Below are 42,978 nucleotides of genomic sequence, written 5' to 3' on the forward strand. Positions count from 1 at the left end.
GTGTTCGCTGTCTGTTTTGAGCCTGTCCATCGCTGCCGCCCAGGCGGCCGAGACTGTTCCCCTCAACACCCCACGCCTGAAGAGCATCGACAATTTCCGTGATGTCGCCGGTCTCACCACGGCATACACCACCGCCAACGACGGCACGATGCGGGGCGGGGTGTTTTACCGCTCCAATGCGCTGACCCCGTCGGCGGCGGACCTGGCGACCCTCAACGGCCTGGGCATCAAGGCGGTCTACGACCTGCGCACGCCCACCGAGATCGCCGCCACGCCCGACACGATGCTCACGGGCGCGACCTACAGCAACATCGACATCATCGGCGGCTCCACGTCTGGCGCCAACGTCACCAACGTCGCGTTCCATAGCGCCGCTGAAGCCACCGCGATGATGCAGGACACCAACCGTGATTTCGTCAGGAACGCGGGCATGCGCAGCGAGTTCAACCAGCTGTTCAATGAACTGGCCTCGGTCGACGGTGCCGCGCTGTTCCATTGCACCGCCGGCAAGGACCGCACGGGCTGGACCGCCGCCGTGCTGCAAAGCATCGCCGGGGTCGACGATGCCACCATCATGAGCAACTACCTGGCCACCAACGACTACACCGCCGCGCGTATCAGGGCGACCCTGGCGGCGATGCCGCCCGGCATGGCGACCATCTATGGGCCGCTGATCGGTGTGGAGGCCAGCTACCTGCAAGCCGGCCTGGACCAGGTGACCGCGCAGTACGGCACCATGGACAACTACCTCAAGCAAGGCCTCGGCCTGTCCCAGGAAACCATTTACGTACTGCGCGGCAAGATGGTGTTCTACAACAGCCTGCCTGGCGCGGCGGACCTGGCCGGCAACGCCGCGGCCGGTGCGCAGTTGTTGCAACAACTGCAGAACAGCAACCTGTCGGGCACCTACAGCGCCTACAACTACTACCTGCAATCGGCCATCGATGCGCGCAGCCTCGGCGGCGTCGAGTCCACCGTTGGCGGCCAGGTGCATGCCGACGCTGCCAGTTATCTGCTGCGCCAGGGCGCGATGATCGACCAGGCCGCTGCGCCCTACACCAGTGGTACCGACCTCAAGACCGGGCAATATCGCCTGTGGAGCACCGCGCTGGCGGGGTATCTGGGCACCGACGGCTCCTCGCAGGCCTCCAGCAGCAACGAGCATAGCCAGGGCATAATGATCGGCCTGACCCAGCGCTTTTCCGAACAGCTCAGCGCCCATGCCGGCTTCGGCTACAGCCGCGGCAATGTCGGTGGCGCCGGTGGCGAGGCCGATACCGACCTGACCTTCTTCAGCGTGGGTGCCCGCTTTGCACCGAACGGTCTGGAGCGCGGCCTGTTTGTGGATGCTGATGCCAGTGCCGGTTATCTCGATTACGAGAGCAAGCGCGAACTCGGCGGCGGCCTGGGCACCGCCAAGGGCGACAGCCATGGCAACCTCACCGGCGCGACCCTGGCCGTGGGCTACCGTGTTCCGGTGAACGGCGTGACCCTCGAGCCAAGCCTCGGTGTGCGGATCAGTCACGTCAATCTGTCGGGCTTCCAGGAAAAAGGCAGTGAGCTGGCGCTGGACGTCGAAGGTATCCACGAGACCCGCAAGAGCGCGGTGGCCAACCTCAACGCCTCCTTTGCACCGGTCAACCTGGGCGCCTGGCAACTGGTGCCGGGGGTGCAAGTGGGCTACGAGCATGTGCTGGGCGACGCTGAAGTCGACAGCGAAGGGCACCTGCTGGGCCTGGACATCGAGCAACAGGCCGCCTTCGACAACCGTGACCAGTTCACCGGTGGCGTCAACGTCATGGCCAACCTTGGGCCATGGAGCGTGGGTGCGGAAATCGGCGCCAGCGGTGGCGGCGACAGCCACGGCTTCAATGGCGGGCTGAAGGCCAGCTATCTGTTCTGACGGGAAGCCATTCACTGGAGATCAATGTGGGAGCGAGCCTGCTCGCGAATACGTCGTCACATTCAACATCAGGGTGACTGACGCACCGCCATCGCGAGCAGGCTCGCTCCCACATGGGTTCATTGCCATACCTGAATCCCCGAGGGTTCAGAGCATTGCTGAATCCATCGGCCGCGCTCGCACACCCTTTCTCACGTCTGCTGGACTGATGCCGTAGGCGCTCTGGAAATACTGGCAAAACCGCCCGACGTTGCTGAAGCCGTATTGCAAGGCCACGTCTGTCACCGACGGCGCCGCCCCCTGGGACAGCGCGGCAAAGGCGCGCTCCAGGCGTACCTGGCGCTGATAGGCAACGATCGAAGTGCCCATGAAACGCTGAAAACCCTCCTGCAAGGCGCGCAGGCTGACATGGGTCAGTTGCGCCAGCTCCGTGCCGCTGGCCAGGTGGTCGGGGTGCGCCTGGATGTACTCGACCGCCAGCTTCACATGCCGTGGCGCTATCAGTGGAGAAGGGCGCCGGAGGGCCTCGGTGAAGTTGTGCGGCCAGGTTTCCAGCACCGCATCGACCAGCATTTCGCGAAGGCGCGAAGGCATCAGCGAACCGCTGTTGATCAGCAGGTCGAACTCGCTGCCCGTGGCCAGGTCGATCAATGCCCTGATGCCCTGCAAGGCCGATGCCTTCAGATCCACCACCGGTTCGAACTGCACCTTTTGCAGGATGGGTTTGCCCAGCAGCGTCGACAGGCGCTCGGTGATCAGCCGACGGCTGATCGATATCCCGTGCTGTGCGTGGTTATCGACAAAGCGCGCCGAGCGTACCTCGGCCTTGTCGATCGCCAGGCCGATCTGCGCGAAACCAACCGACTGGGTGACGTGGTTGAAGATGATCTTGCCGGCGGTAGGAATGACGAAAGTGATTTCATCCAGGGGCGCGGGAAAATCCACGGTGAAGTCGCCGCGATAGTGCATGCGCCGAAAACTGACACCTTCGTGCCGGCCGTAGACCCCGCCGATGATGACGTTTTTCGGCGGTGGCGGGGAGTCGGCATACAGGTTGCCGAACAGGTTCGAGAACAACGCGCCGAAGTCGTCGCAGCTCATGTCGTTGGACCTGATGATGATTTGCTTGCGCGTTGTGCTTGCGTACACCTGAAGTGTCACCTTGAGCGGATGGGCAAAGCCCTGGTACAGGGGAACGGGCGATCGGAGATCGAGCGGATGCGGTTCGGGAAAGCGTCAGGACGTTATCAGTGAGTAATGACAGGTTTGTTACCGATTGTTGCTGCTAGCTCCGTTTTAGATCACCCGACGCCACCGCCCGCACCGGACAACCGGTGGCACGAGCGGTACCGGGGCGTGGGCTGGCCGGCACTGGCCGGGGCTATTTCACCGGCTCTGTCGCCTTGATGTCCCCGCAAAAGATATCGACGTTGCCATCGGTCGGAGCCGTTCGCACGACCACCGAATATTTGCCGTCAACCAGGGTTTGCAACGGCACGGGCGCGGTTCGGGTAAAGGACCAGCCGCGTATGGGTTGGCGTTCGGTGTTGACGGTGTCGTTCATCGCGTAGGCGACTGACCCGGGTTGCTCGCAGGTGCCGTTATTGATGAACGAGTAAAGGCGCAGGGGCAGTGTACCCCCGGTCGGAACACCGCTGATGAAGAAACTGAGCCCGGTTTTCTTGTCCCAGTCGGTCAAGGTGACGGTGCCGATCTGACCGGCGTTTTGCCGGGTGGCGACCAGGTTGACGTTCACGCCGTGGTGCGAGGAAGTGGCGCAGCCGAAAAGGCTTGCCGCCACCATAAGTGCTGCCAGAGAGGTCTTGAGCTTCATTGCCAAACTCCTGAGTTGAAGAACTGCAATGGGGGAATTAGCGGGTATAGCTCAATAATCGCTTTCATGGCGTCGTCCATATAAGGCTTTCCATTTTTGCGCGCAGATGCTGGGGCGTCTGTCTCCTTCCCCAGCCATGTGGCGGCGTAGCCGTGCAAACCGGCTACATTTGTAGTCGAGCCTGCGCGGATTGCCTGCTGCCACGCGCGCTTCGATGCCGATGAAGGTTTGCAGTGGTTACGCGTGCAGTTAACGGATTGTGCGGTCAGTTGAGCCCACTCATCATCCGCACGGACGATTTGCGACTGGAGTGACTGATGAATCAACAAGGCAGCGATCCGCAAGTGGGCAACCCCGGCATTCCCCAGCGGGGTACCTTGCGCAGCCTGTTGATCCCGGAGTGGCTCGGCAGCTATCGGCCGGACTGGCTGCGGGGCGATGTGGTCGCCGGGCTGACGGCAGCGGCCGTGGTCATTCCCAAGGCGCTGGCGTACGCCACGATTGCCGGCCTGCCGGTGCAGGTCGGGCTGTACACGGTGCTGGTGCCGATGGTGATCTATGCCGTGCTCGGCACGTCGCGTCCGCTCAGTGTCAGCACCACGACTACCCTGGCCATTCTCGCCGGTTCCGCACTGGGCCAGATCAGCCCCGATGGCGATGCGGCGACCCTGCTGGCCGGCTCCGCCACGCTGGCTTTGATGGTGGGTGCGATCCTGATCGTCGCGGGGTTGCTGCGCCTGGGTTTCGTCGCCAATTTCATTTCCGAACCGGTGCTGGTGGGGTTCAAGGCCGGCATTGGCGTGGTCATCGTGCTCGACCAGCTACCCAAGCTGCTGGGCACCCATATCGACAAAGGTGGCTTCCTGCACAACCTGGTGGCTACGGTTCAGAGCATCCCTCATGCCTCGCTGCCGACCGCGGCAGTCGGGGTGTTCATGATACTGCTGCTGGTCGGCATGAAGCGCTTTACCCCGCGACTGCCCGCTCCCTTGATTGCGGTGGCGCTGGGCATCCTCGGCATGAGCCTGCTTGGCCTGGAGAGTTTTGGTGTGTCCGCCGTCGGCGTGGTGCCGATCGGGTTGCCGGCGCCGACCTTGCCGCTATGGTCGCTGGCCGAAACCCTGTGGCCTTCGGCGATGGGTATCGCGCTGATGAGTTTCACCGAAACCATCGCCGCGGGACGTGCGTTCGCCCGCAGTGACGAGCCTGCGCCACAACCGAATCGGGAGCTGCTGGCCACTGGCGTTGCCAACATAGGCGGTGCGTTTCTCGGGGCCATGGTCGCGGGTGGCGGGACCACTCAAACGGCGGTCAACCGCCTGGCCGGCGCCCGCTCGCAACTGGCCGCACTGATTACCGCTGCACTGGCATTGGGCACTTGCCTGCTGCTGGCACCGCTCATTGGCCTGATGCCCAATGCCACGCTCGCCGCCGTGGTGATCGTGTATTCGGTGGGCTTGATCGAGCCGGCGGAGTTTCGCGAGATCCTGTCGGTTCGCCGTACCGAATTCGCCTGGGCCGTGGTGGCCATGATCGGCGTGATGCTGCTGGGCACGCTGCAAGGGATCGTCGTGGCGATCATCGTCTCGTTGCTGGCCCTGGCCTATCAGCTCTCGGACCCGCCCGTGCATGTCCTTGCACGCAAGCCCGGCACCAACGTCTATCGCCCGCAGGCCACCGGCAACGCAGATGACGAACAGTTTGACGGGCTGCTGTTGCTCAGGCCCGAGGGGCGGGTGTTCTTCGCCAATGCCGAGCGCATCGCCGAGAAAATCCGGCCGCTGATCGATGCGGCGACCCCCAGGGTCGTGGTCCTGGACCTGCGTAGTGTGTTCGACCTGGAATACACGGCCCTGAAAATGCTCACCAGCGCCGAGCAGCGCATGAGCGAGAAGGGCATTTCACTGTGGCTGGTGGGTATGAGCCCGAGCGTATGGGACATGGTCATCAAGGCACCCCTGGGCCATACGTTGGGCGAGGCCCGCATGTTCCTGAACCTGGAACAGGCGGTTGAACATTACCAGCGCAGTCGACGCTGAATGAGCGCGGCCGGGTGTATCCCGGACGCTGTGTGACGCATTTGAGGAGGTAACGGGCATGGCAAAGAAGAAGACGGCAACGAAGAGCAAGCCGATTGAAAGCGGCAAGCTCAAGAACAAGGTGTATCTCGAGGAGCTGGCACGGCTGCATGTCGAGATGGTCAAGCTGCAGGAGTGGGTACAGCACTCGGGCGCCAAGGTCTGCATCGTCTTTGAGGGCCGTGATGGCGCCGGCAAGGGCGGGACCATCAAGGCACTGACCGAACGGGTCAGTCCGCGGGTGTTCCGGGTGATCGCGTTGCCAGCACCGACCGATCGGGAAAAAAGCCAGATGTATGTGCAACGCTATCTGCCGCACATGCCGGCGGCCGGTGAAGTGGTGATCTTCGATCGCAGTTGGTACAACCGCGCCGGTGTCGAGCGGGTCATGGGGTTTTGCAGCGAAGAGCAGGTACGCTCATTTCTCACCGTGGCGCCGCGCGTCGAGCATGCACTGGTTGAATCGGGAATCATCCTGATCAAGTACTGGCTTGAAGTGAGCCCGGAGGAGCAGACCCGACGCCTCAAGGCGCGCATCACCGACGGGCGCAAGATCTGGAAGCTGTCACCGATGGACCTCAAGTCCTATAACCGCTGGTACGACTACTCCCGTGCCCGGGACGACATGTTCGAGGCCACCGACACCGAGTTCGCCCCCTGGCGGGTCGCCAACTCCAATGACAAGCGGCGGGCGCGACTGAACATCATCAGCGATGTGCTGAGCAGCATCCCTTATGAGGAAGTACCGCGGGCGAAAGTGAAACTGCCCAAGCGCCAAAGTCCTGGCAACTATCGGGATCCGAACTATCCGTTCAAGTACATTGCGGAAAAATTCTGATCGAAGCATTGAGCAGGAGCCGGCCTACCGCCAGCTCCTGCCGCATGCCATCAAGCCTTGATCACATACCCATACGCCCGGGTACGACCGCCTTCCTGCTTCAGGTACACCCCTTGCAACTCCGGCGTGAAGCCGGGCAAGCGGTTGATGCCTTCCTCCAGCGCCAGGAAGTACTTCAACACCGCGCCTCCCCAGATTTCACCCGGCACCACGCAGAGCACACCCGGTGGATAGGGCAGCGCACCTTCAGCGGCGATACGCCCGTCGGCATCGGCCAGCGCCACCAGTTCGACGTTGCCGCGGATGTACTCGATTTGCGCTTGCTGCGGGTTCATGGCCTTTTTCGGGAAGTGTTCCTTGCGGAACATGTCCTTCTGCAGTTGCTGCACGTTGTGGTGGCGATACAGGTCGTGCATTTCCTGGCAGAGCTGGCGAATGCTGTAGTTGTGGTAGCGCTCCTGATGCTGCGCGTAGATGGCCGGCAGCACCCGGCTCATCGGCGCATCGTCGCTGATGAAGCGTTCGAAGCGGGCGATCTGGGCGGCCAGGTGGGTCATCTTCGCCCAGTCTTCGGCCGGGGTGAGCAGGAACAGGATCGAGTTGAGGTCGCATTTTTCCGGGACGATGCCGTTCTCGCGCAGGAAGTTGGCGAGGATGCCCGCGTGAATGCCGAAGTCCGTGTAGCTGCCGTCCACCGGGTCGATGCCCGGCGTGGTGAACAGCAATTTGCACGGGTCGATGAAGTACTGTTTCTCGGCGTAGCCACCGAAGGCGTGCCAGCGGTCCTTGGGATGGAACTCGAAGAAGCGGATGTCGTTGGCGATGTCTTCCGTTGGGTAGTCTTCCCAGGCGCGCCCTTCGATGGTGTCCGGCACGAACGGGCGGACCATGGTGCAGGCTTCGAGAATCAGCTTGCGCGCCTCGATGCCGAACTTCACGCAGTCTTCCCACAGGCGCAGGCCGCTGCGGCCGGAGTGGATGCGTGCGTTGACATCCAGCGAGGCGAACAGCGGGTAGAACGGGCTGGTCGAGGCCTGGGCCATGAAGGCGTTGTTGAGCCGGTGGTGGTTGCAATAGCGGGCCTGGCCCTTGATGTGCCGGTCTTTCTTGTGCACCTGGGAGGCCTGGGAAAAACCGGCCTGCTGTTTGTGCACCGATTGGGTGACGAAGATGCCCGGGTCGTTCTCGTTCAGGTCGAGCAACAGCGGCGAGCAGTCTTTCATCATCGGGATGAACTGCTCGTAGCCGACCCACGCCGAGTCGAACAGGATGTAGTCACACAGCTTGCCGATGCGGTCGACCACTTGCCGGGCGTTGTACACGGTGCCGTCATAGGTGCCCAACTGAATGATCGCCAGGCGGAATGGCCGTGGCAGCTGGGCCTTGTCCGGGGCGACTTCGGCAATCAGTTCGCGCAGGTAGTCTTCTTCGAAACAGTGGGCATCGATGCCGCCGATGAAGCCGTAGGGGTTGCGCGCGGTTTCCAGATACACCGGCGTAGCCCCGGCCTGCAGCAGCGCGCCCTGGTGGTTGGACTTGTGGTTGTTGCGGTCGAACAGCACCAGGTCGCCCGGGGTCAGCAGCGCGTTGGTCACCACCTTGTTCGACGCCGAGGTGCCGTTGAGCACGAAGTAGGTCTTGTCGGCGTTGAACACTTGCGCGGCGTGTTTCTGCGCCAGCAGCGCCGGGCCTTCGTGGATCAGCAGGTCACCGAGCTTGACGTCGGCGTTGCACATGTCGGCGCGAAACAGCGTCTCGCCGAAGAAGTCGAAAAACTGCCGGCCGGCCGGGTGCTTGCGAAAGAACTGGCCGCCCTGGTGACCGGGGCAGGCAAAGGTCGCGTTGGCGGCCTCGGTGTACTTCTTCAGTGAGTCGAAGAATGGCGGCAGCAGGCTGTCTTCATAGGCTCGGGCCGCTGTTTCCAGTTGGTTGCCATGGTACTCGGCGTTGGCGCGGGTGAGATCGAAAATGCCGTTCACCTGCAGCAGCACGTCCGTCAGGTGCTTATAGACTTCCCGGGGACGGTTGGCTGAATCCGGCGAGGCCACCAGGAAAATCGGAATGTCGAAACCGGTGCGCTGAATGGCACCCAGGGCGCCGGCCATGACGTCATTCACAGACACCACCGCCACGGCGACGTTGGTGAAATCGGTCTGGCTGAGCGCTACCACTTCCCGAGCGTTCTTGAAGCTTGCGGCGGCGCCGTCGCTGGCGGCTATTTTCAGGGGTTTCATCGTGGCGTCTCCAGGCGGGCACTCAATTGTCCGCAACTTTTTAAGAGATCAACTTCCGAGGGAGCCTTCCAGTTCCCCATCATCGGAAATCGTGTCACCACTGGTTATAGAGCATTTTCCTGGTCTGTCAGGCTTTTACCGCGACCTTGCACATCTTGACGCTTCACGACCTGTCGGTCAGGCGTGCACCAGCGCAATGGTGAACGAGACCACGATCATGCAAGCAAAGGCAAAATTGATATTCATGAGGTTTCCATCCAGGACATGAGCGACGGCGCTATCTTGAACAGCTCAGGGGAAAATAAAAAATTCGCTGTAATGATTTGAAAGATCGAAAAAAATGATACCGGGCCGGTTCGTTGTTTTTGCCGAGGGTTGCGGATACTCTCGTGCAACACGCAGTTACACGCATAAACGGGCAAAAACATGCAAGACAACCATTTAGCTGCCGAACTGCCGTCAGTGCGCCGGCAAAAAATCCTGTTGATCCTCGAGCGTGACGGCAAGGTCATGGCCTCGGAGTTGAGCCAGCATTTCGCGGTGTCCGAAGACACCATCCGCCGCGATCTGGCGGAACTGGCCAGTGCCGGCCTGGTACAGCGGGTGCACGGCGGGGCGTTGCCGCGGCCCAAAGACACGGGCAAGGACTATTTCACCCGGATCAGCGAAACCGATGAGGTGAAAACCCATCTGGCGCGACTGGCTGCGCAACGGGTGCAGGACGGTCAGATCGTGGTGTTCGATTCGGGCACCACCACCTTGCAGATCGCGCGTTCGCTGCCGTCGGAGATCGCCATCACCGCGATCACGGCGTCGCCGATGACGGCCATTACCCTGTCCGAATACAAAGGCATCAAGGTGATCCTGGCCGGCGGCCAGCTCAACCCGGCGACGATGTCGGCCAGCGGCCACGAAACCCTGCGGCTGCTGGCAGGCATCAAGGCCGATCTGCTGTTCACCGGGGTCTGCGCGATTCACCCGCAGGTGGGCTTGAGCTCACTGCATTTTGATGAAGTGCCGGTGAAGCAGGCGATGCTCGATTGTGCGTCCCATGTGATTGCCGTTACCACGGCGGACAAACTCGGCGCGGTGGAGCCCTTTGTCGTCGCGCCTTGCAACCGTGTGCACACGCTGATCACCGAGCGGCATGTGGCGTCTGGCAATGTCGAGGATTATCGGGCGTTGGGGATTGAGGTGGAGCAGGCTTGAGCATTTTTTGCTGGTAGATGTGTGTTGAATGTGCCGGCCTCTTCGCGAGCAGGCTCGCTCCCACAGGTGCTGTGCAAATCCTTGTGGGAGCGAGCCTGCTCGCGAAGGGGCCAACACAAACAACATCAATGCAAGGGGCTCAGCGCAAACGCTCAAGCATCTGGTAGTACCACATCCCGGCAGCCAGCATCGGGTTGCCCAGCAGGTCGCCCATGGGCACGCGGATGTGCTGGCAGGCGGCAAAGGTGTCGAACTGCTCCATTTGGCCTGTGATCGCGCGGCCCATGATTTCACCCATGATGTGGGTGGTGGCGATGCCGTGGCCGGAGTAGCCCTGGCAGTACCAGACGTTGTCCGACAGCTTGCCCAGTTGCGGGATGCGGTTGATCACGATGCCCATCGCGCAGCTCCACTGGTAATCGATGGCCACGCCTTTGAGCGCCGGGAAGGTCTGCTCGATGCACGGACGCAGCTCGGCGGCGATGTCCCGTGAATCCTTGCCGCTGTAGTTGGCGCCGCCACCAAACAGCAGGCGACCGTCAGCGGTGAGGCGGTAGTAATCGAGCACGAAGCGGCAGTCGTAGACCGCCAGGTCTTCGGGGTTGATCTGCCTGGCCAGATCGCCCAGCGGCGCGGTGGTGACGATGCCGCCCATGGCCGGGAAAATCTTGCCCTTGAGCTTGCCCGGTTCCAGCTTGTGGTAGACGTCGCCGGCCAGCAGCACCTGGTTGGCGTCGATGTGCCCGTGGGCGGTGCGTACGCCAGGGCTCTTGTGAAGGCCATCGCCATGGATGATCTCCAGCACTTCGCTGTTCTCGAAGATCAACGCGCCCAGGCTTTCGGCCGCGCGGGCCTCGCCAATGCACAGGTTGAGCGGGTGCAGGTGCATGTTGCGGGTGTTCTTGATCGCGCCGTGGTAGAGGTCGCTTTGCAGCAGGTCGCGCACCTGGCTGCGGTCGAGCAGGCTGACCTCGTCGTCCATGCCACGACGCACTGCCTCGTCGTAATCCTTGCGCAAGCCGTCCATGTGCACGGGTTTGTACGCGGCGTGCAGGTGGCCGTGCTTGAGGTCGCAGGCGATGCCGTATTTTTCCACGCGCTGCCGGATGATCTGGTGTCCGCGCCAGCGCAGGTTCCAGATGAAATCGTCGACTTCATCGCCGATGGAGCGGCGCATCTGTTTGCGCATGGCCTCGTCGCCCGACAAGCTGCCGGTGACCTGGCCGCCGTTGCGCCCGGTGGCGCCCCAGCCGATCTTGTGGCTTTCGACGATGGCGACCTTCAGGCCTTTTTCCGCCAGCTCGACGGCGGTGGCCACGCCGGTGAAGCCGCCGCCGATGATCACCACGTCAACCTTGTGCCGGCCTTGCAGCGTCGGGTAATCGGTGTCCTGGTTGAGGGTGGCGGTGTAGTAGGAGTTGCAACGTTGAGTCATGTCGGTGTCCACGCGAAATTGAAAGAAACTCAATGCCAGTCAGTCAAAGTGCGCAACCTGTGGGAGCGAGCCTGCTCGCGAATGCGAAGTGTCATTCACCGTATATGTCGAATGACACTCCGCATTCGCGAGCAGGCTCGCTCCCACAGGGACTGCAAGCGCTGAGCTGGGATAGCGAAAGGAGGGCGCTCGCCAATCAGGCGAGCAGGGCGCTATCCGGCGGACGTGCGGAGTGACGCAACTTGGAACGGCGCAGGGCCATGGGCAGGTTGACGATGCGCTTCATGCAATGCCGTCCGCGGCCAGCAGCGAGGTGGCCTGGATCGAAATGTTCAGCAGTGACGGCAAAGTACGCATGGCGCAGGTTTCCGGCGGCGGAAATCGTCGGTGGCGAGCAGGGCAAGCCATCCGGGGATGGCTGGATACTAGGGAGGATTGGCGCGCGTGTAAATGTTTGATTCAGAACATCAGGTGCACCACCAGCCCGATCAGCCCGCAGCCGATCAACACCTCGATCACTCCGCGCTTGAACCGCAGCAAGGCAATGCCCGCCACGATGGCGATCAGCAGCGAAGGCCAGTCCAGTTGCCCTTCGAAGCCTTTAGGCCACAGCACGTGATAGGCAAAGAAGCACGCCAGATTGAGAATCACGCCCACCACGGCGGCCGTAATGGCCGTCAGCGGCGCGGTGAAGGTGAGTTCGTTATGCGTCGATTCCACCAGCGGCCCGCCGGCGAGGATGAACAGGAACGAAGGCAGGAAGGTGAACCAGGTCACCAGCGTGGCGGCCACGGCACCGGCGACAAAGGCTTGATCCGGGCCGAAGACCTGATGCACATAGGCGCCGATGAAGCCGACGAAGGCGACGACCATGATCAGCGGACCTGGAGTGGTTTCACCGAGCGCCAGGCCGTCGATCATCTGCGTCGGCGTCAGCCATCCGTAGTGACCGACCGCGCCCTGGTACACATACGGCAGTACCGCATAGGCACCACCAAAGGTCAGCAGCGCCGCCTTGGTGAAGAACCAGGCCATCTGGGTCAGCGTGCCTTCCCAGCCGAACAGGGCGGTGAGCATGGCCATCGGCAGTGTCCACAAGATCGCACCGATCACCGCCAGACGCGCCAGTTTCAATCCACTGAAGCGGGCGTGTTCAGGGGACGGGGTGTCGTCGTCGATCACCGCCGGGCCGTAGGAGTGTTTCGCCGCGCTGTGGCCTCCGGTCCTGAATTTTTCCGGTGCCAGGCGTCCGCCGAAGTAACCGATGACCGCCGCGCCGAGCACAATCAACGGAAACGGCAAGTTGATCACGAAGATGGCCACGAAGGACCCGGCGGCGATGCCCCATAGCCAGGCATTCTTCAGCGCCCGCGAGCCGATTCGGTGAGCCGCCTGCACCACGATGGCCGTGACCGCCGGCTTGATTCCGTAAAACAGTCCGGCGACCACGGGCACCTCGCCAAAGGCGATGTACACCCAGGACAGGGCAATCAGGACGAACAACGACGGCAGCACAAACAGCACGCCAGCGATCACGCCGCCCCAGGTCCGGTGCATCAGCCAGCCGATGTAGGTCGCCAACTGCTGAGCCTCGGGCCCGGGCAGCAACATGCAGTAGTTGAGGGCGTGCAGAAAGCGTCGCTCGGAGATCCAGCGCCGGCGTTCGACCAGTTCCTGATGCATGATCGAAATCTGCCCGGCCGGCCCGCCGAAACTGATGAAGCCAAGCTTGAGCCAGAACAGGAAGGCTTCGCGCAGGCTGATGGTCCGGGGCTGGGGCACAGCTTGTTGCGTGATCGGGGAGGGCGTGGGGCTCAAGCGCGGGTTCCTTGTGCAGGGAAACGTTGAGCCCGTGACTGTAGCTATGCCGGATCGCGTTGCATAGCCGCCTCTTGTGGCGCCCCTGCCCAGCGCTCGACAGCGGATCGGTCGCTGTCCCGGGCATCGACCCAGCGTGCGCCGCCGGCCACGTCTTCGCGTTTCCAGAACGGCGCGTCGGTTTTCAGGTAGTCCATGATGAACGCACAGGCCTCGAAAGCGGCCTGGCGATGCGGGCTGCTGACGCCGACAAACACGATCGGCTCGCTGATCGACAACGGGCCGATCCGATGCACGATCTGTACGGCCCGCAGTGGCCATCGGGCCCTGGCGTTGTCGATGACCTTCTGCAGCGAGCGTTCGGTCATGCCCGGGTAGTGCTCCAGAAACAAACCGGCGACCGCCTCACCCTGATTGATGTCGCGCACATAGCCGACGAAGTTGACCACGGCACCCACGCCCGGATCGTTGGCCTGCAGGCTGTCGATCAACTGAGTGACGTCGAACACTTCACGCTGGACCCGAACCGTCATGTCTCAGCCCCCGGTGACCGGTGGAAAAAAGGCGATCTCGTCGAAGTCCTCGATCACCCGGTCCGGATGGCACAGCTCCTGGTTCAGTGCGCACATCAGGTTGTGTTCACCGAGCACCTGGCTCCATAAATCGCCGCGAGCCATCAGCAAGCGGCGCACGTCTTCGATGGTTCTGAGGCTGTCGGTCAGGGGCAGTTTTTCACCGCCCAGGTTGAGCTGCTCGCGGTAACGGGCGAAGTAATTGATCAGGATCATTGTGCGTCCTCGAACTTGAAATGACCGGAGCGGCCTCCCTGTTTACTGAGCAGGCGGATGTCATCGATGACCATGCCCCGGTCCACGGCCTTGCACATGTCATAGAGGGTCAGGGCCGCCACACTGACAGCGGTCAGGGCTTCGAGCTCGACCCCGGTCTGGCCCTCGACGCGGCAGGTGCCGAGGATTTTCACGCTGTCCGGTGTGCAGGCCTTGAGTTCGATATGGATCGAACTGAGCAGCAGGGTGTGGCACAGCGGGATCAGCTCATGGGTTTTTTTCGCCGCCATGATGCCGGCGATCCGCGCCACGGCAAAGACGTCGCCCTTGGGGTGGCCGTCGCTTTGAATCAGCTTCAGGGTTTCCGGGCGCATCCGCACCCAGGCCTGGGCCCGTGCTTCACGTTGCGTCGGAGGTTTTTCGCTGACATCGACCATGTTGGCGCGACCCTGATTGTCGAGGTGGGTCAGGCCGTTGGGCGATGCATGTGAAATGTCTGTCATGGGAGGTTCCTGCGCGGGCCGGCGCGGTGATCAGGTGAAGGCATCATGCCGGGCTGTAAATGCGTGGCGCGTTGCGGTGGGGGACGTGAATCAGGTTGAGGCGATGCTTGAGCGCCCATTGCACGGTCAGGGCGGTGGGCGCCGACAGGCTGACCAGCGTGCCGAGCCGGGCCCTGACGGCCTTGTGGATCAGCTCAAGGCTGCAACGGCTGGTGACCACGGTGAAGCCGCTGCGGCTGTCGATGCCGGCGTGTCGCAGGGCGCCGATCAGCTTGTCCAGCGCGTTGTGGCGGCCAATGTCTTCGCGGCAGATCAGCGCGTTGCCGTTGCTGTCGAAGTACAATGCTGCGTGCAGGGCGCCGCTGCTGCGGGCCATTTGCTGGGCCTGTTCGATGCGGTGGCGGATGTCGATGAAATGCTCGGCGGGCGGCAGGGCAACCGGCTCGAGAATCTCCAGTTTCGGCAGGGCCTGCTCCAGCGCTTCCACGCCGCACAGTCCGCAGCCACTGGTACCCGCCATTTGCCGACGATGGTTCTTCAGCGCCCAGAACGCGCGGCTGGAGATCTGCACCTCGGCTTGAACGGCTTGGTCGAAGTGGGTCAGGCGCAGGTCGTAGATTTCGCTCTGGTGCGCAACGATGTCGTTGCTGACGCTGAACCCACGGATGAAGTCTTCGAGGTTGCCCGGCGACACCATCATCACGGCCTGGCTCAAACCGTTGTAGGTGATTGCCAATGCGATCTCTGCGGCCAGCGCCGCCTGACAGACTGATGCGGCGTTGTCGTATTCGTGAAAGTTCACACTCAAGGGTTTGGGGGCGGGTGCGTTAGTGTCGCTTCGATCATCGGCTTGTTCAACTTTGCACAACATGAAAATAACCTCGAAGCGCTGAATTAAGTTCAGGCTACGGGTAACTTTTCACAGCGTCCAATCGCTTGTTCCGATGCGCCGATTGGTGATGTCTATCACGCCGGGCAAACATGCCCGGTGCGGTTTTATGTAAAGCCGAAACTTGATCAGTCGGTCCGGCTGAACAGGGTTCGTGCTTCGGCGAAACACTTCTCGGCAATCGCCGAACGTGGCTCGGTCTTGCGCATCACCAGGCCCAGGGGTGCGAGCACGCTGGCATCGGGCAATTCGATGAACGACAGGTGTTCGATGGGCTCTTCCAGGCCACTGTCCAGCGGCATGATCGCGCAGCAGAAACCTTCGTGGATCGCCTGCAGCAACTGGTAGGTCGAATCGCTTTCCAGGATCGGCTGCGGGTCCAGTCCGCGGCTGCGAAAGCTCAGGTCGATGGATTTGCGGTAGTGCATGCCGTTGCTGAGCATCCCCAGGGGCAGTTCGGCGGCGTCCTCCCAGCTCATTTGCGTGCCGTCGAAATGGAAGTGGCGGGTGTCGTACAGCAGGCCTACGCGGGTCTCGCCGATCTCGAAAAACTCGAAATAGTTCGGGTTGACGTGGTCGAGGTAGCACACGCCCAGGTCCAGCTGATTGTTGCCCAGGCCCTCGATGATCTGGTCGGAACTCAGGGACGACAGGCTGTACTTGAGCTCCGGAAAGCTGCGGGACAGGCCCTGGATGTAGGTGACCGGGTTGAAGCTGCTGAGCGGCACCAGCCCCAGGCGCAGGTTACCCACGAGCTGGCCCCGGCACGCGGCGGCCTCGGCGAACAGCCCGTCGTGGGCGGCCAGCAGGGTCCGGGCCCAGGCCAGTACACGCTCGCCGGCCTCGGTAAAACCTTCGAAGCGCTGACCCCGGGTGACCAGCACCAGGTCCAGCTCATCCTCCAGGTTGCGCAGGCGCATCGACAGGGTGGGCTGGGTGATGTGGCAGCGCGCGGCCGCCTGGCCGAAGTGGCGGGTTTGCTCCAGGGCGATCAGGAACTTGAGTTGTTTGATGTCCATGACGGCACCTGCTGGCGGGGGAGTGAAGGGTTAAGTATTGACCCGGGTGTGCAAGACACAAGGCGAGGCGGAAAACGTGAGGTGCGGACGATCTCACTGTCTTTGGCGTGCGTCCAATCACTGTTGTTTAAGGGGTTATCGACGGGCTCTATCACTGATGTTTTTTCTGGCCGTTTTATATTGATAGAGCGCCTCGATAGTCTGGTTGGTTAGAGTGATTAGACACGGCTTGATTTATAGAATTAGTCTCCGGGAGTCATATTAATTTAGCTATCTAATTCATGCCTGCCGGAGAACCCCATGAGCGTCAAACCGGATGCCTTGTTTATACCCTTGAATATTGCCGTGCTGACCGTCAGCGATACCCGTGAATATGCCAATGACACTTCCGGCCAATTACTCGTCAGCCGTTTGCTGGAAGCCGGTCACACCCTCAGCGAGCGCAACCTGCTCAAGGATGACCTGTACAAGATCCGCGCCCAGGTGGCGAACTGGATCGCCGACGACGGCATCCAGGTGGTGCTGATCACGGGCGGCACCGGGTTCACCGGCCGCGACAGCACCCCCGAGGCAGTGGCCTGCTTGCTGGATAAACAGATCGATGGCTTCGGTGAGCTGTTCCGGGCGATTTCGATCCTCGACATCGGCACCTCCACGGTGCAGAGCCGGGCGCTGGCCGGGCTGGCCAATGGCACGCTGGTCTGCTGCCTGCCGGGTTCCACGGGCGCCTGCCGCACCGCGTGGGAAGGCATCCTTGCCGAGCAGCTCGACGCGCGCCACCGGCCGTGCAATTTCGTGCCGCACCTCAAGCCTGTGCAAGCCTGCGGGACTCGCGGATGAGCGCTTCACCCTTGATGCCGGTAGAGGACGCCATCGACCGTTTGCTGACAATGGCCGAGGCGCAGTGGATTGAAGACAGCGAAGCCGTGCCGCTCAATGCCGCGCGGCAACGGGTATTGGCCAATGACCTGCTGGCGACCCTCGATCTGCCGCCGTGGCCGAACAGCGCCATGGACGGCTATGCCCTGAATGTCGAGGGTTGGGACGGGGAACCGCTGGCCGTGTCGCAGCAGGTGTTTGCCGGTCAGGCCCCCGAAGCCCTGGCGCCGGGAACCTGCGCGCGCATCTTCACCGGCGCACCGGTTCCGCCGGGTGCCGACTGCGTGGAGATGCAGGAGAACACGCAGGTACTGGATGACGGACGTATTCGCTTCCAGCAGCCCCTGAGCGCCGGCAGCAACATCCGCCCGCAAGGCCAGGAAAACCGCGTCGGCGATGTGCTGTTGCGCGCCGGCAAGCGTCTTGGCCCGTTCGAATTGGCGGTCGCGGCGGCGCAGGGCTGCACCCATGTGCAGGTGGTGCGCCGACCTCGGGTGGCGTTGCTGTCCACCGGCGATGAACTGGTCGAACCGGGCAATCCCCTCAAGCCCGGCAGCATCTACAACAGCAACCGTACATTGTTGAGCCATTGGCTGAGTGCATTGGGTTGCGAGGTCATCGATGCCGGCATTCTTCCCGATGAGCCACGCCAGACGCGGCTCAAGCTCGAACAGCTGCAACACAGGGCAGACCTGATGCTCAGCACGGGCGGTGTGTCCGCCGGTGACGCCGACTGCCTCGGCCAGGTGCTGCGCGAGTGCGGCAAGCCGCTGCTGTGGAAACTCTCGATCAAACCCGGCAAGCCATTGACCGTGGGCCACTTCGGCCGCGTGCCGGTGATTGGCCTGCCGGGTAATCCGACATCGGCATTGGTCACTTTCGGCCTGTTGGCCCGGGCTTATCTGTTGCGGATTCAGGGCGTGGAAGAGGTCGAGCCGTTGAGCTTCCCGGTCAGTGTCGGCTTTGCCTGGCCCAAACCCGGGAGCCGCCGCGAGTACCTGCGGGCGAAACTTGAAGACGGTCGAGCGGTGTTGTATCCGAACCAGAGCTCAGGCGTGTTGCTGGGCGCAGCCTGGGCGGACGGGCTGGTGGAAGTGCTTGAGGGCATTACGCTGCAAGCGGGCGACACAGCGCGGTTCATACCCTTCAGCGAACTGTTCTGACACTGCCCCTTGTGGGAGCGAGCCTGCTCGCGAAGAGACCGGTACATTCAACAGAGATGTTGGCAGACAGACCGCCTTCGCGAGCAAGCCCGCTCCCACAATTTTGATCTTCAGTGAACGCTAATCCCACGGCCGGCCACAATCCCTGTGGGAGCGGGCTTGCCCGCGAAGGGGCCGGCACATTCAACAGAGATGTTGCCTGACCCACCGCTATCGCGAGCAAGCTCGCTCCCACAGGTTCTGTGTGTTTCTTTAGTGTCAGTTCAACACAAAATCCACCGGCTCCAGTTGCGGCGGCAACTCCGTCACGCCCAGTGCCGCCAGCACATCGCGCTCGATGTTGCGCACGATGGCGTCGGTGGGCAGGTCGTTTTCATCTCGGCCGAAGGGGTCTTCCAGTTCGTCGGCAATCGCATCCAGGCCAAAAAAGGTGTAGCTGACAATCGCGGTGAAAATCGGTGTCAGCCAGCCCAGGGGTTCGGCCATGGCAAACGGCAGGAGGATGCAGAACAGGTAGATGGTGCGGTGCAGCAACAGGGTGTAGGGAAACGGCAGCGGGGTGTGCTTGATCCGTTCACAGACCGCCTGGGCGTGGGTCAGGCCGGCCAGGTGGTTGGCCATGAGCGTGTAGCGCCAGTCGTTGATCGCTCCGGACTCGTTGAGTGTCGAGCACTGCTGACCGACCTGCATCAGGATCTGCCCGCTGATGTCCGTGGTGTCGCCCTTGGGCATCGGGTGCAGCCAGTCTCCACTGGCGGCCAGTTCGTTTTCCCGGCGCAGCCGCGCGTTGAGGGCATGGGCGAAGCCGCACAGGTTGCTGAGGATCGTATGCCGCTCATCCGTGTCCTTGAGCACCAGGGTTTCACGAATCATCGAGCGGACTTCGACTATCACCTCGCCCCACGCCTTGCGCGCTTCATACCAGCGGTCATAACAGGCGTTGTTGCGAAAGCTCATGAAGATCGACAACGACAAACCCAGCAGCGTGAAGGGCGTTGCGCTGACCTTGGAAAAGTAGCTGGGATGCAAGGTTTCGATGAGCACGATGGCCGAGGCGAGCAACGTCACCATCAGGCTGCGCCAGGCAATGCGCTTGGCAATCGAACCCTTTAGGGACGTCAGCACGCCGATCAGGTTGGGTTTGGGTCTCACGATCATGGGTTTCAGCCGCCCGTCATGTTCATGAAGCGAATGACCTGGACATCGTCGTTCACTTCGAAGTTGTGTCGATAAGGCTTGAGTTTCATCGCCTCGATAATGGCTTTTTCCAGGCGCTCGGGCTGTCCGGGGTGGCTGCGCAAGACAGCCTTGAGATCCACCGAGTGCTCATTGCCCAGGCACAGCAGCAGGCGTCCCTCCACCGTCAGCCGCACCCGGTTGCAGGTGCCGCAGAAGTTGTGGCTGTGGGGCGAGATGAACCCCAGGCGAATCTGCGGCGCTTCGGCCAGGCGCCAGTAGCGCGACGGACCCTGGGTCGACTCGGCGGAATCAATCAAAGTGTAGCGTTCGGCGATGCGTTCGCGGACCTGGGCGCTAGCGAAAAACGATTCGGCGCGGCTGTGCTCGTCGATGGTGCCCAACGGCATTTCCTCGATGAAGGAGATGTCGAGGTTGCGGTCGATGGCGAAGCTCACCAGATCATTGATCTCATGGTCGTTGCGGCCCTTCATCACCACGCAGTTGAGCTTGGTGTTGCGAAAGCCCACCTGGTTGGCCGCGTCGATGCCCTTGATGACCTGCGCCAGGTCACCGGTGCGGGTCAGTTCGCGAAAGCGTTGCGGGTCCAGGCAGTCGAGGCTGATGTTGAGGCGCTTGACCCCGGCCTCGAACAACGGCCCGGCCAGTCTGGCCAGTTGCGAACCGTTGGTGGTCATGCACAGTTCCCGCAGGCCGGGCAGGGCAGCGATCTTCTCGCACAACTGCACCACGCCCGGACGAATCAGCGGCTCGCCCCCGGTCAGGCGGATCTTGCGGGTGCCCAGTGCGACGAAGCTTTGCGCCGTTTGATAGATCTCTTCCAGGGTCAGTACCCGTTGGCGCGGCAGAAACTGCATGTCCTCGGCCATGCAATACACGCAACGGAAATCGCAGCGGTCGGTGACCGACATGCGCAGATAGTCCACGCGCCGGGAGAAGCCATCGATCAAGACTCGTTCAGACATGACACCCTCGCTTGGTACTGCATGCGTTGAATGGACATTCCGTTAATCGGGTTTTGCCTTTGTAGGAGCGAGCCTTGCTCGCGATGGTCGTTAACGATGACGCGTGCTTACTGGCTGAACGCGGTGCTCTTGAGTCCATCGCGAGCAAGCTCGCTCCCACAGGTATTGCGCAGATAACGGACCTGTTGAGCCCTGCTCGCGATGGTCGTTAACGATGACGCGTGCTTACTGGCTGAACGCGGTGCTCTTGAGTCCATCGCGAGCAAGCTCGCTCCTACAGGTATTGCGCTGATAACGGATCTGTTGAGAACAGGTGTAGGAGCGAGCCTGCTCGCGATGGTCGTTAACGATTACGCGTGCTGGCTGACTGAACGCGGTGCTCTTGAGTCCATCGCGAGCAGGCTCGCTCCTACAGGTATTGCGCTGTAAACGGATCTGTTGAGCGCAGGCTAAGAGCAACTTTAACGGGCGTCCAATCACTATTAACAACCGGGTGATCGAGCGGGTCGATGATGAACTTTGTTTTCTGGCTTAAAGGGCTCTAAGTGATTTCAAGTAATTGATAAACAAGGATAAAAAGCCGTGATAGAGCGTTTCGATAATGTGGTCGTAAATAGCGATTAGACAATAATTTACCCCTGTTCATATGCTTTTCTCCGTCAAACGATCAATGGCCTGAATCAGGTCACGGAGAAGTACCATGTCTCAAGTCGACCGCTACAAACCCTACAAAGGTGCCGCCGCCGGTTGGGGTGCACTGATTGCTGTCACCAAGAACTGGCTGGGCAGTGAAAACGCGCTGAAGAACATTCGCGCCATGCTCAAGACCAACCAGAACGGCGGCTTCGACTGCCCCGGTTGCGCCTGGGGCGAGTCGCCGGAAAACGGCATGGTCAAGTTCTGCGAAAACGGCGCCAAGGCGGTTAACTGGGAAGCCACGGGCCGTCTGGTCGACCCGGCCTTTTTCAACAAATACAGCATCTCGGCGCTGGCCGAGCAGAGCGATTACTGGCTGGAGTATCAGGGCCGCCTGACCCACCCGATGCGCTATGACGCGGTCACCGACCGTTACGTGGAAACCACCTGGGACGAGGCCTTCGCGACGATCGCCCGGCACCTCAACGCGCTGGAATCGCCGGACCAGGCCGAGTTCTACACCTCGGGCCGGGCCAGCAACGAGGCGGCTTATTTGTACCAGCTGTTCGTCCGGGCCTACGGCACCAACAACTTTCCGGACTGCTCGAACATGTGCCACGAAGCCAGCGCGGTGAGCATGATCGAAAGCCTCGGCGTGGGCAAAGGCACCGTGGTGTTCGACGACCTGGAACATGCCGACGCGATCTTCGTCATCGGCCAGAACCCCGGCACCAACCACCCGCGGATGCTCGAACCGCTGCGTGAAGCGGTCAAGCGCGGGGCACAGGTGATCTGCATCAACCCGCTCAAGGAGCGCGGACTGGAGCGCTTCCAGCATCCGCAGCACCCGATCGAAATGCTCATGAACGGCTCCGAACCGACCAACACCGCGTACTTCCGCCCGGCACTGGGCGGTGACATGGCGGTCATGCGCGGCATGGTCAAGTTCCTGCTGCAGTGGGAGCGCGAAGCACAGGTCAGCGGCGGCGAGCCGGTGTTCGACCATGCGTTCATCGCCGAACACACCTCGGGCATAGGGGCCTACCTGGGCGAAGTCGACGCCACCAGTTGGGAGCACATCGAGCAGCAGTCGGGTATGTCTTTGGCTGACATCGAGCTCGCCGCCCGCATGTACGCCCGGGCCAAACGGGTGATCATGTGCTGGGCGATGGGCCTGACCCAGCACACGCACTCGGTGCCGACCCTGCAGGAAGTCATCAACCTGATGCTGCTGCGCGGCAACGTCGGCCGTCCCGGTGCGGGGCTGTCGCCGGTTCGCGGCCACAGTAACGTGCAGGGCGACCGCACCATGGGCATCAACGAGCTGGCGCCCACCGAGTTGCTCGATGCCCTGGAAAAACGCTTCTCCTTCAAGCCGCCGCGTGAGCATGGCCACAACACCGTGATGGCGATCGGCGCGATGGAGCAGGGGCGCTCGAAAGTGTTTATCGCCCTGGGCGGCAACTTTGCCCAGGCCACCCCGGACACGCCGCGTACCCACGCTGCGTTGCGCAAGTGCGACCTCACCGTGCACATCGCCACCAAGCTCAACCGCAGCCATCTGGTCACCGGCCGGGAAGCGCTGATCCTGCCATGCCTGGGCCGCACCGACATCGACATCCAGGCCGAAGGGCCGCAGGGCGTCACCGTGGAAGACACCTTCAGCATGATCCACATCTCCCACGGCCAACTGAAACCCAAGTCCAAACACCTGCTGTCGGAACCGGCGATCATCGCCGGCATCGCGGCCGCGACACTGGGCAAACATCCGATCGACTGGAACTGGGCCATCGGCGACTACGGCCGCATCCGCAACATGATTGCCGACACCATTCCCGGCTTCGAAGATTTCAACCGGCGCTTGCTGCACCCGGGCGGCTTCCACATGCCCAACGACGCGGCCAGGCGCATCTGGAAAACCGCCAGCGGCAAGGCCCAGTTCACCCCGAGCGTGCTGCCGGAGCACCTGATCAGCGAGGGCGTGCGCAACCTGGCGGTCAAGCCGCACCTGATCCTGCAGACCATGCGCTCCCACGATCAGTACAACACCACGCTCTATGGCCTGGATGACCGTTATCGCGGGGTGTACGGCATGCGCGACGTGGTGTTCGCCAACGAGCAGGACATCCGCCGGCTGGGTTTCGAACCGGGGCAGAAGGTCGACCTGGTGGCGCTGTGGGACGACGAGCGCGAGCGTCGGGTCAGCGGTTTCACCCTGATCGCCTACGACATTCCGGCCGGTCAGGCCGCGGCGTACTACCCGGAGACCAATCCGCTGGTGCCGCTGGAAAGTTACGGTGACCGCACCTTCACCCCGACTTCCAAGTTCGTCGCCATCCGGCTGGAGCAGGCCAGGGCCAGCAACCTGATTTCGACCTCCGCTGCGTAGTACCGATCACTCAAGACTTTGTGGGAGCGAGCTTGCTCGCGATTGCAGGGTGCCAGGCGCCATCGATGTTGAAGGTGCTGGCCTCATCGCGAGCAAGCTCGCTCCCACAGTTTTAAATCCGCAATGAGGATTTCGACATGTTTAACCTGGAGGCACTGGACCTGGCGCGGATGCAATTCGCGTTCACGGTTTCGTTCCACATCATCTTTCCCGCCATCACCATCGGGCTGGCCAGTTTCCTGGCGGTGCTCGAAGGGCTGTGGCTGAAGACCCACAACGACACCTACCGCGATCTCTACCATTTCTGGTCGAAGATCTTCGCCGTCAACTTCGGCATGGGCGTGGTCTCGGGGCTGGTCATGGCCTACGAGTTCGGCACCAACTGGAGCCGCTTCTCCGACTTCGCCGGCAGCATCACCGGGCCGTTGCTGACCTATGAAGTGCTCACGGCGTTCTTCCTCGAGGCTGGTTTCCTCGGGGTCATGCTGTTCGGCTGGAACCGGGTAGGGCGCGGCTTGCACTTCTTCTCGACGGTGATGGTGGCCATCGGCACGCTGATTTCGACCTTCTGGATTCTCGCCTCCAACAGTTGGATGCAGACGCCCCAGGGTTTCGAGATCGTCGACGGTCGCGTGATGCCGTTGGACTGGCTGGCCATCGTGTTCAACCCGTCGTTCCCGTACCGCCTGGCGCACATGGCGATTGCCGCCTTCGTGGCCACGGCGTTCTTTGTCGGCTCGTCGGCGGCGTGGCACCTGCTGCGCGGCAACGACACCAAACAAGTACGCAAGATGCTGTCGATGGCGTTGTGGATGGCCTTGATCGTCTGTCCGATCCAGGCCGTAGTGGGTGACGCCCACGGCTTGAACACCCTGGAACATCAACCGGCGAAGATCGCGGCCATCGAAGGGCACTGGGAAAACAACGGTAGCGAAGCGACGCCGCTGGTGCTGTTCGGCATCCCGGACATGCAGGCCGAGAAAACCAAGTACGCCATCGAGATTCCGTACCTGGGCAGCCTGATCCTGACCCACAGCCTCGACAAGCAGATCCCGGCGCTCAAGAGCTTCCCGAAAGAGGATCGCCCCAACGCGACGATCATTTTCTGGAGCTTCCGCGTCATGGCCGGGCTGGGCATGTTGATGGTGCTGGCCGGTGTGCTGGGCCTGGTCCTGCGTCGCAGCGGTGCCATCTACCGCAACCGCTGGTTCCTGCGCCTGATGCTGTGGATGGGCCCCAGCGGCCTGATCGCCATGCTCGCCGGCTGGATCACCACGGAAGTGGGGCGCCAACCGTGGGTGGTGTATGGCCTGCAACGTACCGTGAATGCCGCGTCCAATCACAGCGTCACGCAGTTGAGTCTCTCGTTGGCGCTGTTCGTGGTGATCTACTTCTCGGTCTTCACGGTGGGTATCGGCTACATGATGAAATTGGTGGCCAAGGGGCCAAAATCCCATCACGAGCATGCGCCTGCGGGGCATTCCGATCAGGTCATCACACCGCGCCGGCCGTTGTCTGCCGACGCTGAAATCCTCGAAACCGACGCCCGCGTCAATTGAAGGAAGGGAGTTGAGTCATGGGTATTCAAGGTATCGATTTATCGCTGATCTGGGGCGTGATCATCGCTTTCGGCGTGATGATGTACGTGATCATGGACGGCTTCGACCTGGGGTTGGGCATTCTGTTTCCGCTGATCCCGGATGCGAAGGAGCGCGATGTGATGATGAACACCGTGGCACCGGTCTGGGACGGCAACGAGACCTGGCTGGTGCTGGGTGGCGCGGCGCTGTACGGCGCGTTCCCGCTGGCCTATTCGGTGATACTGGAGGCGCTGTACCTGCCGTTGATCCTGATGTTGTGCGGCTTGATCTTCCGTGGCGTGGCGTTCGAGTTCCGCTTCAAGGCCAGCCCTGAAAAGCGTCATGTCTGGGACATGGCGTTCATCGGCGGCTCGCTGCTGGCGACCTTCTCCCAGGGTGTGGTGATCGGCACTTACATTGCCGGTATCCCGGTGGTCGACCGGCAGTTCGCCGGTGGCTCGCTGGACTGGCTGGCACCCTTTCCGTTGTTCTGCGGAGTCGGCCTGATCGTCGCCTATGCGCTGCTCGGCAGCACCTGGTTGCTGGTCAAGACCGAAGGCATGCTCGAATCGCGCATGCGCCTGTTCACCCGGCCCCTGGCCTGGCTGCTGTTGGCGGTGATCGGTGTGATCTGTGTGTGGACGCCGATCCTGCATCCGGACATCGCCACGCGCTGGTTTGCCCATGCGCACCTGGCGGTGTTCGGAGGTCTGGCGGTGCTGGCCTTGCTGGCGATGTTCGGCTTGCTCAAGACCCTGCGCCAACGCCACACCCATTGGCCGTTCGCCTTCACCCTGATGCTGGTGTTCCTGGGTTACATCGGTCTGGCGTTCAGTATCTGGCCGAACATCGTGCCGCCGTCGATCAGCCTGTGGGCCGCGGCGTCACCACCGACCAGCCAGTTGTTCATCCTGATCGGGGCGCTGTTCATATTGCCGATCATCCTGATGTACACAGTCTGGAGCTACTACGTGTTCCGCGGCAAAGTGAGGATTGGCGATGGCTACCATTGATTCCCGTAAACCGGCACCTTGGTACAAGCGCCTTGGGTGGCTGGTGTTGATCTGGCTGGGCAGTGTGGTTGCGTTGGGGGTGGTGGCGGGGGCGTTGCGGATGTTGATGCAGGCGGCGGGGATGAGTAGTCACTGACGTTCACTGTGGAAAAAGAATCCCGGAGCCCCATGACAGGGCTTCGGGTTTTTTGCTGGACAGGCTGTGTGATTTTCTCCGATACGGACTTGACTCTTTAGTACCTTTCAATGGCTCTCAATGAAGTAGGCTGAAACCCTGAGTGCGATCAGGGAACAAAACAAAACGAACAAAATAATCACCGGAAATATCAAAAGATTTTTGTAGTGCCTTGGAAGGTTTTTCACTTCTTTGGCATCAACAACGCCTCTTCGAGCGCTGAGTGCGGGCATCATCAATACCATGGCAATAACGCCGCCGCGCATGACCTTGCCGATCAGGCCGCCCGCTGAAAATGCGTCTCTGGTGGTTTTTATAAAAGAGCAATTGGGTAGACGTTCTTCGATTGCGTCAACGTATTTGTGTGCGATGAAGGCGACAGCGAAACAAGTCAGTATCATCGGCGCCAGGATCAATCCGGCAATCAGACCTGTCGGGATATTTGTCATTTTTTAACCGCTCCATTTTCCTGTTTCCCCTCCTGCCCATCACCCGCGGCAACTTCAACCTATCTTGTCAGCGTAAAGTTACTCCGCTCCTCGATCTGTTCATTGACCACAAAGAACCCCCGATGCAATCGCTTCGGGGGCTATGGCACTCACTGCGCCCCAAACATCGCCGTCCAGTAAATCCCCGCATCGCTCTTCGGATCGGTCGCGTAAGCCGCGCCCAGTTCGCGGAACTGCGGGTTCATCAGGTTGGCGCAGTGGCCGGGGCTGGACAGCCAGCCTTCGACCACTTTGTGTGCGGTGTCTTGCCCGGCGGCGATGTTTTCGCCGATCTGTTGGAAGTCGTAGCCGGCCAGTTCCGCGCGGTCGCCCGGGGTGCGGCCGTCGCGGTCCTTGTGGTCGAAATAGTTGTTGTTGGCCATGGAGCGCGAGTTGCCTTCGGCGGCGCTGGCCAGTGTGGCGTTCCAGACCAGCGGTGGCGCGGCGGCGAAGGATTGCGTGCCGCACTGGCGTGGGCGGGTGCGTGCTGCGTTGAGTTCGGTGAGCAGCTTCTGGCCTTCGGCCTGCGCGTTGCCCAGGCTTGCGCTCAACAATGGCCGAGCGACCACGATGCGCCATTGCCGGTCCTGGCGGAAGACGCCGACATCGACGAATTGCGGGTCGAGGACGATCTGGCAAAAACTCTCCTGGATCGCCTTCATCGCCGCGGCTGCATCGCGAGGTCCGGACAGGCTGATGGCTTGCACGTTTTTCATCGGATAACCGGCAGTGGCCATGGCCTGCTGCAGATCACCGATGCTCGGGGCGGTGAGCACCAGGCGCGGGTCGGCCGACAGTGGCGGCAGCTCCGAGGACACCTGGCCGGCACAGCGTTGCAGTTGGCTGCGGTAGACGTTGATCGATTCGATCAATTGCGCTTCGTCCGCCGCCATGGCATTGACGGCAAAAACCAGACTCAGTGACAAACCGGCCCAGCGCATTGCGGATGAGATGAATCCCATGAAAATCCCCCTTGAGCAGATGGCGCCCATGATGCGCGAAGTTGGCCCATTTAAGACAACGGATTTATCCAGAGTGTAGTGGGGTAAGCGAAATCATTTCACTACTACACTGAATCGAATCGCTCACCGAGTGACATCGACCATGCGCCTCGACTGGATCGCCACCTGCCTTGCCCTCACGCTGCTCGCCGGCCCGGTATCGGCTACGGATCAAGAACAAAAACAGGAGTCGGCCGAGAACAAGGCCGAGGTGCTGGAACAGAAGGCCGCCGAGAGCAAAAAGCCCGCGACGGAACCCGAGGTCGAAGCCATTACCCCGTCCGAGGTCCAGGCCGTTGACCCGGCGGGTGCCGCGCCGCTGGACGATGCGATCACGTGCCTGGCCCGCTCCATTTACTGGGAAGCCAAGGGCAAGGACTCTGCCGACATGGAGGCGGTGGCCAATGTGGTCATGAATCGCCTGGGGCACGAGGGCTTTCCGGACACGGTGTGCAAAGTGGTCAAGCAGGGATCGGAGACCAAGAGTTGCCAGTTCTCCTGGTGGTGTGACGGCAGATCCGATTCGGTCCAGGAAGAAGTGCCTTACGCGATGGCCAAGGAAATTGCGCGCAAGGCCCTGAACAAGGAGCTGCCGGATCGCACCCAGGGTGCCCTGTATTTCCATGATCGTACGGTCAAGCCGGATTGGGCCAGGGAATACATCAGGACCGTGGATATCGGCCTGTTCCGGTTTTATAAACCCCGCGACGGATCGGCCAGGTAGCCGCGCTGATTTCGGCCCAATAGTGTTTTTTGCAGAGCTCGTGCGCGGCGTTATCCAAACTGAAATGTGTCTGTTTTATAAGCTTCATGACGCAACCGTGCGTGAATGACGCGATAAGCAGGGACTACACATGAAGTTGACGAGGGTCCGGATCAGTAACCTCGCGCCGATCGCGGCGCAGTCGCCGGCGTGCGTGCCATGACCGTCCTGGTCACCGGTGCCGCCGGTTTCATCGGTTTTCATACGGTCCAGCGCTTGTGCCGCGAGGGTCAGGACGTCGTCGGTATCGACAACCTCAATGATTACTACGACGTAGAGCTCAAGCACGCACGCCTCAAGGTGCTGGAGACGTTGCCGGGTTTTCGCTTCCGGAAAATGGACATCGTCGACAAACCGGCCCTGATGGACCTGTTCCGCGACCACGGTTTTACCGAGGTGGTGCACCTGGCGGCGCAAGCCGGGGTGCGGTACTCGCTGGACAACCCGGATGTCTATGCCCAGTCGAACCTGGTGGGTTTCCTCAATGTGCTGGAAGCCTGTCGGCACCATCGCCCCGAGCACCTGATCTACGCCTCAAGCAGCTCGGTGTACGGCACCAACAGCAAGATGCCGTTCAGTGTCGAGGACCCTGTCGAACATCCCGTTTCGCTGTACGCCGCGAGCAAGCGCGCCAATGAACTGCTGGCCGAAAGTTACTGCCATCTGTATGGCTTGAAAGCCAGTGGCCTGCGCTTTTTCACCGTCTACGGCCCGTGGGGCCGCCCGGACATGGCGCTGTTCAAGTTTACCGACGCCATCCTCAAAGGCCTGCCCATCGACATCTACAACCAGGGCCAGATGGCGCGCGACTTTACCTATGTCGACGACATTGTCGAAGGCATCGCCCGACTGCGGCCAAAGCCTCCGGTGCCGCAAGGCTCTGGCGCTGGCGTCAACCGGCTGTTCAACATCGGGCGTGGCAAGCCGGTGGCGTTGCTGGATTTCGTCGAGTGCCTGGAATCGGCCCTGGATCGGCAGGCCCGACGCAACTACCTGCCGATGCAGGCCGGTGATGTGGTCAGCACCTGGGCCGATGTCTCGGCACTGGCCGAATGGGTGGGCTTCAGCCCGCAGGTGACGCTGGAAACCGGCGTCGCAGCGTTTGTGCAGTGGTATCGGCAGTTCTACCGGATTTGAAGCGTTCGCCTCTGATCTCGAAAAATCATAAAAGGCGAGAGAGACCCCATGAGCCAAGACATTTTTGTATCCGTACTGATTCCCGCCAGGAACGAAGCGAACAACCTCAAGCCGCTGCTTGGGGAAATCCGCGTGGCGCTGGCCGATGAGTCGTACGAAATCATCGTCGTCGACGATGGCAGCACCGATGCGACCCTGCAGGAACTGCGGCAGATCCGCCACGACGGCTTGAACACCCTGCGCATCCTCCATCACGAGCGGTCGCTGGGACAGAGCACTTCGCTGTACCACGCCGCCCGCGAGGCCCGCGGGCAATGGCTGGCGACCCTCGATGGCGACGGCCAGAACGACCCGGCGGACATCCCCGGCATGCTCGCGCTGGTGCGCGGCGAACCGGGCAAGGTCGATGTGCAACTGGTCGCCGGGCACCGGGTCAATCGGCGCGACACCGCGAGCAAACGCTACGCCTCGCGGTTCGCCAACAACCTTCGCCGGCGCCTGCTCAAGGACGCCACCCCGGACACCGGTTGCGGCCTGAAGCTGATCGAGCGCGCGGCGTTCCTGCGCCTGCCGTACTTCGACCACATGCACCGCTTCATTCCGGCGCTGATCCAGCGTCACAACGGGCGCATGATCGTGCACCCGGTCAACCACCGGCCGCGCACGGCCGGGGTGTCGAAATACGGCAACCTCGACCGCGCGCTGGTCGGCATTCTTGACCTGATCGGCGTCTGGTGGCTGATCAAGCGCACGCGGCTGAACACCATTGCCCAGGAGCTCGAAGGATGATGCTGACCCGCGAAACCCTGTGGCTGGTGGTCGGCTTTGCGGGGCAGATCGCTTTTACCGGGCGGTTTGTCCTGCAGTGGCTGTACAGCGAATACAAAAAACGCAGCGTGATCCCGACCAGCTTCTGGTACTTGAGCATCGTCGGCAGTTCCTTGCTGCTGGCTTACGCCATCTACCGTCAGGATCCGGTATTCATTGCCGGGCAGGCCTTTGGCTCCATCGTCTATTTTCGCAACCTGCAATTGATTGCCAAAAGCCGCAGCGTGAAGGAATGAACCATGCGTAGATCGTTGTCGCCCCGGGTCGAGTGCCTGGGGCTGATGCTGCTTGCCCTGTTGCTGATCGGCGCGGGGCTGGGGCTGCGCCAGGCACAGAACGTGGATGAGGAGCGCTTCCTCGGCGTCGCCCTGGAGATGCTGCAGAACGGCTCGTGGTTGATCCCGCACCGTGCCGCCGAGATCTACGGCGACAAACCGCCGATTTTCATGTGGACGGTGGCGTTCTTCACCTGGCTGACCGGCAAGCCCAACATCGCGCTCTACCTGCCGGGATTGTTTTCGGCGGTGACGGTCACGGCGATGGTCTATGACCTGGGCCGTCGCCTGTGGACCCAGCGTACCGGGCGCAACGCCGCGCTGCTGTACCTGGCGACCTACCAGACCTACAGCATCCTGCGCACCGGCCAGATCGACAGCTTTTTGATTCTGTTCACCTCGCTTGGCCTGTACGGTCTGGCACGGCACCTGCTGCTCGGCCCGGCGTGGCGCTGGTTTTACGCCGGCTGCGCGGCCATGGGCATCGGGGTGATCACCAAGGGCGTGGGTTTCCTGCCGGCGCTGTTGCTGATTCCGTACGCCTATGCGGTGCGCAAAGGCTGGCCCGGTGTGGTGGCCATGCCTGGCGAGGCGCGCAAGTGGTTGCTCGGGTTTGCGCTGATGCTCGGCGCCATCGCGATCTGGCTGTTGCCCCTGGCCTTGTCGATCTTCTTCAATGGCAGCGCGGACGAAATGGCCTATGCGCGGGAGATCCTCCTGCGCCAGACCGCGGGCCGCTATGCCGCTGCATGGCATCACCGTGAACCGTTCTGGTACTTCTTCACCAAGGTGATTCCGCAGTATTGGCTACCGTTGGTGCTGGTGCTGCCATGGCTGGTACCTGCCTGGCGCCGTCAGTTGCAAAAACGCGACGGCCGGGTCCTGGTATTGCTCGGTTGGGTGGTGCTGGTGGTGCTGTTTTTCTGCATCAGCACGGGCAAGCGCAAGTTGTACATTTACCCGGCGCTGCCCGGGCTGGTGCTGGTCGCTGCACCGCTGATTCCGTGGCTGCTCAAGCGCTGGTTCAAAAAGCACCCGCGTTTGCGACGGGTGTTCCCGGCACTGGTGGCGACCTGGTTCGCGCTGTGGTTCGCCAGGGGGTTCATCGAACCGCTCAAGGATGGCACCAACATCGACCAGGTGCTGATGGCGCAGGCGGCGACCATGACCCAGGGCGCCGATCTGGTGCTGGTCAACTGGGAGGAGGGGCACTGGTTGTTCGCCCGCCAGCCGATCGTGCATTTCGGCATGGATAACTCGTCCATCGAAAAGGCCGCGCTGTATCTGCGCGAACACCCCAAGGCCTACGCCTTGGTGCCGGATGACGTTTTGAACCAGTGTTTCAACGCCGAAGCGGCCCGTGAACTGGGCGAAAACGCCCGGGCGAACTGGTCGATCGTGGGCGCGGATGCCGACAACGGCAAATGCCAGCCGCCAGAAACCGGCAAAGCCTATCGGTTCAGCTGGAATGACCCGCACATGCCAATGGTGCCGGCGCAGGCAGCCAATCCCTGAGGGTGAAAAAGGTCCTTCACGCAATCCGGGGAACCTGTAGGAGCCAGCCTGCTGGCGATGGACTCAAGTGCACCGTGTTCATCCCGTTCGCACGCGTAATCGTTGACGAGCATCGCTGGCAGGCCAGCTCCTACAGGGGACCGCGTTTATCCAGGTCACACGCGTTATCGTTGACGAGCATCGCTGGCAAGCCAGCTCCTACAGGGGACCGCGTTCATCCAGTTCACACGCGTTATCGTTGACGACCATCGCTGGCAGGCCAGCTCCTACAGGGGACCGCGTTTATCCAGGTCACCAGCGTTATCGTTAACGACCATCGCTGGCAGGCCAGCTCCTACAAGGGACCGCGTTCGGCTCTCCTGTCACTGGCTGGCGTCCAGCACCACGCGGTAGCGCGCCTTGCCGCTGCGCAAGTGATCGATGGCGTCGTTGATCCGGCTCATGGGAAACATCTCGACCTGCGGCAGGATCTGGTGGCGGGCGCAGAATTCCAGCATGGCCGCGGTGTTGGCGGGTGAACCGACCGGTGAGGCGGACATGGTTTTTTGCTGGGGGATCAGATTGAACACGTGCACCGGAATGGCGTCGGGCACGACGCCGACAAAGTGCAGGCGCCCCTTGCCGCGCAGGGTGGCGAGCATGGCGGTCCAGTCGAGGTTGGCGTTGGCGGTGACCAGGAGAAAATCCAGGGTGCCGGCAATGGCATTGAGCGCATCGGAGTCGGTCGAGGCGACCACCTTGTGTGCGCCCAGGCGCCTGGCTTCGTCCTGCTTGCTCAGCGATGAGGTGAACGCCGTGACTTCGCAGCCCCAGGCGTTGAGAAAGCGCAGCGCCAGGTGACCAAGGCCACCGATGCCCACCACGCCGACGCGGTCAGTGGGCTTGATGCCGAATTCCACCAGCGGGTTGAACACGGTCGAGCCGGCACAGAACAACGGCCCGGCCATCGCCGGGTCGAGTCCGGCCGGGATCGGCAGGGCCCAGGCCCAGTGCGAGCGGACGCGGTCGGCAAAGCCGCCATTGCTGCCGATGATGGTCGGTTGCACCGTGCGACACAGGTTATGCGAGCCTTCGATACAGGACGTGCAATGCATGCAACTGCCCTTGTACCAGCCGATGCCCACCCGTTGCCCCAGTTCCAGGCCCCGCACCTGGGCGCCCATCCGCACGACACGGCCGACCACCTCATGGCCGGGAATGAACGGGTAGCGGCTGATACCCCAGTCGTCGTCGATCAGCGACTGGTCGGAGTGGCAGACGCCGCAATACTCCACGGCGACTTCCACCTCATCGTTGCCCAACGGACCGGGATCGTAGCTGTAGCGTTCCAGTGGCGCGCCCGCTGTCGTGGCGGCCCAGCCGGTAAAGGTGGTGAGTTCGCTGCTGTCGCTCATGGGATACCTCCAGATCAGAAGTCAGGGGTCTTGGCCGCTCGGGTGCAGCGGCGGAGCGAGGAAAGTGTAGCGGGTTGCCGGCGGTCCATCGGGCGCGAGCCTGGATACTTGAACATACAAAGGCGCCCGATCTGGACACAATGCCGATACATGAGCGCGGTTTGATGGGCCAGGTCCCACGCCCACAGAGAGATCCGCCATGTTCCGCAAACTGCAGCAGGTTGCCAGAATGTTCAGCCAGAGCGCCCGATTGATGGTCGGCGTTCCCGAGTACGACAACTACGTGGCACAAATGGCCCGCAACCGTCCGGGGGAGCCAGTGATGAGTTATGAGATGTTTTTCCGCGAACGTCAGGAAGCGCGTTTTGGCCGGGGGAAATGCAATACGCGGTGCTGCTGACCCGAGCGTTACCTCAGAAATCCAGATCGATCACGAAGGCATCATCGAAATCGGGATTTTCGTTGATGCCGTTCTTGGCATAGCCCCGTGGGTTGCAGACCACGCGGGTATTGCCCACCCGATAGTCGAAGCTGCCATGGGTGTGGCCATGCAGCCAAAGCGCCGGCTGCCAGTCTTTGATCCGCGATTCGAGGTCCGAGACAAAACTTGAGTTGATCGGCGAACCGGCAAAGGTCGGGCTGATGCTCGATCGTGTCGGGGCGAAATGAGAGATCACCACCGTGGGCGTGCGGCTGTCGCGGGCGAAGCAGTCTTCCAGCCAGGCGACTGTCTGTAGAAACACCAGCTGGGAAATGGCCGGCGTGAACAGGTCGGGAAAATCGGGGGCGATCTTGATGTGGCTGAAGTCACGGATCAGTTGAGTCGCCAGGTTGATACCCAGCGCCCGATCCTCCGGGCTGTCGAGCAGACGATAGTCAGACCACAAGGTGCAACCGAGAAAACGCACGCCATCGTGGACGTACTCCGAACGTTCCAGCACGTGGATCTGCGTGCCTTGCGACAAACTGTTCAGCTGTTCGTAGGTGGAGACCAGGTCACTGCCATAGAACTCGTGATTGCCCGCCACGTACAGCAGCGGAACCGGGCACGCCCTGGCCCACTCGATGGCCTTGGCGGGGCGCGCGACGTCCCCGGCGAGCACGACAATATCGGCCTCCACGGCGGGAAACGGGACCGCGTTGACGGACAGGTGCATGTCGGACAGCAAGGCGATGCGCATGGATCAACTCCGGCGTGTCTTGGTGGGCTGGCCGTTCAAATTACCTGTTGTTTACCCGTTGTCACAAGCCTGCTGGTCAGCAAAAAAATGGCGGGAACGGATGTACGCCAATGCCGTGCTCACCGCCGATCCATTGTGGGAGCGAGCCTGCTCGCGAAGAGGCCGGCACATCCAACAGAGATGTCGACTGACCCACCGCTTTCGCGAGCAGGCTCGCTCCCACAGTTTTGATCCTCAGCGAACGCCAATCCCACGGCTGGCTACAATCCCTGTGGGAGCGAGCCTGCTCGCGAAGAGGTCGGCACATCCAACAGAGGTGTCGACTGAGCCACCGCTTTCGCGAGCAGGCCCGCTCCCACAGTTTTGATCTTCAGTGAACGCCAATCCCACGGCTGGCCACAATCCCTGTGGGAGCGGGCTTGCTCGCGAAGAGGCCGGCACATCCAACAGAGATGTCGACTGACCCACCGCCTTCGCGAGCAAGCCCGCTCCCACAGTTTTGATCTTCAGTGAACGCCAATCCCACGGCTGGCCACAATCCCTGTGGGAGCGAGCTTGCTCGCGAAGAGGCCGGCACATCCAACAGAAATGTCGACTGACCCACCGCTTTCGCGAGCAGGCTCGCTCCCACAGTTTTGATCCTCAGCGAACGCCAATCCCACGGCTGGCCACAATCCCTGTGGGAGCGAGCCTGCTCGCGAAGAGGCCGGCACATCCAATAGAGATATTGGCTGAACCACCGCCTTCGCGAGCAGGCCCGCTCCCACAGTTTTGATCTTCAGTGAACGCCAATCCCACGGCTGGCCACAATCCCTGTGGGAGCGGGCTTGCCCGCGAAGAGGCCGGCACATCCAATAGAGATATTGGCTGAACCACCGCCTTCGCGAGCAAGCCCGCTCCCACAGTTTTGATCTTCAGTGAACGCCAATCCCACGGCTGGCCACAATCCCTGTGGGAGCGGGCTTGCTCGCGAAAGCGGCGTGTCAGGCGCCATGTTTTTTGGATGTGCCGGCCCCTTCGCGAGCAAGCCCGCTCCCACAGGGGGGGACTGTTTACTTCAGGTACCACCCCCACGGCTGGTCACTGACGTACTCGGTCACCTGCTTGACCTCCAGATAATTATGCAACCCCCATTGCCCCAGTTCCCGGCCGATGCCGCTGTGTTTCATGCCGCCCCAGGGTGCTTCGACGAAGGTCGGTTGCGAGCAGTTGACCCAGACGATCCCGGCGCGCAGTTGGTTGGCGACCCGGGCGGTGCGCTGCAGGTCGGCGCTCATCACGGCGGCGGCCAGGCCGAAGCGGCTGGCGTTGGCCATTTGCACGGCTTGTTCTTCGGTCTTGAAGCGCTTGATGCACAGCACCGGGCCGAACACTTCTTCGCGCCATAGAATGCTGCTGTGGCCGGGCTCATCGAAGATCGCTGGCTCAATGAAATACCCTTCGGCCAGATGCGCCGGGCGCCGTCCGCCCGTGAGCAAACGGGCGCCACTGGCCAGGCCCTGGTCGATGAAACCGAGCACCTTGTCGTACTGGCCCTGGCTGACCAGCGGACCCAGCAGAACCCCGGGCTGCATACCGGGGCCTATGCTGATCTTGCGGGTTTCCTCCACCAGCCGTTCGATCAGGCGCGGGGCGATGCTTTCCTGCACCAGCAGGCGTGATGTGGCGCTGCACACCTGGCCCTGGTTCCAGAAGATCCCGAACAGAATCCACTCCACGGCAGCTTCGACATCGGCGTCATCGAACACGATGAAGGCCGACTTGCCACCCAGTTCCAGGCTGATGTTCTTGATGTCCCGCGCCGCCGCCGACATGATTTTCGCCCCGGTGGGCACACTGCCGGTGAAGGCCAGTTTGTCCACGCCCGGATGCTCGGTGAGCGGACTGCCGGCGTCGGCACCAAGGCCGGTGACCAGGTTCAACACCCCGGCTGGCAGGCCAATACGATCGGCGGCGGCGGCCAGTTCCAGCGCGGTCAGCGGCGTCAGCTCGGACGGTTTCAACACCACTGTGGCCCCGGCGGCCAAGGCTGGGGCGACCTTCCACGCGGCCATCAGCAGCGGGTAGTTCCAGGGGATGATCTGCCCGGCCACGCCAATCGGCTCGTGGCGGATGCGGCAACGGAAACGCTCGTCCGGCAAGGCCAGCGGCTGATCCTGTTGCTGGTCCAGATCGCGGGCCAGACCGGCGTAATAACGGAAGCAGGCAATGGCATCGCCGATGTCCCACTGCGCCTCGGGCAGCGGTTTGCCGTTGTCGCGCACTTCCAGTTCCGCCAGTGCCTGTTTGCCGGCCTCCAGTTCATCGGCCAATGCCTCCAGCCACTGCGCACGCTCGGCGCCGCTGGTCTGACCCCAGCCATTGTCGAAGGCCCGCCGGGCCGCGCGCACGGCATGGTCGACATCTTCCTCAGTGCCCGCCGCCACGCGGTGGAAGACTTGTTCGGTGGCCGGATCGATCACGTCCAGATAGCCGCCCAGGTCCGGGCTGACCCACTCGCCGTTGATGTAGAGCTGATCACGCATGGTGCGACTCCTGAACGCCGGTGCGGCGGTTTTGCAGATGGCGGGAAGTGAACAGCAGGGCCAGCGACACGCAGATGATCACCGTGGAAATCGCGTTGATCTCCGGCGTCACGCCGCGGCGGATGGAGGAAAAGATGTAGATCGGCAGCGTCGTTTCGGAACCGGCGACGAAGAAGGCGATGATGAAGTCGTCGAAGCTGAAGGTGAAGGCCAGCAGGAACCCGGCCATGATCGCCGGGCTGATCTGCGGCAGGGTCACCCGCCAGAAGGTGTCCATCGATGGCGCGTACAGATCCGCCGAGGCTTCGAGCAAGGCCTTGTCCAGCGAGTCGACGCGGCTGCGCACGATCACCATCACCAGGGCCATGGTGAACAGCGAGTGCGCGGCGATCACGGTGAAAAAACCCATGTTCAACTTCGGCACAGTCGGCAGCCAGCTCGCCAGCAGCGGGTTGATCAGGTCGAACAGGCTGATGAAGGCGATCAGCGTCGAGATGCCGATGACGATGCCCGGCACGATGATCGCGCAGTAGGTCAGCGCATCGAACAGCATCCGCACCTTGGCACCGCAGCGCTGCAAGCCGAACACCGCCAGGGTGCCGAACAGCGTGGCGATCACCGCGGAGCTTGCGGCGATGAGTGCGCTATTGCCCAGGGCTTCCATGATGAACGGGTTGCCGAACGCGGTACCGAACCATTGCACCGAGCAGCACTGGAAGGCCAGGCCACTGCGCCCGGCGTTGAAACTGAACAGCACGATCAAGGCAATCGGCGCGTAGAGGAACAGGTACAGCGATGTCGAATAGCTGCGCAGCCACATGTCACAGACCTCCGTCGGCAGGGCGGCCGCCGTAGCGCGCCACCAGTTTCAGATACACGCCGATGATCAGCAGCATCATCGCCACCAGCGTCATGGCCAGCGCACTGCCGAACGGCCAGTTGCGCGATTGCAGGAACAGGTCGACCAGCGCATTGCCGACAAAGAACACCTTGCCGCCGCCGAGAATGGCCGGGATCAGGAACTCGCCCATCAACAGGATGAACACCAGCATCACCCCGGTGATGATCCCCGGCGCCGACAGCGGCAGGGTGATCCGGCGAAAGCTTTCGAAGGCGCTGGCGCCCAGGTCGGCGGACGCTTCGAGCAGGCGCTTGTCGAGTTTTTCCAGGCTGACGTAGATCGGGAACACCATCAGCGGCAGGTAGCCGTAGACGATGCCGATCAGCACCGCCCACGGCGTGTTGATCAGCCGCACATCCTCAAGCCCCAGGCTGGCCAGCAGCGCCGGAATACCTTTGCCGCTGAGGATGAAAATCCACGCGTAGGTGCGGATCAGGAAACTGGTCCAGAACGGCACGATCACCAGGGTCAGCAACAGCGAACGGTTCCTACTGACCTTGACCGCGAGGAAGTACGCCAGCGGATAGGCCGCCACCAGGCACACCAAAGTGCCCAGCGGCGCGAGCATCAGCGTGTTGCTGAACGCTGCGCCGCGAGAGCCGAGGTTCAGGTAGTTGGCCAGGGTGAAGCCACCGGCGTAACCGCCCACGGCGCTGCGCTCGCCGAAACTGAAGACCAGGATGATCACCAGCGGCATCAACAACAGCAGCAGGAACCACAGGGTGGAAGGCAAGAGCATCAGCAAGGTGATGCGCCGGCCGAGGCTGCGCCGTTGGCGAACCTCGGCCGACAGGGCATGGCCCGGCTGCACCGTTTGCGGGTGGGCGGCGGCATTCATGGGTGACTCCTCATTGGCCATGGTCAGGCGATCAGGCGGACTTGAAACGCGCCATCAGTTCGGCACGCGCCGGGCTGGTCAGCGTCGCGGCGGCACCGAACTCCAGCGGGCTCAAGGCCTCGGCGGCCGGGTACATGATCGGGTCGTCGAGCATCGCCACAGGCAGCAAGGCATCGACACGCTTGTCGCCGCTCGGGTAGCCGTGGCTCAGCACTTCCAGCTTGTTGTGCTGCGGGTCGAGCAGGTAGTTGATGAACGCGTAGGCGGCATCCTTGTGCTCCGAGCTTTTGGGAATCGCGAAGAAGTCGCTCCACAACTCGCCACCTTCCTTGCCCAGTTCGAACTGCATTTGCGCGTTGTCGCGGTGCAGTTGCGAAGCATCGCCGGTCCACGACATCGCCAGCCAGGCATCGCCGCTGCGCATCGACGGCTGAATGTCGGAGTTGATCGCGAACAGGTGCGGCTTGACCTCGATCAGCAGCTTTTCCGCGTCGGCCAGTTCTTTCGGGTCCAGGGAGTTGAAGCTGTAGCCGAAGCTTTTGAGGGCGTTGCCGATGGCGGTCAACTGGTAGTCGTGGACCATCGTCCGGCCACTGGCCGGGCCTTGGGCGGCGACCCAGAATTCCTTCCAGCTGGTCGGGCCGTTTTTCAGCTTGCCGGTGTCGTAGAGCATGCCAGTGGTGCCCCAGTTTTTCGGCACCGCGTAGACCTTGCCATCCACCGTGCCCTGGGCCATGAATTTCTGCTGGAACGCCGAGGCGTCGAAGTTGGGAATGCGCGACAGGTCCAGCGGTTCGATCAGGCCCAGCCCGACGTAGGTGCTGATGGTGTAGTTGGTTGGCACCAGCACGTCCCAGCCACTGCCGCCGGCCTGCAGTTTGGCGAGCATCTCTTCGTTGGAACCGAACACGCTCATCGACACCCGGGCGCCGGTGGTCTTGCCGAAGGCGTCGAGGTTTTCCTGGCTGTGGTAGTTCGGCCAGGTTGCCAGCGACAGGCGATCACCGAGCTTGGTTTGCTCGGTGGCCTCGGCCGTGGAAGTCAGCAGTCCGGGCATATTGGTTGCGACCACGGCAGCGGCAATCCCAAGGCCGGTGCGGCCAAGGAACTCGCGGCGGCTGATCGAGCCGTTCTGCCAGCTGCGCAGGGTTTTTATAAAAGTCTTCTGGTCCATAGCACGCTCCACATCCGGTTGATGAAACGAATCGATGATTTACAACGCCATGGCCAGGCCATTGGCGTGATCCCAGCCGACGCGAACCGCTGCGCCGTGTTCGAAGGCATTGGCGCCGTGATCCTGCTGGCGCGGCACCCGTACGCAGACCACGCCAAAGGCCTGGGTGCGTACGCGGTATTCGGTGCAATTGCCCAGGTAAATGCGGTCTTCGACGCAGCCCGGCAGCTTCACTTCGCGGCTCATGTCGGCATGGGCGCCGGCGATGCTGATCAGTTCCGGGCGCACCGCAATGCAACCGGCGGCGTTGGTGTTCAGGGCTTTGCCGGTAGGCGTCAGCGGGCTGGTCAGTTCCAGACCCTGCTCGGTACGCAGCACCACCGAGTTGCCGTTGAGCTGGCGCACCGTGCCGTCGAACAAGTTGGACTCGCCAATAAAGTCGGCGACGTAGCGGCTGGCTGGCGCTTCGTAGAGTTGCTCCGGGGTGGCGGTCTGGATGATCGAACCGTTGTGCATCACGCTGATGCTGTCGCTCATCGACAGGGCTTCTTCCTGGTCGTGGGTGACCAGCACGAAGGTGATGCCGACCTCGCGCTGCAAACGCAGCAGTTCCGATTGCATCTCCTTGCGCAGCTTGCGGTCCAGTGCGGCCAGTGGTTCGTCGAGCAGCAACACCGTCGGCTTGTTCACCAGTGCGCGGGCGAGGGCGACACGCTGTTGCTGGCCGCCGGAAAGCTCGCTCGGCTTGCGCTGGCCAAAGCCGCTCAGGCGCACCATCTCCAGCGCCTCATCGGCCATGCGCATTTGCTGCTTTTTGTCCGGGCGCGGATTGCGATAACGCAGGCCGTAGGCAATGTTCTGCGCCACGGTCAGGTGCGGGAACAGCGCGTAATGCTGGAACACCATGTTCACCGGCCGCTCGAACGCCGGCACACCGGCGACGCTTTTACCGGCCAGACGCACCTCGCCGCTGGTGGGCTGTTCGAAACCGGCGATCATGCGCAGGGTAGTGGTCTTGCCACAGCCCGAGCCACCGAGAAAGGAATGAAACGAGCCACGCCGCACCGCAAAATCCAGACCGCTGACGGCCTGCACCTCGCCATAGCGTTTGACCACATTGCAGAATTCGATATCGCTTGGCGGGGTGTTGTTCACGAGGCGGGCTCCCTGGCAGTGATGAATCAGTGCGTCGGGGGCCAAACTAGCAATGGGGGTTTTGCGGTGTATATATCCCTACGGGGATAGAAGCAGATTGTTGTAGGAGCGAGCTCGCTCGCGATGGACTCAAGAGCGCTGCGTTCAGCCAGTCATCCCGCGTATTCGTTAACGACCATCGCGAGCAAGCTCGCTCCTACAAAATGCAGATGCGTGTTTAAAGACATCCGGGGTTACTTCGCGAAGGCTACACCACCTTGCGTCGTTGCCTACAGGTACGCCAGAATCCGCCGGCTTGTGCGTCTGGAACGCGGGTCTTATCGTTTGCCGGTCACTGAAAAACAGTGATCGGGTTTGGTAGCCCGAGTTCGTTCTAGGCGCATTACGCCACCTGAATACAGTCATTTTTTTGGACTGTGCTTTATATGGTGGTCATGCGCGGGGCTCCCTTGCGGGCGCCGGGTTCTAGTGCGACCGGTCTACCAACCCGCGTGTGGCCGCCACCCTTCGTTTGGTAGCGAGGGTGATGGCTCCTTACTATTCGCGCTAGAGGTCCATTCCATGTTCAAAGTCACACCCAACCCGCCGGACACCGATCCGGCATCCCCGTACGAAAGCCTCGATTCAAGCAAGCTCCACGAAGCCGCCGAGCGCGCGCTCAACCCAGGCCCCCACATCATGGCCACCCCTCACAAACCCAGCACGATGTTCATCGTCAATCCCGAGCTCAATGCCGAAACCTTGCTGGTGCACGCCTGCGAGTCGCTGGCGTCGGCCAATGTCATGGCCAACGATCTGGTGGATCATCTGGAAGGGTCGAGCCGCAATGCGCTGTTGGGCATCGCGCAGGTGATCATGCTGGGGGAGTTGGCGGTGAACCGGGCACTGGATCAGCTTGATCCGCCCTGACCACAATCTTCAGATCACCAGTAGACCTGTGGGAGCGAGCTTGCTCGCGATGGCGGTATGTCAGACACATCAATGTTGAATGTGCTGCCGCTATCGCGGGCAAGCCCGCTCCCACAGGGTTTTCTGCTTACCGACAGGTATCAGGCTTGCAGCTTGAACCCAGGGGAGCAGCATCAGCTTGATTCGCGCTGACCACAATCTCCGGATCACCGACAGACCTGTGGGAGCGAGCTTGCTCGCGATGGCGGTATGTCAGACACATCAATGTTGAATGTGCTGCCGCTATCGCGGGCAAGCCCGCTCCCACAGGGTTTTCTGCTTACCGACAGGTATCAGGCTTGCAGCTTGA

At 61.9% G+C, this 42,978-nt stretch carries 38 protein-coding genes (1 of these 38 only partly in view); 17 read left to right on the plus strand and 21 right to left on the minus strand.

Annotation, left to right across the window (positions count from 1 at the left end):
* On the plus strand, positions 1 to 1,903 hold the 3' portion of the coding sequence (locus tag KW838_RS28030) for a tyrosine-protein phosphatase (protein WP_218504229.1). Its footprint begins 17 nt before the window's first position; 1,903 of the gene's 1,920 nt are visible here — the last part of the coding sequence; the start codon falls outside the window, past its left edge; the stop codon is at positions 1,901 to 1,903.
* 147 nt (positions 1,904 to 2,050) lie between these two features.
* Here KW838_RS28030 and KW838_RS28035 read toward each other — a convergent pair whose 3' ends face one another.
* On the minus strand, positions 2,051 to 3,004 hold the full coding sequence (locus KW838_RS28035; RefSeq protein WP_256358992.1) for an AraC family transcriptional regulator: 954 nt from the start codon (positions 3,002 to 3,004) through the stop codon (positions 2,051 to 2,053).
* A gap of 280 nt (positions 3,005 to 3,284) precedes the next feature.
* Entirely contained in the window at positions 3,285 to 3,737 is a 453-nt protein-coding gene (locus tag KW838_RS28040) for a hypothetical protein (RefSeq protein ID WP_007976006.1), read from the minus strand.
* Positions 3,738 to 4,054: 317 nt separating this feature from the next.
* Between KW838_RS28040 and KW838_RS28045 the strand changes: the two genes are divergently transcribed.
* Complete coding sequence (locus KW838_RS28045; protein ID WP_218504231.1) at positions 4,055 to 5,776, plus strand: SulP family inorganic anion transporter; 1,722 nt, start codon at positions 4,055 to 4,057, stop codon at positions 5,774 to 5,776.
* 58 nt (positions 5,777 to 5,834) lie between these two features.
* On the plus strand, positions 5,835 to 6,653 hold the full coding sequence (gene ppk2 / locus KW838_RS28050; protein WP_102701238.1) for a polyphosphate kinase 2: 819 nt from the start codon (positions 5,835 to 5,837) through the stop codon (positions 6,651 to 6,653).
* Positions 6,654 to 6,703: 50 nt separating this feature from the next.
* Here ppk2 and speF read toward each other — a convergent pair whose 3' ends face one another.
* Positions 6,704 to 8,887: an ornithine decarboxylase SpeF gene (gene speF / locus KW838_RS28055; protein WP_218504232.1), complete on the minus strand. Its 2,184-nt coding sequence runs from the start codon at positions 8,885 to 8,887 to the stop codon at positions 6,704 to 6,706.
* Positions 8,888 to 9,313: 426 nt separating this feature from the next.
* Here speF and KW838_RS28060 point away from each other — a divergent pair, with 426 nt between their 5' ends.
* A complete protein-coding gene (locus KW838_RS28060) occupies positions 9,314 to 10,096 on the plus strand; it encodes a DeoR/GlpR family DNA-binding transcription regulator (protein WP_218504233.1) in 783 nt (260 codons plus the stop codon).
* Positions 10,097 to 10,235: 139 nt separating this feature from the next.
* Here the strand turns inward: KW838_RS28060 and KW838_RS28065 are convergent, their stop codons facing one another.
* The 7 genes from KW838_RS28065 to KW838_RS28095 all read right to left on the minus strand — a co-directional run bounded on the left by KW838_RS28065 (position 10,236) and on the right by KW838_RS28095 (position 16,548).
* Positions 10,236 to 11,531 carry an FAD-binding oxidoreductase gene (locus KW838_RS28065; protein WP_218504234.1) on the minus strand — a complete coding sequence of 432 codons (1,296 nt, stop codon included), beginning with the start codon at positions 11,529 to 11,531 and terminating at the stop codon, positions 10,236 to 10,238.
* A gap of 459 nt (positions 11,532 to 11,990) precedes the next feature.
* A complete protein-coding gene (gene chrA / locus KW838_RS28070; protein WP_218504235.1) occupies positions 11,991 to 13,349 on the minus strand; it encodes a chromate efflux transporter in 1,359 nt (452 codons plus the stop codon).
* Between the two features lie 44 nt (positions 13,350 to 13,393).
* Positions 13,394 to 13,882 carry a molybdopterin synthase catalytic subunit MoaE gene (moaE, locus tag KW838_RS28075; RefSeq protein WP_218504236.1) on the minus strand — a complete coding sequence of 163 codons (489 nt, stop codon included), beginning with the start codon at positions 13,880 to 13,882 and terminating at the stop codon, positions 13,394 to 13,396.
* Positions 13,883 to 13,885: 3 nt separating this feature from the next.
* Positions 13,886 to 14,137: a molybdopterin converting factor subunit 1 gene (gene moaD / locus KW838_RS28080; protein ID WP_218504237.1), complete on the minus strand. Its 252-nt coding sequence runs from the start codon at positions 14,135 to 14,137 to the stop codon at positions 13,886 to 13,888.
* On the minus strand, positions 14,134 to 14,640 hold the full coding sequence (gene moaC / locus KW838_RS28085; RefSeq protein WP_218504238.1) for a cyclic pyranopterin monophosphate synthase MoaC: 507 nt from the start codon (positions 14,638 to 14,640) through the stop codon (positions 14,134 to 14,136). Before moaC ends, moaD begins: the two co-directional genes overlap by 4 nt.
* Before the next feature lie 43 nt (positions 14,641 to 14,683).
* The gene (gene fdhD, locus KW838_RS28090) at positions 14,684 to 15,511 is read right to left on the minus strand and encodes a formate dehydrogenase accessory sulfurtransferase FdhD (RefSeq protein ID WP_218504239.1); all 828 of its coding nucleotides are present in this window, start codon (positions 15,509 to 15,511) and stop codon (positions 14,684 to 14,686) included.
* 146 nt (positions 15,512 to 15,657) lie between these two features.
* Positions 15,658 to 16,548, minus strand: coding sequence for a LysR family transcriptional regulator (locus KW838_RS28095; protein WP_095967281.1), 891 nt, complete (start codon positions 16,546 to 16,548; stop codon positions 15,658 to 15,660).
* 300 nt (positions 16,549 to 16,848) lie between these two features.
* Here KW838_RS28095 and moaB point away from each other — a divergent pair, with 300 nt between their 5' ends.
* Together moaB and glp are read left to right on the plus strand one after the other, a co-directional pair.
* On the plus strand, positions 16,849 to 17,388 hold the full coding sequence (gene moaB / locus KW838_RS28100; protein ID WP_007976036.1) for a molybdenum cofactor biosynthesis protein B: 540 nt from the start codon (positions 16,849 to 16,851) through the stop codon (positions 17,386 to 17,388).
* On the plus strand, positions 17,385 to 18,590 hold the full coding sequence (glp, locus tag KW838_RS28105) for a gephyrin-like molybdotransferase Glp (protein ID WP_218504240.1): 1,206 nt from the start codon (positions 17,385 to 17,387) through the stop codon (positions 18,588 to 18,590). The genes moaB and glp overlap by 4 nt, the downstream gene beginning before the upstream one ends.
* A gap of 258 nt (positions 18,591 to 18,848) precedes the next feature.
* Here glp and KW838_RS28110 read toward each other — a convergent pair whose 3' ends face one another.
* Together KW838_RS28110 and moaA are read right to left on the minus strand one after the other, a co-directional pair.
* Complete coding sequence (locus tag KW838_RS28110; protein WP_218504241.1) at positions 18,849 to 19,748, minus strand: bestrophin family protein; 900 nt, start codon at positions 19,746 to 19,748, stop codon at positions 18,849 to 18,851.
* A gap of 5 nt (positions 19,749 to 19,753) precedes the next feature.
* Positions 19,754 to 20,752, minus strand: a complete 999-nt coding sequence (gene moaA / locus KW838_RS28115) for a GTP 3',8-cyclase MoaA (protein ID WP_218504242.1) — start codon at positions 20,750 to 20,752, stop codon at positions 19,754 to 19,756.
* Between the two features lie 700 nt (positions 20,753 to 21,452).
* Here moaA and KW838_RS28120 point away from each other — a divergent pair.
* The 4 genes from KW838_RS28120 (at position 21,453) to KW838_RS28135 (ending at position 26,506) form a co-directional block, all read left to right on the plus strand.
* Positions 21,453 to 23,777, plus strand: a complete 2,325-nt coding sequence (locus KW838_RS28120; protein WP_218504243.1) for an FdhF/YdeP family oxidoreductase — start codon at positions 21,453 to 21,455, stop codon at positions 23,775 to 23,777.
* A 137-nt stretch (positions 23,778 to 23,914) separates the two neighbouring features.
* On the plus strand, positions 23,915 to 25,336 hold the full coding sequence (locus KW838_RS28125) for a cytochrome ubiquinol oxidase subunit I (RefSeq protein ID WP_218504244.1): 1,422 nt from the start codon (positions 23,915 to 23,917) through the stop codon (positions 25,334 to 25,336).
* Positions 25,337 to 25,353: 17 nt separating this feature from the next.
* Complete coding sequence (cydB, locus tag KW838_RS28130) at positions 25,354 to 26,370, plus strand: cytochrome d ubiquinol oxidase subunit II (protein WP_218480637.1); 1,017 nt, start codon at positions 25,354 to 25,356, stop codon at positions 26,368 to 26,370.
* Entirely contained in the window at positions 26,357 to 26,506 is a 150-nt protein-coding gene (locus KW838_RS28135) for a DUF2474 domain-containing protein (protein WP_218504245.1), read from the plus strand. Before cydB ends, KW838_RS28135 begins: the two co-directional genes overlap by 14 nt.
* Before the next feature lie 107 nt (positions 26,507 to 26,613).
* Here KW838_RS28135 and KW838_RS28140 read toward each other — a convergent pair whose 3' ends face one another.
* Together KW838_RS28140 and KW838_RS28145 are read right to left on the minus strand one after the other, a co-directional pair.
* Positions 26,614 to 26,994, minus strand: coding sequence for a hypothetical protein (locus tag KW838_RS28140; RefSeq protein ID WP_218504246.1), 381 nt, complete (start codon positions 26,992 to 26,994; stop codon positions 26,614 to 26,616).
* A 149-nt stretch (positions 26,995 to 27,143) separates the two neighbouring features.
* Entirely contained in the window at positions 27,144 to 27,995 is an 852-nt protein-coding gene (locus KW838_RS28145; RefSeq protein WP_218504247.1) for a CAP domain-containing protein, read from the minus strand.
* Between the two features lie 142 nt (positions 27,996 to 28,137).
* Between KW838_RS28145 and KW838_RS28150 the strand changes: the two genes are divergently transcribed.
* The 5 genes from KW838_RS28150 (at position 28,138) to KW838_RS28170 (ending at position 32,552) form a co-directional block, all read left to right on the plus strand.
* Positions 28,138 to 28,758, plus strand: a complete 621-nt coding sequence (locus KW838_RS28150; protein WP_218504248.1) for a cell wall hydrolase — start codon at positions 28,138 to 28,140, stop codon at positions 28,756 to 28,758.
* Positions 28,759 to 28,956: 198 nt separating this feature from the next.
* Entirely contained in the window at positions 28,957 to 29,934 is a 978-nt protein-coding gene (locus KW838_RS28155; RefSeq protein ID WP_102701256.1) for an NAD-dependent epimerase, read from the plus strand.
* 48 nt (positions 29,935 to 29,982) lie between these two features.
* Entirely contained in the window at positions 29,983 to 30,723 is a 741-nt protein-coding gene (locus KW838_RS28160) for a glycosyltransferase family 2 protein (protein WP_218504249.1), read from the plus strand.
* The gene (locus KW838_RS28165) at positions 30,720 to 30,998 is read left to right on the plus strand and encodes a lipid-A-disaccharide synthase N-terminal domain-containing protein (RefSeq protein WP_007976061.1); all 279 of its coding nucleotides are present in this window, start codon (positions 30,720 to 30,722) and stop codon (positions 30,996 to 30,998) included. Before KW838_RS28160 ends, KW838_RS28165 begins: the two co-directional genes overlap by 4 nt.
* A 3-nt stretch (positions 30,999 to 31,001) precedes the next feature.
* Complete coding sequence (locus KW838_RS28170; protein WP_218504250.1) at positions 31,002 to 32,552, plus strand: glycosyltransferase family 39 protein; 1,551 nt, start codon at positions 31,002 to 31,004, stop codon at positions 32,550 to 32,552.
* A gap of 362 nt (positions 32,553 to 32,914) precedes the next feature.
* Here the strand turns inward: KW838_RS28170 and KW838_RS28175 are convergent, their stop codons facing one another.
* Positions 32,915 to 33,946 carry an NAD(P)-dependent alcohol dehydrogenase gene (locus KW838_RS28175; protein WP_218504251.1) on the minus strand — a complete coding sequence of 344 codons (1,032 nt, stop codon included), beginning with the start codon at positions 33,944 to 33,946 and terminating at the stop codon, positions 32,915 to 32,917.
* Positions 33,947 to 34,145: 199 nt separating this feature from the next.
* On the opposite strand from KW838_RS28175, the gene KW838_RS28180 reads away from it, so the two are divergent.
* Complete coding sequence (locus KW838_RS28180; RefSeq protein WP_007981151.1) at positions 34,146 to 34,346, plus strand: YbdD/YjiX family protein; 201 nt, start codon at positions 34,146 to 34,148, stop codon at positions 34,344 to 34,346.
* A 13-nt stretch (positions 34,347 to 34,359) separates the two neighbouring features.
* Here the strand turns inward: KW838_RS28180 and KW838_RS28185 are convergent, their stop codons facing one another.
* The 6 genes from KW838_RS28185 to KW838_RS28210 all read right to left on the minus strand — a co-directional run bounded on the left by KW838_RS28185 (position 34,360) and on the right by KW838_RS28210 (position 41,720).
* Positions 34,360 to 35,127, minus strand: a complete 768-nt coding sequence (locus KW838_RS28185; protein WP_218504252.1) for a metallophosphoesterase — start codon at positions 35,125 to 35,127, stop codon at positions 34,360 to 34,362.
* A 1,052-nt stretch (positions 35,128 to 36,179) separates the two neighbouring features.
* On the minus strand, positions 36,180 to 37,652 hold the full coding sequence (locus KW838_RS28190) for an aldehyde dehydrogenase family protein (RefSeq protein WP_218504253.1): 1,473 nt from the start codon (positions 37,650 to 37,652) through the stop codon (positions 36,180 to 36,182).
* Positions 37,645 to 38,472, minus strand: a complete 828-nt coding sequence (locus KW838_RS28195; RefSeq protein ID WP_218504254.1) for an ABC transporter permease — start codon at positions 38,470 to 38,472, stop codon at positions 37,645 to 37,647. Before KW838_RS28195 ends, KW838_RS28190 begins: the two co-directional genes overlap by 8 nt.
* A gap of 1 nt (position 38,473) precedes the next feature.
* On the minus strand, positions 38,474 to 39,391 hold the full coding sequence (locus tag KW838_RS28200; protein WP_102702569.1) for an ABC transporter permease: 918 nt from the start codon (positions 39,389 to 39,391) through the stop codon (positions 38,474 to 38,476).
* A 31-nt stretch (positions 39,392 to 39,422) separates the two neighbouring features.
* Positions 39,423 to 40,565, minus strand: a complete 1,143-nt coding sequence (locus tag KW838_RS28205; RefSeq protein ID WP_218504255.1) for a PotD/PotF family extracellular solute-binding protein — start codon at positions 40,563 to 40,565, stop codon at positions 39,423 to 39,425.
* Positions 40,566 to 40,604: 39 nt separating this feature from the next.
* On the minus strand, positions 40,605 to 41,720 hold the full coding sequence (locus tag KW838_RS28210; RefSeq protein ID WP_218504256.1) for an ABC transporter ATP-binding protein: 1,116 nt from the start codon (positions 41,718 to 41,720) through the stop codon (positions 40,605 to 40,607).
* A 561-nt stretch (positions 41,721 to 42,281) separates the two neighbouring features.
* On the opposite strand from KW838_RS28210, the gene KW838_RS28215 reads away from it, so the two are divergent.
* Positions 42,282 to 42,629 (plus strand): DUF6124 family protein, encoded by a 348-nt coding sequence (locus KW838_RS28215; RefSeq protein WP_102702573.1) that lies wholly within the window; start codon positions 42,282 to 42,284, stop codon positions 42,627 to 42,629.
* The last annotated feature ends 349 nt before the right edge of the window (positions 42,630 to 42,978 follow it).

Origin of the sequence: Pseudomonas sp. PDM27, from assembly GCF_019219205.1 — a bacterium.
Taxonomy (GTDB): domain Bacteria; phylum Pseudomonadota; class Gammaproteobacteria; order Pseudomonadales; family Pseudomonadaceae; genus Aquipseudomonas; species Aquipseudomonas laurylsulfatiphila.

Excerpts from the sequence above, each read along its gene's own strand:
- KW838_RS28035 (WP_256358992.1), bottom strand. The coding sequence starts at position 3,004 with ATGAGCTGCGACGACTTCGGCGCGTTGTTCTCGAACCTGTTCGGCAAC.
- KW838_RS28040 (WP_007976006.1), bottom strand. The coding sequence starts at position 3,737 with ATGAAGCTCAAGACCTCTCTGGCAGCACTTATGGTGGCGGCAAGCCTT.
- KW838_RS28045 (WP_218504231.1), top strand. The coding sequence starts at position 4,055 with ATGAATCAACAAGGCAGCGATCCGCAAGTGGGCAACCCCGGCATTCCC.
- ppk2 (WP_102701238.1), top strand. The coding sequence starts at position 5,835 with ATGGCAAAGAAGAAGACGGCAACGAAGAGCAAGCCGATTGAAAGCGGC.
- speF (WP_218504232.1), bottom strand. The coding sequence starts at position 8,887 with ATGAAACCCCTGAAAATAGCCGCCAGCGACGGCGCCGCCGCAAGCTTC.
- KW838_RS28060 (WP_218504233.1), top strand. The coding sequence starts at position 9,314 with ATGCAAGACAACCATTTAGCTGCCGAACTGCCGTCAGTGCGCCGGCAA.
- KW838_RS28065 (WP_218504234.1), bottom strand. The coding sequence starts at position 11,531 with ATGACTCAACGTTGCAACTCCTACTACACCGCCACCCTCAACCAGGAC.
- moaE (WP_218504236.1), bottom strand. The coding sequence starts at position 13,882 with ATGACGGTTCGGGTCCAGCGTGAAGTGTTCGACGTCACTCAGTTGATC.
- moaD (WP_218504237.1), bottom strand. The coding sequence starts at position 14,137 with ATGATCCTGATCAATTACTTCGCCCGTTACCGCGAGCAGCTCAACCTG.
- moaC (WP_218504238.1), bottom strand. The coding sequence starts at position 14,640 with ATGACAGACATTTCACATGCATCGCCCAACGGCCTGACCCACCTCGAC.
- fdhD (WP_218504239.1), bottom strand. The coding sequence starts at position 15,511 with ATGTTGTGCAAAGTTGAACAAGCCGATGATCGAAGCGACACTAACGCA.
- KW838_RS28095 (WP_095967281.1), bottom strand. The coding sequence starts at position 16,548 with ATGGACATCAAACAACTCAAGTTCCTGATCGCCCTGGAGCAAACCCGC.
- moaB (WP_007976036.1), top strand. The coding sequence starts at position 16,849 with ATGAGCGTCAAACCGGATGCCTTGTTTATACCCTTGAATATTGCCGTG.
- glp (WP_218504240.1), top strand. The coding sequence starts at position 17,385 with ATGAGCGCTTCACCCTTGATGCCGGTAGAGGACGCCATCGACCGTTTG.
- KW838_RS28110 (WP_218504241.1), bottom strand. The coding sequence starts at position 19,748 with ATGATCGTGAGACCCAAACCCAACCTGATCGGCGTGCTGACGTCCCTA.
- moaA (WP_218504242.1), bottom strand. The coding sequence starts at position 20,752 with ATGTCTGAACGAGTCTTGATCGATGGCTTCTCCCGGCGCGTGGACTAT.
- KW838_RS28120 (WP_218504243.1), top strand. The coding sequence starts at position 21,453 with ATGTCTCAAGTCGACCGCTACAAACCCTACAAAGGTGCCGCCGCCGGT.
- KW838_RS28125 (WP_218504244.1), top strand. The coding sequence starts at position 23,915 with ATGTTTAACCTGGAGGCACTGGACCTGGCGCGGATGCAATTCGCGTTC.
- cydB (WP_218480637.1), top strand. The coding sequence starts at position 25,354 with ATGGGTATTCAAGGTATCGATTTATCGCTGATCTGGGGCGTGATCATC.
- KW838_RS28135 (WP_218504245.1), top strand. The coding sequence starts at position 26,357 with ATGGCTACCATTGATTCCCGTAAACCGGCACCTTGGTACAAGCGCCTT.
- KW838_RS28140 (WP_218504246.1), bottom strand. The coding sequence starts at position 26,994 with ATGACAAATATCCCGACAGGTCTGATTGCCGGATTGATCCTGGCGCCG.
- KW838_RS28145 (WP_218504247.1), bottom strand. The coding sequence starts at position 27,995 with ATGGGATTCATCTCATCCGCAATGCGCTGGGCCGGTTTGTCACTGAGT.
- KW838_RS28150 (WP_218504248.1), top strand. The coding sequence starts at position 28,138 with ATGCGCCTCGACTGGATCGCCACCTGCCTTGCCCTCACGCTGCTCGCC.
- KW838_RS28155 (WP_102701256.1), top strand. The coding sequence starts at position 28,957 with ATGACCGTCCTGGTCACCGGTGCCGCCGGTTTCATCGGTTTTCATACG.
- KW838_RS28160 (WP_218504249.1), top strand. The coding sequence starts at position 29,983 with ATGAGCCAAGACATTTTTGTATCCGTACTGATTCCCGCCAGGAACGAA.
- KW838_RS28165 (WP_007976061.1), top strand. The coding sequence starts at position 30,720 with ATGATGCTGACCCGCGAAACCCTGTGGCTGGTGGTCGGCTTTGCGGGG.
- KW838_RS28170 (WP_218504250.1), top strand. The coding sequence starts at position 31,002 with ATGCGTAGATCGTTGTCGCCCCGGGTCGAGTGCCTGGGGCTGATGCTG.
- KW838_RS28175 (WP_218504251.1), bottom strand. The coding sequence starts at position 33,946 with ATGAGCGACAGCAGCGAACTCACCACCTTTACCGGCTGGGCCGCCACG.
- KW838_RS28180 (WP_007981151.1), top strand. The coding sequence starts at position 34,146 with ATGTTCCGCAAACTGCAGCAGGTTGCCAGAATGTTCAGCCAGAGCGCC.
- KW838_RS28185 (WP_218504252.1), bottom strand. The coding sequence starts at position 35,127 with ATGCGCATCGCCTTGCTGTCCGACATGCACCTGTCCGTCAACGCGGTC.
- KW838_RS28190 (WP_218504253.1), bottom strand. The coding sequence starts at position 37,652 with ATGCGTGATCAGCTCTACATCAACGGCGAGTGGGTCAGCCCGGACCTG.
- KW838_RS28195 (WP_218504254.1), bottom strand. The coding sequence starts at position 38,472 with ATGTGGCTGCGCAGCTATTCGACATCGCTGTACCTGTTCCTCTACGCG.
- KW838_RS28200 (WP_102702569.1), bottom strand. The coding sequence starts at position 39,391 with ATGAATGCCGCCGCCCACCCGCAAACGGTGCAGCCGGGCCATGCCCTG.
- KW838_RS28205 (WP_218504255.1), bottom strand. The coding sequence starts at position 40,565 with ATGGACCAGAAGACTTTTATAAAAACCCTGCGCAGCTGGCAGAACGGC.
- KW838_RS28215 (WP_102702573.1), top strand. The coding sequence starts at position 42,282 with ATGTTCAAAGTCACACCCAACCCGCCGGACACCGATCCGGCATCCCCG.